Origin of the sequence: Desulfosarcina widdelii (genome assembly GCF_009688965.1) — a bacterium.
In the GTDB taxonomy this organism is placed as follows: Bacteria; Desulfobacterota; Desulfobacteria; order Desulfobacterales; family Desulfosarcinaceae; genus Desulfosarcina; species Desulfosarcina widdelii.
Window position 1 is genome coordinate 748,762 of record NZ_AP021875.1, and the last position, 57,671, is coordinate 806,432.

At 53.4% G+C, this 57,671-nt stretch carries 53 protein-coding genes and 2 tRNA genes (2 of these 55 only partly in view); 34 read left to right on the forward strand and 21 right to left on the reverse strand.

Annotated features, from left to right (window positions below; genetic code table 11):
• The 8 genes from GN111_RS03500 to GN111_RS03535 form a co-directional block, all read left to right on the forward strand.
• A protein-coding gene (locus tag GN111_RS03500) for a hypothetical protein (RefSeq protein ID WP_155302418.1) crosses the window boundary here: on the forward strand, nucleotides 1-372 show its end. Its footprint begins 849 nt before the window's first position; the window shows 372 of its 1,221 coding nt (coding positions 850-1,221); its start codon lies off the left edge, out of view; its stop codon occupies nucleotides 370-372.
• A 65-nt stretch (nucleotides 373-437) separates the two neighbouring features.
• The gene (locus GN111_RS03505; protein WP_155302419.1) at nucleotides 438-2,009 is read left to right on the forward strand and encodes a type VI secretion system contractile sheath domain-containing protein; all 1,572 of its coding nucleotides are present in this window, start codon (nucleotides 438-440) and stop codon (nucleotides 2,007-2,009) included.
• 142 nt (nucleotides 2,010-2,151) lie between these two features.
• Nucleotides 2,152-4,386, forward strand: coding sequence for a type VI secretion system Vgr family protein (locus tag GN111_RS03510; protein ID WP_155302420.1), 2,235 nt, complete (start codon nucleotides 2,152-2,154; stop codon nucleotides 4,384-4,386).
• 239 nt (nucleotides 4,387-4,625) lie between these two features.
• Nucleotides 4,626-4,892 carry a DUF3592 domain-containing protein gene (locus GN111_RS03515; RefSeq protein WP_155302421.1) on the forward strand — a complete coding sequence of 89 codons (267 nt, stop codon included), beginning with the start codon at nucleotides 4,626-4,628 and terminating at the stop codon, nucleotides 4,890-4,892.
• 21 nt (nucleotides 4,893-4,913) lie between these two features.
• A complete protein-coding gene (locus tag GN111_RS03520; protein ID WP_155302422.1) occupies nucleotides 4,914-7,541 on the forward strand; it encodes a DUF2169 family type VI secretion system accessory protein in 2,628 nt (875 codons plus the stop codon).
• Nucleotides 7,531-8,580, forward strand: coding sequence for a pentapeptide repeat-containing protein (locus GN111_RS03525; protein WP_170302111.1), 1,050 nt, complete (start codon nucleotides 7,531-7,533; stop codon nucleotides 8,578-8,580). Before GN111_RS03520 ends, GN111_RS03525 begins: the two co-directional genes overlap by 11 nt.
• Nucleotides 8,581-8,612: 32 nt before the next feature.
• On the forward strand, nucleotides 8,613-9,266 hold the full coding sequence (locus GN111_RS03530; protein ID WP_155302424.1) for a DUF3540 domain-containing protein: 654 nt from the start codon (nucleotides 8,613-8,615) through the stop codon (nucleotides 9,264-9,266).
• A gap of 12 nt (nucleotides 9,267-9,278) precedes the next feature.
• A complete protein-coding gene (locus GN111_RS03535; RefSeq protein ID WP_155302425.1) occupies nucleotides 9,279-9,680 on the forward strand; it encodes a DUF4150 domain-containing protein in 402 nt (133 codons plus the stop codon).
• A 282-nt stretch (nucleotides 9,681-9,962) separates the two neighbouring features.
• Here GN111_RS03535 and GN111_RS03540 read toward each other — a convergent pair whose 3' ends face one another.
• From GN111_RS03540 to GN111_RS03550, 3 genes are all read right to left on the reverse strand, one after another.
• Nucleotides 9,963-10,946, reverse strand: a complete 984-nt coding sequence (locus GN111_RS03540) for an FHA domain-containing protein (protein ID WP_155302426.1) — start codon at nucleotides 10,944-10,946, stop codon at nucleotides 9,963-9,965.
• A 123-nt stretch (nucleotides 10,947-11,069) separates the two neighbouring features.
• A complete protein-coding gene (locus GN111_RS03545) occupies nucleotides 11,070-12,725 on the reverse strand; it encodes a tetratricopeptide repeat protein (protein ID WP_155302427.1) in 1,656 nt (551 codons plus the stop codon).
• 7 nt (nucleotides 12,726-12,732) lie between these two features.
• Nucleotides 12,733-13,575 (reverse strand): polysaccharide deacetylase family protein, encoded by an 843-nt coding sequence (locus GN111_RS03550; protein WP_170302112.1) that lies wholly within the window; start codon nucleotides 13,573-13,575, stop codon nucleotides 12,733-12,735.
• A 721-nt stretch (nucleotides 13,576-14,296) separates the two neighbouring features.
• On the opposite strand from GN111_RS03550, the gene GN111_RS03555 reads away from it, so the two are divergent.
• The 8 genes from GN111_RS03555 to GN111_RS03590 all read left to right on the forward strand — a co-directional run bounded on the left by GN111_RS03555 (nucleotide 14,297) and on the right by GN111_RS03590 (nucleotide 23,021).
• The gene (locus tag GN111_RS03555; RefSeq protein WP_155302429.1) at nucleotides 14,297-15,172 is read left to right on the forward strand and encodes a hypothetical protein; all 876 of its coding nucleotides are present in this window, start codon (nucleotides 14,297-14,299) and stop codon (nucleotides 15,170-15,172) included.
• 45 nt (nucleotides 15,173-15,217) lie between these two features.
• Nucleotides 15,218-16,855, forward strand: a complete 1,638-nt coding sequence (locus tag GN111_RS03560) for a serine/threonine protein kinase (protein ID WP_170302113.1) — start codon at nucleotides 15,218-15,220, stop codon at nucleotides 16,853-16,855.
• A 102-nt stretch (nucleotides 16,856-16,957) separates the two neighbouring features.
• Nucleotides 16,958-17,686 carry a Stp1/IreP family PP2C-type Ser/Thr phosphatase gene (locus GN111_RS03565; protein ID WP_155302431.1) on the forward strand — a complete coding sequence of 243 codons (729 nt, stop codon included), beginning with the start codon at nucleotides 16,958-16,960 and terminating at the stop codon, nucleotides 17,684-17,686.
• 4 nt (nucleotides 17,687-17,690) lie between these two features.
• Complete coding sequence (locus GN111_RS03570) at nucleotides 17,691-18,890, forward strand: serine/threonine protein kinase (RefSeq protein WP_155302432.1); 1,200 nt, start codon at nucleotides 17,691-17,693, stop codon at nucleotides 18,888-18,890.
• A gap of 81 nt (nucleotides 18,891-18,971) precedes the next feature.
• Nucleotides 18,972-20,945, forward strand: a complete 1,974-nt coding sequence (locus GN111_RS03575) for a TlpA disulfide reductase family protein (protein ID WP_155302433.1) — start codon at nucleotides 18,972-18,974, stop codon at nucleotides 20,943-20,945.
• Nucleotides 20,946-21,156: 211 nt separating this feature from the next.
• A complete protein-coding gene (locus GN111_RS03580) occupies nucleotides 21,157-21,576 on the forward strand; it encodes a PilZ domain-containing protein (protein ID WP_170302114.1) in 420 nt (139 codons plus the stop codon).
• 48 nt (nucleotides 21,577-21,624) lie between these two features.
• Complete coding sequence (locus tag GN111_RS03585) at nucleotides 21,625-22,476, forward strand: HDOD domain-containing protein (protein ID WP_155302435.1); 852 nt, start codon at nucleotides 21,625-21,627, stop codon at nucleotides 22,474-22,476.
• Nucleotides 22,477-22,640: 164 nt separating this feature from the next.
• Nucleotides 22,641-23,021 (forward strand): response regulator, encoded by a 381-nt coding sequence (locus tag GN111_RS03590; RefSeq protein WP_155302436.1) that lies wholly within the window; start codon nucleotides 22,641-22,643, stop codon nucleotides 23,019-23,021.
• A 374-nt stretch (nucleotides 23,022-23,395) separates the two neighbouring features.
• Here GN111_RS03590 and GN111_RS03595 read toward each other — a convergent pair.
• Nucleotides 23,396-23,472, reverse strand: a tRNA-Arg gene (locus GN111_RS03595).
• 167 nt (nucleotides 23,473-23,639) lie between these two features.
• Here GN111_RS03595 and GN111_RS03600 point away from each other — a divergent pair.
• From GN111_RS03600 to GN111_RS03665, 14 genes are all read left to right on the forward strand, one after another.
• Entirely contained in the window at nucleotides 23,640-24,584 is a 945-nt protein-coding gene (locus GN111_RS03600; RefSeq protein WP_155302437.1) for a sigma-70 family RNA polymerase sigma factor, read from the forward strand.
• A 110-nt stretch (nucleotides 24,585-24,694) separates the two neighbouring features.
• Nucleotides 24,695-26,395, forward strand: a complete 1,701-nt coding sequence (locus GN111_RS03605) for a tetratricopeptide repeat protein (RefSeq protein WP_155302438.1) — start codon at nucleotides 24,695-24,697, stop codon at nucleotides 26,393-26,395.
• A 95-nt stretch (nucleotides 26,396-26,490) separates the two neighbouring features.
• On the forward strand, nucleotides 26,491-27,174 hold the full coding sequence (locus tag GN111_RS03610; protein ID WP_155302439.1) for a LolA-like protein: 684 nt from the start codon (nucleotides 26,491-26,493) through the stop codon (nucleotides 27,172-27,174).
• A gap of 14 nt (nucleotides 27,175-27,188) precedes the next feature.
• Nucleotides 27,189-27,692 (forward strand): Mut7-C RNAse domain-containing protein, encoded by a 504-nt coding sequence (locus GN111_RS03615; protein ID WP_155302440.1) that lies wholly within the window; start codon nucleotides 27,189-27,191, stop codon nucleotides 27,690-27,692.
• Complete coding sequence (locus tag GN111_RS03620) at nucleotides 27,673-28,521, forward strand: Mrp/NBP35 family ATP-binding protein (protein ID WP_155302441.1); 849 nt, start codon at nucleotides 27,673-27,675, stop codon at nucleotides 28,519-28,521. Before GN111_RS03615 ends, GN111_RS03620 begins: the two co-directional genes overlap by 20 nt.
• 2 nt (nucleotides 28,522-28,523) lie before the next feature.
• Nucleotides 28,524-29,303 (forward strand): ATP-grasp domain-containing protein, encoded by a 780-nt coding sequence (locus GN111_RS03625; protein WP_155302442.1) that lies wholly within the window; start codon nucleotides 28,524-28,526, stop codon nucleotides 29,301-29,303.
• The gene (locus tag GN111_RS03630) at nucleotides 29,290-30,468 is read left to right on the forward strand and encodes a deoxyguanosinetriphosphate triphosphohydrolase family protein (protein ID WP_155302443.1); all 1,179 of its coding nucleotides are present in this window, start codon (nucleotides 29,290-29,292) and stop codon (nucleotides 30,466-30,468) included. Before GN111_RS03625 ends, GN111_RS03630 begins: the two co-directional genes overlap by 14 nt.
• Before the next feature lie 18 nt (nucleotides 30,469-30,486).
• Entirely contained in the window at nucleotides 30,487-31,263 is a 777-nt protein-coding gene (locus tag GN111_RS03635; RefSeq protein ID WP_155302444.1) for a UPF0280 family protein, read from the forward strand.
• Between the two features lie 96 nt (nucleotides 31,264-31,359).
• Nucleotides 31,360-31,758, forward strand: coding sequence for a hypothetical protein (locus tag GN111_RS03640; protein ID WP_155302445.1), 399 nt, complete (start codon nucleotides 31,360-31,362; stop codon nucleotides 31,756-31,758).
• 123 nt (nucleotides 31,759-31,881) lie between these two features.
• Complete coding sequence (gene mutS, locus GN111_RS03645) at nucleotides 31,882-34,509, forward strand: DNA mismatch repair protein MutS (RefSeq protein ID WP_155302446.1); 2,628 nt, start codon at nucleotides 31,882-31,884, stop codon at nucleotides 34,507-34,509.
• A gap of 50 nt (nucleotides 34,510-34,559) precedes the next feature.
• Nucleotides 34,560-36,539: an N-acetylmuramoyl-L-alanine amidase gene (locus GN111_RS03650; protein ID WP_231715663.1), complete on the forward strand. Its 1,980-nt coding sequence runs from the start codon at nucleotides 34,560-34,562 to the stop codon at nucleotides 36,537-36,539.
• A 74-nt stretch (nucleotides 36,540-36,613) separates the two neighbouring features.
• Nucleotides 36,614-37,405: an enoyl-CoA hydratase/isomerase family protein gene (locus tag GN111_RS03655; protein WP_155302447.1), complete on the forward strand. Its 792-nt coding sequence runs from the start codon at nucleotides 36,614-36,616 to the stop codon at nucleotides 37,403-37,405.
• Between the two features lie 542 nt (nucleotides 37,406-37,947).
• Nucleotides 37,948-39,249 (forward strand): phenylacetate--CoA ligase family protein, encoded by a 1,302-nt coding sequence (locus GN111_RS03660; RefSeq protein ID WP_155302448.1) that lies wholly within the window; start codon nucleotides 37,948-37,950, stop codon nucleotides 39,247-39,249.
• A gap of 40 nt (nucleotides 39,250-39,289) precedes the next feature.
• Nucleotides 39,290-39,748, forward strand: coding sequence for an ACT domain-containing protein (locus GN111_RS03665; protein WP_331457706.1), 459 nt, complete (start codon nucleotides 39,290-39,292; stop codon nucleotides 39,746-39,748).
• 210 nt (nucleotides 39,749-39,958) lie between these two features.
• Here the strand turns inward: GN111_RS03665 and GN111_RS03670 are convergent, their stop codons facing one another.
• A complete protein-coding gene (locus GN111_RS03670) occupies nucleotides 39,959-40,288 on the reverse strand; it encodes a hypothetical protein (protein ID WP_155302449.1) in 330 nt (109 codons plus the stop codon).
• Between the two features lie 32 nt (nucleotides 40,289-40,320).
• Between GN111_RS03670 and GN111_RS03675 the strand changes: the two genes are divergently transcribed.
• Nucleotides 40,321-42,633 (forward strand): GspE/PulE family protein, encoded by a 2,313-nt coding sequence (locus GN111_RS03675; RefSeq protein ID WP_155302450.1) that lies wholly within the window; start codon nucleotides 40,321-40,323, stop codon nucleotides 42,631-42,633.
• Nucleotides 42,634-42,649: 16 nt separating this feature from the next.
• Here GN111_RS03675 and GN111_RS03680 read toward each other — a convergent pair whose 3' ends face one another.
• From GN111_RS03680 to GN111_RS03695, 4 genes are read right to left on the reverse strand one after another with little or no spacing between them, the layout of a single operon-like run.
• On the reverse strand, nucleotides 42,650-44,488 hold the full coding sequence (locus GN111_RS03680) for a M48 family metallopeptidase (RefSeq protein WP_155302451.1): 1,839 nt from the start codon (nucleotides 44,486-44,488) through the stop codon (nucleotides 42,650-42,652).
• Between the two features lie 27 nt (nucleotides 44,489-44,515).
• On the reverse strand, nucleotides 44,516-45,100 hold the full coding sequence (locus GN111_RS03685) for an epoxyqueuosine reductase QueH (RefSeq protein ID WP_155302452.1): 585 nt from the start codon (nucleotides 45,098-45,100) through the stop codon (nucleotides 44,516-44,518).
• Nucleotides 45,097-45,780 (reverse strand): YggS family pyridoxal phosphate-dependent enzyme, encoded by a 684-nt coding sequence (locus GN111_RS03690; RefSeq protein ID WP_155302453.1) that lies wholly within the window; start codon nucleotides 45,778-45,780, stop codon nucleotides 45,097-45,099. The genes GN111_RS03685 and GN111_RS03690 overlap by 4 nt, the downstream gene beginning before the upstream one ends.
• Nucleotides 45,777-46,412 carry a Maf family protein gene (locus tag GN111_RS03695; protein ID WP_155302454.1) on the reverse strand — a complete coding sequence of 212 codons (636 nt, stop codon included), beginning with the start codon at nucleotides 46,410-46,412 and terminating at the stop codon, nucleotides 45,777-45,779. The genes GN111_RS03690 and GN111_RS03695 overlap by 4 nt, the downstream gene beginning before the upstream one ends.
• Before the next feature lie 25 nt (nucleotides 46,413-46,437).
• Here GN111_RS03695 and GN111_RS03700 point away from each other — a divergent pair, with 25 nt between their 5' ends.
• Nucleotides 46,438-47,118: a potassium transporter gene (locus GN111_RS03700; protein WP_155302455.1), complete on the forward strand. Its 681-nt coding sequence runs from the start codon at nucleotides 46,438-46,440 to the stop codon at nucleotides 47,116-47,118.
• Between the two features lie 123 nt (nucleotides 47,119-47,241).
• Nucleotides 47,242-47,329 (forward strand) — tRNA-Leu (locus GN111_RS03705).
• Between the two features lie 180 nt (nucleotides 47,330-47,509).
• Here the strand turns inward: GN111_RS03705 and GN111_RS03710 are convergent.
• The 12 genes from GN111_RS03710 to GN111_RS03765 all read right to left on the reverse strand — a co-directional run bounded on the left by GN111_RS03710 (nucleotide 47,510) and on the right by GN111_RS03765 (nucleotide 57,207).
• Nucleotides 47,510-47,710 (reverse strand): hypothetical protein, encoded by a 201-nt coding sequence (locus GN111_RS03710; RefSeq protein ID WP_155302456.1) that lies wholly within the window; start codon nucleotides 47,708-47,710, stop codon nucleotides 47,510-47,512.
• The gene (locus GN111_RS03715; protein WP_155302457.1) at nucleotides 47,707-47,979 is read right to left on the reverse strand and encodes a hypothetical protein; all 273 of its coding nucleotides are present in this window, start codon (nucleotides 47,977-47,979) and stop codon (nucleotides 47,707-47,709) included. The genes GN111_RS03710 and GN111_RS03715 overlap by 4 nt, the downstream gene beginning before the upstream one ends.
• Before the next feature lie 711 nt (nucleotides 47,980-48,690).
• Nucleotides 48,691-50,610, reverse strand: a complete 1,920-nt coding sequence (locus GN111_RS03720) for a phage tail tape measure protein (RefSeq protein WP_155302458.1) — start codon at nucleotides 50,608-50,610, stop codon at nucleotides 48,691-48,693.
• 130 nt (nucleotides 50,611-50,740) lie between these two features.
• A complete protein-coding gene (locus GN111_RS03725) occupies nucleotides 50,741-51,187 on the reverse strand; it encodes a hypothetical protein (RefSeq protein WP_155302459.1) in 447 nt (148 codons plus the stop codon).
• Nucleotides 51,188-51,247: 60 nt separating this feature from the next.
• Nucleotides 51,248-52,537: a phage major capsid protein gene (locus GN111_RS03730; protein WP_155302460.1), complete on the reverse strand. Its 1,290-nt coding sequence runs from the start codon at nucleotides 52,535-52,537 to the stop codon at nucleotides 51,248-51,250.
• Nucleotides 52,538-52,677: 140 nt separating this feature from the next.
• Nucleotides 52,678-52,905 carry a hypothetical protein gene (locus tag GN111_RS03735; protein WP_155302461.1) on the reverse strand — a complete coding sequence of 76 codons (228 nt, stop codon included), beginning with the start codon at nucleotides 52,903-52,905 and terminating at the stop codon, nucleotides 52,678-52,680.
• 18 nt (nucleotides 52,906-52,923) lie between these two features.
• Nucleotides 52,924-53,412, reverse strand: coding sequence for a P27 family phage terminase small subunit (locus tag GN111_RS03740; RefSeq protein ID WP_155302462.1), 489 nt, complete (start codon nucleotides 53,410-53,412; stop codon nucleotides 52,924-52,926).
• Nucleotides 53,413-53,695: 283 nt separating this feature from the next.
• Complete coding sequence (locus GN111_RS03745) at nucleotides 53,696-53,965, reverse strand: hypothetical protein (protein ID WP_155302463.1); 270 nt, start codon at nucleotides 53,963-53,965, stop codon at nucleotides 53,696-53,698.
• Nucleotides 53,966-54,270: 305 nt separating this feature from the next.
• Nucleotides 54,271-54,654 (reverse strand): hypothetical protein, encoded by a 384-nt coding sequence (locus GN111_RS03750; RefSeq protein ID WP_155302464.1) that lies wholly within the window; start codon nucleotides 54,652-54,654, stop codon nucleotides 54,271-54,273.
• A 224-nt stretch (nucleotides 54,655-54,878) separates the two neighbouring features.
• Entirely contained in the window at nucleotides 54,879-55,109 is a 231-nt protein-coding gene (locus GN111_RS03755; RefSeq protein ID WP_155302465.1) for a hypothetical protein, read from the reverse strand.
• 67 nt (nucleotides 55,110-55,176) lie between these two features.
• Nucleotides 55,177-55,869: a hypothetical protein gene (locus GN111_RS03760; protein WP_155302466.1), complete on the reverse strand. Its 693-nt coding sequence runs from the start codon at nucleotides 55,867-55,869 to the stop codon at nucleotides 55,177-55,179.
• Between the two features lie 99 nt (nucleotides 55,870-55,968).
• Nucleotides 55,969-57,207 carry a tyrosine-type recombinase/integrase gene (locus GN111_RS03765; protein WP_155302467.1) on the reverse strand — a complete coding sequence of 413 codons (1,239 nt, stop codon included), beginning with the start codon at nucleotides 57,205-57,207 and terminating at the stop codon, nucleotides 55,969-55,971.
• A 402-nt stretch (nucleotides 57,208-57,609) separates the two neighbouring features.
• On the opposite strand from GN111_RS03765, the gene GN111_RS03770 reads away from it, so the two are divergent.
• On the forward strand, nucleotides 57,610-57,671 hold the start of the coding sequence (locus GN111_RS03770) for a 3-deoxy-7-phosphoheptulonate synthase (RefSeq protein WP_155302468.1). The gene runs 1,033 nt beyond the window's last position; 62 of the gene's 1,095 nt are visible here — the first part of the coding sequence; it begins with the start codon at nucleotides 57,610-57,612; its stop codon lies off the right edge, out of view.

A 57,671-nucleotide genomic window follows, 5' to 3' on the forward strand; every position in this document is an offset into this window, starting at 1 on the left:
GGTGAAGCGGGTTTCTTCCATTCCGCCTATACTGCCGGAGAGGGAGTCCTTTGCTCCGGATCGATTGTGTTCAGAAATGGCAAACCGTTGTTATTGACAAATCTCAGTGGCCACTATCAACCGCCCCCCCGAAAACTCGAACATGTGATCAGACTTTTTGAAACAGCCGAAGTGCCTCTCAACGAATTAAACATTCTCACCGCCTTGCCGGGCGATAAGTATGGATTTTACGACAATACGGACTTAAATGAGTTTAGATCGACGATAAAAGGCAGGATGGCCGATGCGGCAAGAACTGGGCAATTTAAGTATGCCCGGACAACTGGCAACGCTCCGCCACGCCCATCGAAGGTTAATCGACCAAGAGTATAGGAAAAGTCCGATGCTGCCAACCGACCATCCAACCGGCGATTTTCCCCGCAGGCAAAGGAGGAGCCATGGCTGACCCCATCACATTCGAGAGTATCGGCGTTTCCATGTCCACTCAACCGGTGGATCCACGGGGCAGGCCGCAGTCCGATACCCCATTCAAAGTTATCATCATGGGGGATTTCAGCGGCCAGGCCAATCGGGGCGGGGAAACCGACGGCTCCGATATCGATCGGCGCAGGCTTTATCGGGTGGACAGGGACAGCGACGATTCTGTAATGGATAAGATGGGCGTGGCCTTAAGACTCCAATGGGCTGGGGGACAGACGCCGCCTGTGGAACTGGTTTTCGAGGAATTGGACGATTTTCACCCGGAACAGATCTTTTACCGCGTGCCGATCTTCAAAGCCCTGAAAAAGAGCCGCCGAAAGTTGCTGGATCCGGAAACAGCCGCAGAAATTGTCGGCCGTATTTCGCAGGAAAAGGCTTTGTCGCCCGAAACCCAAGACCCCGTCCCAAGTCCGACGCCGGATGCCGACAAGGTCGATTTTTCTGGAGAGACTACCGCCGGTCTGCTCGATCAGGTTCTGGATGCCAGTTCTCCGGCCCCTGCCGCGAACGGGCGGTCCAAATCACAGACCGATTGGGATCGCTTTCTGGGAGCGATTGTCGGACCGCATCTGGTTCCGGATATCGGCGACGAGCAGGATGCCATGGTGGCCGCGATCGACCGTTCGATTTCCGAAACCATGCGTCGCATCCTGCATCACCAGGACTTCCAGGCAGTCGAATCGGTTTGGCGCGCGCTGCGTTTTTGCCTCAGAAGGCTGGAAACCGATGATACGTTGAGTGTTTACCTGCTGGATGCAACCCAAGTGGAAGTCGCGTCAGACCTGACGGCCAACGAGGACCTCCGGGATACGGCGCTTTACAAAAGATTGAGTTCGGCGGTCCTTGCGGACAGCAATCAAGCGCCGTGGTCCCTTTTAGCGGGCTTGTATACATTTTCAAGAAAAAAAGCGGATACGGTGACCCTGGCCCGACTCGGCGCCATGGGGCAGATATTGGGCGCCCCGTTCGTGGGTGCGGGCGAGGGCGGCCTGGTGGGAGCCACTTCTTTTGCGGACAACCCGGATCCATCGGACTGGAAACTGGAGGGCGACCTTAACGACGAAAAGACCTGGCGGGTGCTGAGAACTCTGCCCGAGGCCACTTGGGTGGGCTTGGCGATACCCCGTTTCATCATCCGCTGGCCTTATGGAGAAAAGACCGACCCGGTGGATGCCTTCGATTTCGAAGAGATCATCGAACCGGCGCACCATGAAGATTATCTTTGGGCCAACCCGGTCTTTGCCTTGATTCAGGTTTTCGGACGCACCTTCACCCACCATGGATGGGATTGGTCCCGGGGGTTGGTTGCCGGAATCGACGACCTGCCGCTTATTCTGGTTTCAGACGGCGAGGAAAAAGCCGTAAAACCCTGTACCGAAACTTTTTTAAGTGAGAGAGCGCTGGAAATCCTCGTTGCCAACGGGCTCATGCCGTTGGTTGCATTCAAAGACGCGGGTCAAGTCCGTTTAGCTCGTTTCCAGTCCATTGCCGAGCCGTTGCATCGACTGTCGGGGAGATGGTCGTCATAGACCGGCCATGGTTGGGTATTCGCGTTGACTTTAAAAAGGCTCGTTGGTATCAATGATATGGACCTCATTGACAGGGCAGCGGCCCAAAGGCAACCCGCTTCAAAACGATACATTTTAAGGACAAAAATAAGAGGAGGCTTTCATGGCCCATACAGAGAAATCCATCATTGGTATCCAGACCCCATTGGGTGAAGATGAATTGATTCTTACCGGTTTCTCTGGCAATGAAGGTATCTCTTCACTCTATGAATTCAATCTGGAGATGGTATCTGAGAACAACAGCATTGTCTTTGAGGACATCATAGGCAAGCCGGTTGCGGTTACAGTGAATTTGACGAGTGGCGGTAAAAGATACTTCCATGGGGTTGTCGCTTTCTTTTCACAGGGAGAGGGGCTGCCAAATCCCGATGGCCCGCTTCATTTGACGACCTATTCCGCAAAAATGGTGCCCTGGCTCTGGCTGCTGACCAAAACGGTTAACTCCAGAATTTTCCAACAAAAATCCGTGCCTGATATCATAGAAACGATTTTCAAGGAAAAAGGGCTCGTGGATTTTGAAATGAGGCTTCAGAATACCTATTCCCCCCGTACCTACTGTGTCCAATACCAGGAGACCGATTTTCATTTTGTCAGCCGTCTTCTCGAAGAGGAGGGAATTTCCTACTTTTTCGATCATATGGAGGACAAACACAAGCTGATTCTTTCGGACAATCGTGCCGAACACAAGCCCTGCGAGAATCAAGATACCGTTCGTTACCATTCATCTTCAGACGGCTACGCGGAAGAGGACACCATCTCAAAATTTCACATGTCCAAGGAGATTACCTTCGGAAAATATGCCGCCAAGGACTTCAACTTTGAAATTTCGAACAACGACCTTCAATCCGAAGTGAAAGGCAAAGAGACCTTGGGGCCGGGAGATCGTGAGCTTTACCGCTATCCGGGTGGATACGATTCCAGTAAGCGCGGTGAAGATCTGGCCAATCTGCGAATGGAGGTGGAAGAGGCCCGTGTCACCCGTGTCGAGGGGAGCGGAAATTGTCGGGATTTTGTCAGCGGCCATACCTTCAACTTGGAGGAATATTACCGTTCCGATATGAACAAGGAATACTTGCTTCTCACGGTGTCGCATGAAGCCAAAGAACCTATCGGCTATGCTGCCGGAAAAACGGGGGTGGATGCCCCTTCGTACAACAATGCATTTACCTGTTTGCCTTCGGAAGTTCCATACCGTCCGCCGCTCGACACATCCAAGCCCGTTATTTACGGCTCCCAAACGGCCATCGTTGTGGGACCGGAAGGTGATGAGATCTACACGGATGAACATGGGCGGGTTAAGGTCCAATTTCATTGGGACCGTGAAGGAAAGATGAACGAAGACAGCTCCTGTTGGGTCCGGGTGAGTCAGGCTTGGGCGGGGACTCGGTGGGGGGCGATGTTTATTCCTCGGATCAATCAGGAGGTGATCGTCCAGTTTATCGAAGGCGATCCCGATCGGCCGATCATCACCGGCAGAGTCTACCATGGTCAGAATCCACCGCCATACACCCTGCCCGACGAAAAAACCAAAAGCACCATCATGTCCAATTCCACACCGGGTGGCGGTGGCTCCAACGAGATCCGTTTCGAGGACAGTGCGGGAGACGAAGAAATTTTTGTCCATGCCCAAATGAACATGAACAGCGTGGTCGAAGCCAACAAGACCTTGGAGGTCGGCGCTGACCGCACGACCCACGTTGCCGGTAATTTCGAGGAAACCATCGACGGCAACGAAACCCGCACCGTGGGCGGTTCGGTGGAAGAAACCATCAACGGCAGCGAAACCAGGAAAATTAGCGGCAGTGTCGATGAAACCATTTCCGGCGGTGAGACGCGGACCATTTCCGGAGGACTGGACGAAACCATCAGCGGCGGAGAGACCCGCACGGTAAACGGCAACCAGACCAAGACGATCACCGGATCGAAGACCGAGACCGTTGTCGGTGGAATAACGGTAAACACACCGGCAACCTATGAGGTTACTGCTACAGGAGGCCTTACCATGACCGCTCCGGCCGGTGTGACGGTGAACGCGCCCGGCGGGTACACGCTCGTCGCTCCCGGCGGCAACAACACGGTTGATTCCTGGTTTCAATCCATCGGCGGAAAAAATGAAGATTTTTTTTCGATCGTCAACCAGGCCACTGGGATGAAAAACGAGATGGTGGGCATGGCCAATTGTTTCACGAATGCGAAGATCGACCTGGCGGGTTTCGTGTTTGACCGTGCCGCCGTTAAAAATGACGAAGGTCCAGTCAATATCAAACAGATTGCCACACAAATGGCTACCGGGACAGCCACTGTGTTAGACTTTGCTCTGACCATGATCGGCCTTTAAGGTTGATAAATCGTAAAAAGCCTAAGACCCGTCATGCCGGACTTGATCCGGTATCCAGAATGTATTGAAATGACATGATACCGGCCTGCGGCGGAATGACGCCAACTTTTTACGAGTCCGTCAAGGCTGGATCGGCGTTAACCGGAAGGCAAATATGGGGGAGGTGGCCGATAATGAACAGACTATTTATTTTCCTCTTTGTGTTGGGTTTTCTTGCCATGATTTTCGGATCGCCAGTTATGCGAAAAATCAACGCTACCCGCGTTCAACAAAAAGGGATCGACGCCCGGGCCAGGGTGTTGGAAATCAAGGATACCGGCAATCGGAGGAATAAAAATCCGGTGGTCACGATCAAATTGATGGTCACCGATCCTTCCGGCCGTGAATTCCCTGGAGAAGTGGAAATGGCTGTATCGCCGGTATATATGAGCCGATACCAGCCGGGCAAGACGGTCAGCGTCAAGTATCTTCCGGATTCACCTTCTAAAATGATAATCGAAGAATAAAAAACAGGTACTGAAAACACAATGAAAACCATCAAGCCTCAGAAATTGGGGCTTCTCACTCGTTGCTTCGAGTACAATCAGCGCTTCTATTTCGCAGTCTCCGTTCTCATGTACGTGCCGCTTGGAGGAGAAGCGGATTTGCTGTCCGAAGCGAGCATGTGGGAGATGGTTCCAGACGAGATCGGCAAGGAAGGGATTCTGGAAGCCGCCATACCCAAGGCCCGGGCTGAATTTCTGGCCGCCGGCTTCGCTTTCCCACCGGGTGTTCAACCCAGTTTGGCCTGCACGGTGAGAATTGCCTTTGCCGGCCGTGAGAAATCTCTGAATGTTTTCGGTGACCGCTTCTGGGAGATGGGGCAGAGTTCCGAGCCGCAACCGTTTAAAAAAATGGCACTGAGCTGGCAGCGGGCTTACGGAGGTGAAGGTTTTTCCAAAAATCCCCTGGGAAGGGGGTTTAAACCTGTAAAAGGAGCTCAAGGAACAGTCCATCTGCTTCCCAATCTACAATACCCTGGAGAAACGACATACGATCCGGATATTCCCATTACGCCGGCCTGTTTCGGTCCCCTTGACATTTCCTGGCCTCAGCGGTTTTCAAAAGCAGGTACCTACAACAAAGCGTGGCTGAAGGAAGATTTCCCGGCTTTTGCCCGCGATATCGACTGGACTATTTTCAATATTGCGCCGGAGGATCAATGGTTCGAGGGTCATCTTAACGGCGATGAAGCCTATTGCTTCGAAAATCTTCATCCGGAAAAATCTCGCATCGAAGGGCGACTCCCCGGTTTCAAAGCCCGCTGCTATATTACACGAAAAGCCGAATCCGGAGACGTTTTCGAGGAATTGCCGACTCGGTTTTCGACGGCCTGGTTTTTTCCCCACCGGGAGCGGGCTGTGTTGATCTACCAGGGACTCTGCGAAACCATAGATGAAGATGGCTCCGATATCGTCCACGTGATGATCGGTGCCGAACGAATGGGTGAACCCAGGCCTCAAGAGCACTACCTCGATGTGCTGGCAAAGCGGCTCGACAAGGAAAAAGGCATGTTCTATGCCCTCAAAGATAGTCTGCTGGTCCCCGAGGGGCTGCCAAAAAGCGGTCATGCCGCCCCTGTCGATGAGAATCCGATCCGGGAAAAGATGCGCAAACGCATGGAACGGCAAATTGCCGAAGCAAGAGCAGTAGCCGAAAGCTACGGCCTGGATCCGGATGTGCATGCACCCAAAACCCTTCCTCCCGAAGAACCTGCTCCGGATCTGGAGCATCTTCCCGAGTTTATGGCTAAATTGGAAGCCGAAGCCCAAAAGCAGAAAAAAGAGGCTGAAATAAGTCTGGAAGGGGTCGAAAGACGGACCAAGGACTTGTTGGCGTCCTTGGATATGGATTTTGAGGAAATTCGTAAGGAATACAAGGAGAAGCCAAAGGGACCACCTGCATTCAGCGCCCAGGAAAAAATTGATTTCATGGAGCAACTGGCTGAAAAGATGCATAAACAGGACCTCGATCCCGAAGAGATCGAGGGCTATCTCAAGGACGAAGATTTCCGGCAGCGTCTTTTTGACGGTGAACTTCAGATCAAAGAATTCTACCGGATGTCTGCCCACCATCAAGACCCGGTAACCGCCTTGGACAAAGAAGCGGGAGAACGCATCCGACAGATGGCAATTGAAGCGCATGCCAAGGGGGAAAGTCTGGCTGGAAAAGATTTAACCGGCGTCGATCTGTCCGGTCTCGATTTACGCGGCGCCGATTTTCAAAAATGCTTTATGGAGAGTTCCAATCTCGAAAAGGCAAACCTGCAAAATGCAAACCTGAGCCAGGCCGTACTGGCTCATGCCAATTTGACCGATGCGCATTTGACCGGCGCCAACCTTTCCGGGGCCAATCTGGGCGGAGCATGCTGTGTAAGGCTCAACGCGGAAAATTCCGATTGTCGCGACACGATCCTGGTTAAGTCCAATCTTACCGGGGCCTCTTTCGCGAATGCCGATTTCAACGGATGCAATTGTTCAGGAGCCATTTACGAAGATACCAACTTTTCGGGTGTTCGTGCGGCTCAATTAAAATTTCTGGAATGCGACTTGCGGGGCCTGATTTTTTCAGGTGCACACCTCCACAAGTGCGTTTTTCTCAACGTCGAACTAAGTGGTGTGGATTTTTCGGGTGCATTTCTCCAAGCCAGTGTCTTTTTGGATGTAATCGGAAAGCAATGCCGCTTTGCGGGGGCCGACATGACCAATGTTCGCTTTGTCGGTCAATCCGTTTTCGATGGCAGCATTTTTTCCAATGCCCGGTTGGACGATGCAAATTTGCGGGGCATCTCGTTGCAGGACAGCGACTTCAATCATGCACAGATCAACCGTGCCGACTTCAGTGAGTGCAACCTCCGCAATGCCAACTTGTATCGTGCCGTCGGCCATGAAGCCAGTTTCGTAAAAACCGACTTGAACGATGCAAGCATGATTTCACTGAATATGATGAAAGGCTCGTTGCAGCGAGCCGATATTCGGGGAGCCGATTTGCGCGGGAGCAATTTATACCAGGTTGACATGGCCCGCGTGTATGCCAATCAATACACACAATTGGGCGATACCTTCACCAAAAAAATTCGTATCTATCCAAGACGGGTGGCTCCCAATGAAGCGTGACGAAATCGAAAAGCTTGTTGACCAAGGGGAGGCGGTCAGCAAAATTGAGCTGGTCAAAGAAGACCTGTCGGGTGCCAACCTTGCCGGTGGCATCTTCGAGGATGTCAATTTTGAAGGCGCCCTTCTTCAGGAAACCCGCTTCATGAATTCGATATTCGTGAAATGTAATTTTGGCAACGCCGATATGCAAGCGGTTGATTTTCGAAAAGCCAGTCTCCATGAGTGTAATCTGACCCATGGCGATCTGTCCTCCGCAAAGCTTGAAAGTACAAAACTCAGTTTTTCGAAATTATCCGGCGCGAATTGCAGCGGTGCGGATCTGCACATGACCGTATTCGCCAATTGTGACCTTTCGGGTGCCCGGTTTCATGCAACGCGAATGCTTCGGACCGTTTTTTTGGACTCGGTACTGGCCGAAAACGATTTTTCAAAGGCCGATATCCAACGTACCGTTTTGCTCGGAGCGGACCTGACTGCAGCTAATCTTGATGATTGCCGTTTTAATACGGTGATATTCATCAAAGCAAATCTGGCGGGACTGGATCTGAGTGGCAAACAATTTTTGACCTGCCAGTTCACCGATGCCAATCTGTCCGACTGCAACCTGACCCGCGCCGACATTGTTCAGGGAAATTTCAAGGGGGCCAATCTGCAGGGAGCGAACATGGACCGCTGCATTGCCAACAACGCCCTGTTTGTTGAGGCCAATCTGAAACAGTCGATCGCTTCCGGTGGACGATTTTCTCAATCCATTCTGATCGGGGCCGATCTTACCGGCGCGGATTTTTCCGGTGCCGATATGCAACAATGCATCCTGAAAGACGCAAATTGCACCTCGACCCGTTTCGACCGCGCCAATTTGACGTATGCCGATTTCTCGAATGCAGACCTGACATCGGCTTCCCTTTCCAGATCGATACTGTTCCGGGCAAACCTGCATGGCGTCAACGACCGGGGCGCTTTGATCGATGACCGCAAGTCCGCGCTTGGCGCAGATAAGGACCTTTTGGCGGCCGAGAATTGGCAGCCTCCTTACTAAGAATACATCCATAGCATGCCGGAGGAGAACATATGACCGCTACAGTATCCGAATTGAAGCAGGAAGCCGAATATTTTCAAGGCATCGGAACAGCCCTGGATTGCGACGATAGCACTCTGATGGTCAGCACAGATCAGGGCGTGTTCTCAGCAAAGCGGGCTTTAAGCTGCCTTGTCGAACCCGAGGAGGGGGACCGCGTTCTTCTGGCCGGGACGATCGATAGTGATCTTTTTGTTATCGCAGTGCTTGAGCGTATGGGCGACAAGGCGATTGCGATTCCCCTGGACGGCGATTGTTCAATTAACGTATCACGAGGGAAATTGAATGTCGCTGCCGAAAAAGGACTCAACCTGGTCACCTCCAAAGAAATGAGGTTGGACGCCACGGATTTATCTTTGCGGGTTCATCAAAGTCGTGTATTCATTGACAAGCTTAGCTATTTTGGCAGCCGGATTTCTGCATATTCTGAAAAAATACGGCTGGTTGGTGTTTTGCTCGATTCGGTTGTCGAACGAGTTGCCCAACGTTTCAAACGAAGCTACCGTGTTGTTGATGAAATCGATCACGTGAGAAGCAACGAAATCGACTATCGCGCGGATAAGAATTTGAGTCTGCGTGGGCAGAATGCTCTCATCGATGCCGATGAACTGGTAAGACTTGAAGGTGAGCAAATTCATCTGGGATAGAAGGAGGAATGTATGTTTGCAAATACCCAAATGGGCGGAATGGACAACGGCTTTCCTGATGTTTGCCTGACGCCTGCACCTCCATCGCCATCACCAGTACCGGTACCCTATCCCAACATCGCCAACGGCAACATGGGCGTTCCTGCGGTATATAATGTATTGATGTCCTGCGCTCCGGCCCATAACATGGGTACCCAAATTCCAATGACCAACGGTGACAATGCCGGTGTCGCGATGGGAGTCGCCGCGGGCACGGTTATGGGACCGTCCAAGCACCTTACAGCATCTTTTACGGTTCTCATCGGTGGCAAACCGGGTACCAAGCTTACCAGTACAACACTGCAGAACAATACGAATTGCCCTGGAGCACGCTTAGCGCCGAGCCAAACAAAGGTACTCCTGCTGGCCCCCTGATTTCGTTGAAATCGTTTACCTGCCACCTTTCTGGGAAAAAATGCACTGTTGCCGAAGTGTTTCACCGGCAAAGAGGGCATATCGCGTCTTTCACCATTTGAACTGGATCTTTTATCCTTTAGACCACCATATATAGGTTTAGCCATTCAATAAAAAAACAATATGTGGTATGTTTCTCTTGGATTCCGTATGATTAAAGGGGCGGAGGTGGTGATACATTGGCTGTAATAAAAAGCCCCGGGGCATCAACCCCGGGGCTTTTCCGTGCGGTCCATTCGGGGACTATTTGAAAAAGTTTTTAAACAGCGATTTCGATTTTTTCTGGGGGACGGACGGAGCCTCGTCGATATCCGGGAGGTTGGCCTTGGCGTCGGTCTTCTCCAAGGCATCAGGTGCCATATCCGGTATTTCCGCCAGGCGCCCGCCACCAAGGAATTTGAATTTGGGGCCCCGGTCGGTCAACGCCAACTCCGCACCCTGGGCCAGCACCGACTGGTTGCCCACTGCCCGACCGTTGATGGTGACCATGTTTCTGCCGGTCAGGTCCTTGGCGTAATAATTGTTTTCGTTGAAAAAGATTTGCACGTGCCGTCCGGCGAGGGCGCTGTTGGCGATGGCAAAATCGCAATCTGCATCCATGCCGATGGTAACGGGCAACAGGTTGTAGGATTGCAGCGTCGGGCCGAATTGAATGACCAGCGGGGCGTTGGTGCTGATTACCGGAATCTCCATATCTGGCCCAACGGTGAGCCCCGGCTCCGAAGCTGGCGGTGGCGGCGATGCCACCGGCGGGGTCGGTGCGTCAGGTGCAGGCGTTGGCATCGGAGCGGGCGTTTGCGGTGGCGGCGGTGAAACCGGTGCCGGTGGTCTGGGAGCAGGTGAGGCGGGGGGCGCTACCGGTGCAGTTCGGTGCGTTGCCGTTGGCGCAACCGGGACCTGTCCGGTTTCAATTTTGGTCAGAAAGCTGGCCTTGGGACCCTTTTCGGAAAAGGTGATCACATCGCCGTCCCTGAGGTAGACATCGGCAATTCGTTTTCCATTGACATAGGTGCCGTTGGTACTGGCGTCAATGATGCGAAACCGGTTGCCCTGTTTTTCGATGCGGGCATGTTTCCTGGAGATGGTCGTCAATCCTTTCTCGAAACGGACCTGGCATGTGGAATGGCGACCGATGTGAACGGGAAACTCGGAAAAATCCTGAATCTGCCCCTTCAGGGGGCCTTGAATATGAACGAGTTGAATGGTGATGTTCGGCATCTGGGGCATGTTGTCCCGCCTGCATGTTTCTTGGTGTTACGGTTCGGCAGCCGCAATGCGGCCCGATGATATCCGCTGGACTATAGACGTGAAACGATAATGGTTGTCAAGCGCTTTTCATTCAAGGCGAATCTAGTCGCCCGAACTGCTTTTGATTCTCTCCAGCCGCTCGTTCAACAATTTCGCTTTTCTCAGATTTTGTTGAACGTCTTTGTAATCCGGATCGACGGCCACCACCTTTTCCCAAGAGTCGATGGCCTGACCCAACTCTTCCTGGCCGAAATAAACGATCCCCTGATTATAATTCAGTTCCTTGTACTCTTCCAGACTGCTTTCGATGTAGCTTGCACAATCGCTGCAATCCGACTTGATGGCAGCGGCCTCCTTAAAGGCATCCCTGGCAGCCAGATATTCCTGTTTGTCGTATAAAATCGTTGCTTTTTGATAGTACGTCTGGAAGAGAAGGTCAGTCGCTCCATCGTCGTCCGGATTCAATGCCCGCGCCTTTTGCAAGGTTTCGATAGCCTGGTCGTACTGATTGTTCCGCAAGAGTTCTTCCCCTTTTTCCCGCAGGGATTCCGAGTCCGTCGACTGGCACCGGGCCAATAATTCCGGGCATTGCGCGCAGTTTTCATCGTAGTCCAATGCCGTGGTAAAGGCGTTTTTGGCTTCATTTAACCGGTTGGCTGCAAGATGGGATTTGCCCAGTTCCAGATAAGACCGGGAAATATAGCTTCTGGCGGCCGGGTCACCCGGGTCGGCGCTCAATACTTTTTGAAACTCGACGATGGCATCTTCGTACTGTCCTTCTTCAAACAGGGACACGCCCGTTTCACGGTATCCGGCCACCTGGTCCACGGGTTCTTCCGTCTCCGGCCGGTATTCTCCGGAGGCCTCCGGTGCCTCGTCTCGCGGCTCAAGTTCGGCGGGTTCGGCAGCATAGGCCGGCGTCTCCTCATCAGCGGGAGCTTTCGGTGCCCCGGCCGTTTCAAGGTTCGGCACTTTCACTTTCTGCCCCACCTTGATACTGGTCGGATCGTCAATGCCATTGTAGTCGGCAATCACCCGAAACAGCTTGTAGTCCCCATAGTATTTCTTGGCGATTTTAGAGAGGCTTTCGCCGGGTTGGATTTCATGCAGGGTGTATTCGCCGGAGATTTTGGGAGTCGATTGCGAAGCTGTCGTCGAAGCAGTGCTGATTCGAATCAGGTCCTCTATGGACACCCCATCGATGACCGGAATACGTATCTTCTGACCCACGCGCACCCGGGTGACGTCGGTCATTTTGTTGAAATTGGCAATATGGTGATATTTTTTATAGTCGCCATAATATTTAAGCGCCAGCTTGGAAATGCTTTCTCCGGCTTTGATTTGATGGGTGATGTACTTCGTGCCCCCATCCGGCTGCCTTTGCTGGAGCATGGCCGCCGCCTTTTCGTGCTCCGGGCGATAATAAAGGGCTTTTAAAAACTCTTTTTTGGCCGACTCCCATTGGCCCTTGTCCCGGTAACGCAAACCGGCCTGGTAATGGTTTTCGGCCAGGTCGTCGAGCTGTTTTTCGAGACGCTGGATACCTTCGGTTACGACCGGTTCCTTGGGTGCTATGGTTTGTGCCAGTTTGAACTGCTCCAGGGCCTCCAACAGATTGCCCTGGGCTTCATAGGCTTGCGCCTGCTCGATATACGCGTTGGCTTGCTTGTCCATTTCCCGAGGGGCCTGGGAGGCCTGGCAACCCAGCAATACAAGAAGGATCACCCCCAGACCAGCACTTAGGTATTTGTGTTTCATGGCATACTCACTTTAGTGGGTAAGATTGAAAAGTTTTCAAACGGGAAACGAAACGCTTCATATCCCGCTTCAATACCTGGTCACGCCGGATCGTAAACGGGTCCGCGAAAAACGGATTGCCTCCCCGGTCTACGGTAACGGCGATTTTGAATCCGGCCTGGCGCGACAGGGATATCACGGTTTGATTGCGCCTGCCGAATGGGTACGAAAAAATCAGGGTGTCCTGATCGAGCTCGTGGTCGATAATCTCCTTGGAACGAAAGATTTCTTTCTTCAACCGGGCCAGATAGGCCTTGTCATCCTCAGTTTCCTTTTTCTTGGACAGATCGCTGTGGGCCACCGAATGCGATCCGATGTAAAAGCCCTCTTGCTTCAGTTCCCGAAGGTGATCCCAGGTCATGGCCTTGCTGGACACCCCGACGTAATCGATGTAAATGAACAACGTGGCCGCAAATCCGTATTTTTTGAGAATCGGATAGGCTATATTATATACGGAGCGATAGCCGTCGTCCACGGTTATCATGACTGCATTTTTCGGGATGGCCTTGCGGTAGTCCAGAAAATCCAGCAGTTCTTCGGGACCGATTACCCGGTAGCCGTTCTCCTTGAGATACTTCATCTGCCGATCAAAAACGTCGGCCGGCATACACAAGGGCGAATCACAGGAATTGGCAAAACGGTGATAGCAGAGTATCGGAACCGTCTGATAACCCTTTTCCGTGATCCCTCCGCGGTTGGCTATTTTCAGAGGGATGACGACGAAACGGCCGGGAAGAAAGGCGGTTTCGGGGTTGGTGTCCTCAATCATCCAGGCCAACCGGGCTTCTCCGAGATATCGTTGTGCCAACATTTCCGGATTTTCCCCGGGTTCAATCTTATGCAATATACGTTCCGGAGAACGGTATTCACCTGGAGGCGACACCGGGGCAATGATCGTCGGTCCTGCGCAACCCGACAGGAAAATGAAAATGATCCAGAAAAAAATGAGGCTGGATGTGGTACGTGAGCCGAACAGGTGCATGGTGATCGCTCCGCTATGAAGAAAGAGAATCCGCAAGAACCAGCGTTGCATCGGAGAAAAGGGCTCACGCTGTTCTATCTTTCAAGAAAATCCTTGTGTTATCTATCATAGCGTCTCGCTTAATTCAATAGTGACGGGTTTAAGGAAATGCCCTTATCTGCAGGCCTAATTGTACCGGTCTGGCGTTTTGTGGCAGATCTATGCATTTTTACGAATCCGTCAAAAAAGCGACTCCTTGCGGATCAATTAGCGATGGCAGGGTTATGTCTGTTAAAAGATCTGAAAAATTTCAAAAATATGGTATTTTTCAAAAGAACATTGACCGAAAAACGAACTAACCTTCTATCATCTTTGAACAGCTGGTTTCCCAAAAGGATAAGTTGCTTGACAATCTATTGGTATCATAATAATTTTAGGCATATTTGGTCGATTGATCGGTGCTCATGCACCGATTCGCCGGAACCTTTTTCGGGTCGGCTTTTCCGGAACCTGAAACGCTGAATCGTCTCCATACCGGCATTGAATCCGAGAGTTGAAGAAAGCTGGCACGATGCCTGAAGAAAAGCGAAGAAGAATTCGAAAAACCCGCTGGTTTGTATGGCTGCTTGCATGGTGGCTGCTGGCCGTTTTCTTTTATCTTTTCATCGCTGCCAAGGAAACCCGAATGGTCGAAGCAGTTACTGCCAACGGGGTTGCCATGGTTTCAAAAAGCGCCGACAAGGCCGGCTTGCCGCTTCTCGAACGAGACGTTCAGGCGTTGACGAAACTGGTACAGGAAACGTCCGGGCTCCAAGGGGTGGTCGATGTGTCGATCATCGATCACAAAAATAAGATCATCGCTTTTTCCAATCGAAGCCAACTGCCGTCGACATCATCGGATCAAGTAAATTTGAAAAATGGTGTCGGCTATTGGAACCAAACGCTGGACAGCGGTGATCGAGTGATCTGTTTTTCAGGCGATATCAATTATGCCGGCACGAAAATCGGTGAGGTTTTTCTGGTCATGGACGCCGGGGGCGGCACCGATCTGCGTACGATTTTTTTCTGGACGGCCTTTGGCGCGTTGATTGCAGTCCTTTTTGTACTGCTGCTTATCGACTTTCACGGGATCCGTTCGCTGAAGGCGGCGGCAAAAGAACGGATTCAGAGTTGGATCGGAAGGAATCGGATGTTGTCCGACCGTCGCGAACTGGTCTGCCCGGTGTGCGGCAGCCTGAAACCGTTGAATCGTTCGTTTCTGCTCGAAGTCAACCTGGACCGCTATCCGGTGCTTCGAACGGCGGAAATGGATAACGTCAATGCGACCCCGCTTTTTCGCGACAGCATCAATCTCCGGGAAATATCGCGTCGTGAAGATCTGGGCTGGCTTCGGCGCCAAATGATTCATCGATGTGCGGATATCATCAAAAAATTGTCCGGTGAATGATCGGCCTGCGATGCAGGCGGCAACCGGGCGATGAGGAGAAAAAATATGGCCGGGAGCGAAAAAGCGACAACGACCATGATGTGGATGAAGCAGCTGTCGACCACGACCATCAATTCCGTTTCCAGCAAGATGAAAGCGTTTATGTCCGGACCTCCGCTTAAACGTCATGTCGCCCTGGGCGTTGCCGTTTGGATCATCGTCAATCTGTTCACTTTCTTCGCCATGCAGAGCAAAATCGACACGGCCCAGAAAACGTTCTACAGCAAGGGTGTCGATCTGGCCCTCGGTCTGGCCGATAAAAGCGGGTCGCTGATCCTTTCCACTGACCTTTTGTCCTTGAACCTGGCCATCCGGGAGGTCATGGAGAATACCGAAATCCGTTTCGCCGCCGTTTTGGATCACCAGGAAAAGATTCTGGCCCATTCCAACCCGGCAAAAATCAACCGTCAAATGACGCCTGTAAAAGAAGAGACCCTTGTCGATACGGTCAACGGCGTCAGCATCGCCTCGGGAAAAATGGATGCTGAGACGCCGGTGGTGGTTTTTAAAAGCAAGGTGACTTTCTCGGGGGTTAAAATCGGAGGGGTTGTCGTCGGTTGGGGGGCTAAAACGCTTGCGTCGAAGGTTAAATCCTATCGTTTGTTTATCTTGCTGTTTTTGATTTCCAGTGCGGCACTCACCGCCGGCTTCCTCTTTATGCTGGAGCGAACGCTCAAGAAAAGAAAGGCCGCGAGGGAAAAGGCGATGGAGGGAATGACGCGCATCGGCCCTTACCTGCTGACCCGGAAGATCGCCCAGGGAGGCATGGCCGAACTTTTTCTGGCCGACTACCTCAGAGAGGACGGATTTCGCAAGACTGTAGCCGTCAAAAGGGTCCTTCCCCACCTGGCCGACAATCGCGACTTTATCGACATGTTCATCCGGGAGGCCCGCCTGGCCGCCCTGCTTCAGCACCCCAATGTGGTTCAGATTGCGGACTTCGGCAAGATCCAGAATGCTTACTTTATCGCCATGGAATACGTGGATGGGAAAAATCTTGCCGAAATCATGGGATACCTGAAAAAGGGTTTGCCGGTGGATATGGCGGTCTTCCTGATTTTACAAATCAGCAATGCCCTGCATTACTCCCACACCCGCAAGGACGATAAAACCGGGACCCCGCTGAATATCGTCCATCGGGACATCAGTCCTCAGAATATCCTGATTTCCCTCAACGGAGAGGTCAAGCTCAGCGACTTCGGGATATCCAAAGCCGCTTCCGAACCTTCGCTCACCCAGGCCGGCGTAATCAAAGGGAAACTGTCTTATCTTTCTCCGGAACAGGCCATGGGGCAGGACGTGAACCATCAGATCGATATCTATGCCCTGGGTCTGGTGTTCTATGAAATTCTTTCCGGTAGCCGACTTTACCGCTTTACCAACGATATCGAAGCCATTCGTACCATTCCGAAGATGACCGTTCCGCCGATTATCACCAAGCGACCGGACATCCCCCAGGGACTGAACGATATCGTCATGAAGAGCCTCGAAAAATCGACGGTCAAACGCTACCAGACTGCACAGGAACTGCACGACGATCTGCTGAAGCTGAAAAACCATCTGGGGATTACTTACGACACCTCGGATTTGGCATTGTTCATGCGGGCCAATTTTGAAGAGAAAGATACGGAAACCCCGGCTTGATTTCGTTTTTGAGCAGACCGGGGCGACGTTCTCTGAATCGATGGTTCGAGATTCCTGACAACCGATAGGATTGGAAAGGGTAAAACTCAGGTGCCACAGCACTTGCCGACGATCATCTACCAAGGTGCCACGGACGTGGGCAATGTCCGCAGCAACAACGAAGACGTTTTTTACATTTGCGAGGATTGCCATTACTGCCTAGTGGCCGACGGCATGGGAGGGGCCGCTGCCGGGGAGGTGGCCAGCCGCATCTTTGCGGAAACGGCCAAGGCCGTTTTTGCCGGCCATGACGGGTCATCCGAGGAAAACACCATCGCCCGGGTACAGACCACCTTCAAGCTGGCCAACGATAAAATCCTCAAACATGTCGAACGCAACCCCCAGAACAAGGGCATGGGATGCACGGCCGAACTGCTGGCATTTGTCAACGATACCTTTATCGTCGGACATGTAGGAGATTCGAGAACCTACCGGATGCGCAACAATGCCCTCAAGCAGTTGACCAAAGACCATTCACTTGTTCAGGAACAGTTGGATCAGGGCCTGATTACGCCTGAAGAGGCCCGGCACCACGCCATGCGCAACGTGATCCTGAGAGCCGTGGGCGTCAACGAAACCGTAGCGCTGGACATTCTAAAAGGAAAGCAACGGCAAGGAGACCTATTTTTGCTATGCAGCGACGGGCTCACCGACATGGTCATGGAATCGGACATTCTGTCGATTTTAAGCGGCGAAAGAGCCCTTGACGAAAAATCCGAGGCGCTGATCCGACTGGCCAAGCAGGCCGGTGGAAAAGATAACGTTACCGTGGCCTTGTCTGCAATCAACTGAGCCTATGAAATACGGACGCTACGAAGTTGTTAAAGAGCTGGGACGCGGTACAATGGGGGTCGTCTATCAGGCCCATGATCCGCAAATCGACCGAATGGTTGCGCTTAAAGTTCTGCGGCCGGATCGCGTCGTCAGCCAGGATTTTGTTCTCCGGTTTCTCAGGGAAGCCAAGGCCATCGGGCGGATATCCCACCCCAATATCGTTACCGTTTATGACGTGGGCCAGGATCATGGAACGATCTACATCGCCATGGAATTTCTCGAAGGCCGGCCACTGAACGAAGCGATCAAGGGCCGGACGCTGCCGCCGGACGAAGCGGTGCAGATGTGCTCCGAGGTGGCCGAAGCATTAGGGTATGCCCACAGCAAAGGGATTACCCATCGGGACATCAAGCCGTCCAATATTATTCTCACCCCGGACCACCGCACAAAACTGACCGATTTCGGTATTGCGCGTATTGAAGATCCTGATGCAGCCCAGCAAACCCAGGCAGGCGATATCCTGGGAACGCCTGTTTACATGGCTCCCGAACAGGTCATGGGCCAGAAGGCCGACGGAAGGACGGACCTTTACGCACTGGGGGTGATACTGTACGAGATGGTGGTTGGAAAACGCCCCTTCGGAGGTGGGAATATCGCTGCCATTTTCCGTTCCATTACCCATGAACCACCGGAAGATCCGATGAAAGCGGGAACCTTCCACCATCGGGAACTGGCCGACCTGATTTTAAAAAGTCTTTCGAAAGATCCCAACCAACGTTTCCAGACCGGCCAGAAGATGGCAGCAGCCTTAAAGGCCTGCCTGGATGCTGGAGCCCATCCTTTCCCGGAATCGACGGTGTCCGCCGAAAAGCCGGTTCGTTCCAAAAAAGCGGGTATAGTTATCGCCGTTTTGTGCGTCTGCCTGGCTGCCGGTATCATCGGTTACAAAACGATGCAAAATCCCGGTGAAGATGCCAGCGCGACTGCCGGTGCCGAATTGCCGGCAGCATCATCCCTGCTGGACGTCGCCAGCACACCGAGCGGCGCCCAGGTGTTTGTGGATTCGGCGTTCAAGGGAACCACCCCGGTGAATATCCCCTTACATCCGGGAAGTTACGAAATTCGATTGAACCTGCCGGGTTACTATGAATGGGAAGCCCAGCTTCAGATCGGAGAAGATCAGCCCGCACCCCTGGATGTGCGACTGGTTTCCATTGATTGATTTACAATATCTTTGCCGAATGCTGCCAGGTTGCACAATCCTCTTTCCGATTCGGTGCTACCCTTTTCAGGAGGAACTGCCATGAAGGTTGACCGCTTTTTCGCCGGATTGTTGATCGCCGTCATCATTGCCGTGGGATTTGTTTCGACAAACGCCCAGGGCGCCCTGAAAACGGGCAGCGCGGTTCCGGTGTTCACTCTGAAGGACGTCAACGGCAAGGCTTACCCGCTGTCCGACACCCAAACCAAGCCCATGACGATCCTCTATTTTTTCGATCCCGATTCCCGTCCCAGCATCGAAGGGCTTTTGAGCCTGGACCAATTGGTCAAAAAATACCGGGATGCCGATCTTACCGTCTGGGCCATCACCCGTTCTTCCCCACAGAAGGTCGATGCGTTCAACCAGAAAACCCATACCCTGTTTCCGGTTCTGCTGGATTCCGCCGGTGTCAGTGCCATGTACGATGCCCAGCGGGTTCTTCCCACGGTCTGTATCATCGGTCCTGAATTGAAGATGCTCGATTATTTCCAGGGGGGCGGAAAAACCACTCAAGTCATGCTGGTTCGACTCGCTGAACGAAATCTGCAACGCAAGCGGCCCGCCGTCGCCCGGGCCATTACCGAAACTGTAGAAAAACAGGATCCTGGTAATACACGGGCCCGCGCCGTTAAAGGGTATGCCGCCATGCAGGAAGGCAAGCTGGACGAAGCGGAACAGACATTTTACAATCTCAGTAAAGAAAAGGGCAAAGACGCTGTCTTGGGCAAGGAGGGGTTGGCCCAGGTCTACGAAGAGAAAGGACAGACCGCCAAATCCATCAAACTGGCAGAAGAGGTGGCCGCCCAGGCCAAGGATCGCCCACTGGCGCATGTAATCAAAGGGGATCAACTGTATCGCCAGAACAAGAAAAAGGCTGCTGAGTCCGAGTACCGGCAGGGCACCCAAAAACAGGGCGGTGCACCATTTCAACGCGCCGTTGCCTACAACCAATTGGGACGCCTATACGCCCAGCGCGGCGATCTGGCGAAATCCCGCGAATTATACGACCAGGCGGTAAGCATCGACCCATATTATATCGAAGCCACTTCCAACAAAGGCCTGACTTATGAACAGGAGGGGCGCTGGGACAAAGCCCTGGAAGCCTATCGCCAGGCCGAGGCCATCGACAAGAGAGATCCCTTCGTTCGTGCCCTGTCCGAAAATGCCCTGCGCATGTTGATGATCCAAAAAGACGAGATGAAACAACGCGAGTTGGCGGTGGCGATCAAAAAGGTGGTCGAGCGCTATCGGCAAAACCGTTTTACGGAGGAGCCGGTTGACGACCCCTGGACCTCCCGACCGACGCGGGTGGTTTTTTTTGACATTTCCGAATCCGGGGGGCTTTCCCAGCGGGCCGGTTTCGCCGGTCTGCTCAAAGCCTACCTGGAAAGACAATTGGGAGGCTCCGGCAGGATTCTGGTGGTCGACAACCTGATCGTCAAGGGGGCGATCGACGAACTGGAACTCGACCGGGATGCTCTTGCCGACAATGAAATTCTCACCCGACTCAGCCAGGCCCTGCAGGCCTCGTTGATCGTCAAAGGGTCAATCTTTCAGATGCCCTCGGGCCCCTTGTGCAATTTGAAGATTCTTTCCGCCCAAGACGGCAGCGCCGTCGAAGGGATCGATTATCAATTCAACGCCGGCATCCATGTGCAACAGGACCTGAACCAAATCAACCGCAGCCTGCTCGTTCGAATCATGGAGAAATATCCCCTGCAGGCCTTTGTCGTGCAGGTCACCGGCAATCAGGTTTTGTTGAATCTGGGCGCCCTTCAGGGCGTGGTGGAGGGTACGGTTTTCGATGTCGTCGAAGAGAAGGCGCCGATCACCTACAAGGGCAAGACCTTCGTTCCCGAACCCGCCATGGTTGCCAAGGTGCATGTGGTTCGTGCCGAATCCGATTTCAGCTACGGCCACATCAAAGATCAACGCAGACCCATCAAGGCCGACGATAAGCTTCGCGAAGATCTGAATTCTCTGCTGCCAGCCGCTGCAGGCACCCGGGTCTGGTAGACGCTGAACCATTCGGGATAGGCAAACCGTCAATTTATTGGCTGAGGCGAACGCTGCCCATTACATTCACTTCCTTTGATTTGCAGGAATCCGCGGTCCGGCCGGTATTTTCATTTCCTTCGCTCGATCTGCATCCATGGCAGGCTATTTGCAGTGTTCTTCAATAGCTGAGTGCATTCTGGATCGGAACACTAACCCTTATGGAGATGCCATGGTTGAACGAAGAAAGTACAAACGCTACCCGATGCCCAAGGGAACATTTGCCATTCTGCGCAGCGAGATGAAACGCCTTCGCGATCACGACCGGATGAGCATCGGCGAGATTGCTATGGTCCTATACAAATCCGAGCCGGAAGTCATGGGGCAGGTGACGGATATGAGCCTGGGCGGACTCGCATTCAGGTGGGATGCCGGTACCCTGCCGGAACTCGGCAGTGTGGAACTGGATCTTATAATGGCCGAACAGGGCATATATCTGCACAATATACCTTATAAAACCGTTGCACGGGAAACCGGCGGAAAAAACCGCAAAAGCACTGCCAGGACGCGCAGAAGCGCTTTTCGTTTCACCCGCCTCGATACAGATCTGAAGAATCGGCTGCGGGGGCTGCTGGCTCACCATGTCGGTTGACCATCCCGCTCAGGAGCCCGCTCAGGAGTCCAATCAGGAGACCGATTGATGATATTGACGATTACCTCTATTCTGGAGGAAATCGACCATCTGAAACCCGTAGCGGACGTGGCCGGTAAAGTCATGGCGCTACTGGATGACCCGGATTGCGGAACCGCCGACCTCTCGGAGATCATCTGCCACGAACCCGCCTTGACGGCCAACGTCCTGAAACTGGCCAACTCCTCCTATTTCGGGCTGCCCGGAAAAATCGAAGATGCCAGGCAAGCCATTGTCTATCTGGGGATGGATCAGGTTATCGATCTGATTCTTCTGGTAAGCTGTTCGAAAAGTTTTCGCGGTTCCCATGAAGGATATGGACTGGACGCCGGAAAACTTTGGGAGAGCGCCGTGTCGGCGGCGATTGTCGCCGGGGATCTGGCAGACCTCAAAGGAATCAAACCCAGCAGTCTGGCTTTTACCGGCGCCCTGTTACGGGATATCGGCAAGGTCGTTTTGAATCGATATGTGCGGACGGGGATCGAATCGATTCTGGCCTTGGTGAAAAGCCTGGACATCACCTTCAAGGAGGCGGAACGGCGGGTCATTGGCTTCGATCATGCCCAGATCGGTGCCATGCTTGCTGAAAAATGGCATTTCCCGCCATCGCTTCAGTGTATTCTCCGTTGCTATCATACCCCTTTGCTGGCAAAAGAGTGCTATTCGGAAGCGTCTGTCGTTTACCTGGCCGATGCCATTATCCGAAAGATGGGGATTGGAAACGGTATAGACGACGATTATTACAAAGAAGACGAAGATGTCGCCCGATCCCTGGAACTGAGCGAATCTCAAATCCAGGATGTAATCGATGGGTTTGAAGGCAAAATGGACCGTGTCCGCATACTTTTTGCCTCGGATTGAACCGCTGCGTTTTTAGCGGGCACCCCGACCCCATGCGGGCATCTCGGCCGACCGGCCCGAGTTGTTGTTTTTTTCAATTATTCGCTAAAGAATCGAGAGTTATAACCGATACTACTACTTCGAAAGCGGTTGAAACAAATATCAAATTATTTCGGAGGTAAAAGATGGCCTACAAGATCCTTACGGTTGACGACAGTAAAACCATTCGGATGATCGTCAAAAAGGCTTTTAAACCATACAACTGCGAACTTTTTGAAGGCGAAAACGGTGTGGAAGGCCTGGCCATCGCCGCCAAGGAGATGCCGGACCTGATCATCCTCGATATTACCATGCCGGTGATGACGGGCATCGAAATGCTGGGAAAACTAAAGGCGGAGAGCGCTTTGAAAGACATCCCCGTAATCATGCTCACTGCCGAATCGGGCAAAGAGAACGTCATGCAGATTGTCAAAATGGGCGTCAAGGATTATATCGTCAAACCGTTCAAAGGAGAACAGCTCATCGATCGAGCCAAAAACATTCTCAAACTCAGGCCTGTAGAATAAATCCGGCGAGGGGAACATCCCTTACGCCGGACAGGCCCGGGTGGCCTTAACATCCTTCCCTGCCATTTTCCCGGCTTTTTATAAATTCGAGCACAATTCGCAACGAAAACCCGACATGGGGTGGTCGACGCTGCAACCAACCACCCCATGCAGTGACAGAGCCCCACCGTGCCGGGAGATCAAGAGCCCGGCCTTTCAGTTTTCAGGAAAATTTCAAGGCTATCATCGCCATAGGTTTCCGTAGATTTCCCGAAGCCAATAATCCTTTTTCAAAATGTGGTTAGATATGTTATACTAATAGACTTTAATGGGAATGGCTGCAGTTTCCTTCCCAGTTAAAATGGAAGGATACGGGCCATTTAAGGAAAACGGGGTGGCGCGCCTGGCAGGATTCGAACCTGCGGCCTACGGATTAGAAGTCCGTTGCTCTATCCAGCTGAGCTACAGGCGCTTGAGCAGACAGAATCCGTAGCATAACAGCCGTTAAAAGTCTACACGAAAAACGGGCTCACCGTGAGTGCAGAACGCTCAATACGGCCGCTGGACCGCCGTTTCGGACCGATTGGCGGCCCATGATACTAAACGGGAACAAACTTCCCGGAAACTTTGGTAAGGGGAATGAAAAAAGCAAAGAAAAAACCGGCGGCTTCCAAGGTCAAAAACAGCAAGCCGCAGACGCAACCAAAGACCAGCGACAAATCTCTGGTCAAATATGATCCTCTGCAACGCTATCTTTCGGAGATCAGCAGATACAGCCTGTTGACCCGGGAAGAGGAAGTGGCGTTGGGCAAACGGGTTCAGGAGCAAGGCGACCAGGAAGCCGCCTACCGCCTGGTGACGTCCAATTTAAGGCTGGTCGTAAAAATTGCATTGGAATTTCAACGGGTCTGGATGCAAAACCTGCTGGATCTGATTCAAGAGGGCAATATCGGTCTCATGCAGGCGGTGAAAAAATTCGATCCGTATAAAAATGTCAAATTCTCCTATTATGCCTCTTTCTGGATCAAGGCCTATATCCTCAAGTTCATCATGGACAATTGGCGGCTGGTGAAAATCGGCACCACTCAGGGGCAGCGGAAATTGTTTTTTAAACTCAAAAAAGAGAAACAAAAACTCATCGACGAGGGTTTCGATCCCAAACCCAAACTGCTTTCTCAGCGTTTGGGGGTTTCCGAACGCGAGATCGTGGATATGGATCAGCGTCTGGACGGCTGGGACATCTCTCTGGACGCGCCGCTCAAGGAAGATTCGGATACCGAACGGATCGAATTCATGAGCACGGAGTCCGAATCGGCGGAAGATACGGTGGCCAAAAAGGAGATGGAGTCCCTGCTCAACGAAAAAATCGCCGAGTTCAGAACCCAGATGACCGAAAGGGAACTGGACATCTTCGACCGCCGGATTTTTTCCGATACGCCGGTCACCCTCCAGGAGATCGGCGATAAATACGGTATTTCCCGCGAACGGGTGAGGCAGGTGGAAAAAAACGTCGTCAAAAAGATGAGGGACTATTTCAAAAAGGAAATCCCCGATTTCGAGACTTACACCGAGGGCGTTTCCTGACCGCATTTCACCAGTTCGTTGTCGAAATAAACGCTTGTCAATGGCCAACCGATCGTGCTGCCCGCCAAACCAAAATTTCGATACAGGAATCCGAGCCGAAAGAATCGTCGATGAAAAGACTGAACTTGATCAACATCGCAATTTTATATTGCCTTATCGGCTTTGCCGGCTGCGCCTGGCAGGGTGCGAACCTTCAGGGGGTGAAACCCGGTCAGCCAAAAGAGCGGCCGGTCAACGCCTATTATCTGTTTTCCGAAGCCCATCTCAGCCTCAAGAAAGGCCAAGTCGATCAGGCCATCGAGATCATGCAGCAGGCGCAGGCACTGGATCCGGATTCGGTTTATCTCAAACGCGAACTGGCCAGCATGTGGCTGATGAAAAAAAACACGACTGCGGCCATCGAACTGCTGGATGAAATTCTCCAAGACCATCCCGACGATATCGATACCCTGCTTCTGGCCGGACGGGTCAACCAGAACCTGAAAAATTCGCAAAAAGCCATCGACGCTTATTCGCGGGTGATCGCCCTGGACCCAACCCGTCAAAATGTCTACCTGGTTCTTGGCGGCATGTACATGGACCAGCAGCTCTGGGAAGAGGCGCAAACCGTATACCGGCAGTTGGTCGATCATTTTCCCGGATCCTATGCCGGATATTTTTTCCTTGGCCGCATCAGTTCAATCAACGGTGACGCCAGGGCGGCCCAACGGTATTATGAGAAGACCCTGGAAATCGAGCCCGATCTTGTCGAATCGCGTTTTGAGCTGGGTGGGTTGTACGAATCGGAGAAAAAGTACCAAAATGCCACTGCCGTCTACGAAGAAATTCTCAAAAGGAACCCGAACAATACTCAGGCAAAAATGGCGCTGGGCCACGTTCTTTATCGCCGGGGATTCAAGAAAAAGGCGGCCGGGATATTTTACGAACTGGGCCAAATGAGCCTGGAAGACAAGGAGATCGTTCGGATCCTGGTCCGACAATACATCGATGCGCAGGACTACGAGGCCGCTATTGTCATCATCCGGGGACTTCTCAAAGGCGCGCCGGAGAACTCGGACCTCAAATACCTGGCCGGCGTTTCCCTGGATGGACTCGACGAAAAGGAAGCCGCCATCGATCAATTGAAGCAGGTCGCGCCCGATTCGCGTTTTTTCCAGAATGCCGCCGTTCACGCGGCACTGCTATACCAGGAGATGGAAAAGCTTCAGGCCGCCATCGACTTTCTTTTGGACACCATCCAAAAAGACCCAGAAAATCCGGAGTTCAGGTTGTATCTGGGATCGTTTTACGAGCAGGCCGAAGCGTATGAAAAAGCCGAAAAGGCTTTGAAAGATGGGCTTGCCATCGATCCTGAAAATCCGCGACTCTATTTCCGCCTGGGTGTGGTCTATGACAAATGGGACAAAAAGGATGCTTCCATTGCCACCATGAAAAAGGTGCTCCAAATTGAGCCCGACAACGCCAATGCCCTCAATTACCTCGGTTATACCTATGCCGATATGGGCATTCATCTGGACGAGGCCGAACGGCTGATTCGCAAGGCCCTGGAACACAAACCCGGCGACGGATACATCACGGACAGTTTGGCCTGGGTCTATTTTAAGCGCGGTCAATACGACAAAGCCCTACCGCTGTTGGAAGAAGCGGCCCGTTTGGTTCCCGACGACCCCATCGTCAGGGAGCATTTGGGCGATGTTTACAGCAAGCTCGGCATGGTTTCCAAGGCGCTGCAAAGCTACCGGCAGTCCATTGAAAACGGCCACACCGAAAAGGCGTCGGTGGAAAAGAAAATCCAATTGCTGAACCAATGATCGAAATCTCATCACGTTCGCACCTGCCGGCAGTTTTACTGCTGCTATGCATTTGGGCAGCCTTGTGGGGATGTGCGTACGGTCCGCAGGTCGAGGTGCCAAGCGATCCGGCTGCCGAAGAGATGGTTGCCCGGCTGAAAACGACCAACGCCGGCCTGATCCGTTTTAAATGCCTGGGGAAGATGACCCTGGCCGCTCCAGGACAGGCGGTCCAGTCCTTTCGTGCGGCCATGGCCGGAGCCTTGAATGATCGTTTGCGGATCGACATGTTCGCCCCCTTCGGTGGTTCAGCCGGAACCTTTTCCAGCGATGGCAAACATCTGTTCCTTGTCAGGCATCCATCCGGTGAAACCTATAAAAAGCGCTATGGCAGCGGCAGCCTGCGGCGAATGCTCCAGATCGATGTCAGTGTGGACGATTTGCTGGAAGTGATGGTCGGGCGGATACCACTGGAGGAGAATCGGTTGGCCCGATTTATACCCCTAAGCGAAGGCGATCCAGCCTGGCTGGTTTTCATCGACGAAAAGGGCCGGACCCGCCAGCGTATCAGCGTGGATGCCCACAAGAAGCCACTGCGCTCGGAATGGTTCGATAGCAGCCAACGCATGACCCATACCCTTACAATACACGGAAGGCAGGTTGTCGACGGTTACGATTTGCCTCGACGAATCGATTTGACCGGTGGCGAGGGGGAGCGGATAACCATGGTACTGGAACGATACAACGCCAACGTCCTGTTGGACGACCATTTGTTCGTTCCGTTAAAAACACCCTCGTAAATCGGGTCGCCGTCATGAAACGGAACTTTCGTTTCGCAACCGATGCCACGCTGGGAAAGCTGGCGCGCCATCTGCGCACCGCCGGGTTCGATACCTGCTGCGCTCCCCAGGGCGCGCAAGACGATTTCTGGCACACGTTAGACCCGAAACGGATTATCCTGACCCGAACAAGGGCTTTGCGGCTGCGATACAAGGATCGCAATCCGGTGTTCATCCGAGAAAACGACCCCTGGCGCCAATTTTTGCAGGTGGTGCGGGAGCTGAAGATCGTAGCCGACGACCTGCGCCTTTTCCGTCGCTGTCTGGTTTGCAACCGCAAGCTGCATGATGTGGACCGGCAGACCGTTAAAGGGCGGGTGCCGGACTACGTCTGGCAGCGCCACGCCCGATTCCGGACTTGTGACCGGTGTCGGCGTTTGTACTGGGCAGGGAGCCATCCCGGCCGGATGGAAAAACGGATGGCAGCCATTTTTTCAACCCAACCGAGAAAGAGAAGCGATGATTGCGAAACAACCTGAAAACAGCGGATGCAGCGGGGCCAGCCAGCAGGCGACCGGCGATGTGCAGGACCGTAACCTGGAACAGACCCTGTCGAAAATAAAAAACAAACTGATTGTCATGAGCGGTAAGGGAGGGGTGGGCAAATCCAGTTTTGCCACCAATCTGGCCGTTGCGCTGGCGGGCAAGGGGTTTCCCACCGGCCTTCTGGACGTCGATTTGCATGGTCCCAGCATTGCCGCCATGACCGGGATCGAAGGCCTTTTGGACGTGTCCGAAGATCAGCGGGCGGTTCCCAAAGCCGTGGGCGACTGTTTGAAAGTGGTTTCCATGCAATCGTTGATGAAGGACCCCGACCAAGCCGTTATCTGGCGGGGGCCTGCGAAAACCGGTGTGATCCGCCAGTTTATCGCCGACGTTCTCTGGGACGATCTGGATTTTCTGATTGTCGACTCGCCCCCGGGGACGGGAGACGAACCGTTAAGCGTTGCCCAGACCATCACCGGTGCCAGAGCCCTGATCGTTACCACGCCCCAGGACGTGGCCCTGGCCGACGTACGCAAATCGATCAGTTTCTGCCGGGCCGTTAACCTGGACATCGTGGGGCTGGTGGAAAACATGGGGCCGTTTGTATGTCCCTGCTGCGGCAAGACGGTGGAACTGTTCAAAAGCCGGGGGGGCCGGATAACCGCCGAAACCATGGGGGTGAACTTTTTAGGCACGCTGCCTTTCGATCCCAACGTGGTCAAAGCTTGCGATGAAGGGACTCCCATCGCCGCAGGCAGTAGCGACAGTTCTTTTGCCAAAGCCCTGGACCAGGTGGTTCAGGCCATCGTCGCCAAGCTGTAGCCATGGCCCGGCTGGTTTTGGCACTGGAGGCGCGCCTGCGCGATTGCCGCAATGTCCGCACCATCGGGGTGCGGCCCAACTTCGGCGATTACAGCCCGCAGGAAGTGCAGTGGATCCGCGAAGCGGAGACCATCTATTATCCCACGGCATTTTACGCCGATCTTTTCGATGCCGTGGGCAAAACCACCTTTCCCAGCTACCACACCTACAAATGCGTTCAGGACAAGATCAAACAGACCGCGCTGCTTCAACTGGCCGGACTGCCCCATCCCCGAACGCGGGTGTTTTACGGCCGGCGACAACAATCGAAGATCTCAAGGCATTTTTCCTTTCCCTGCGTCGCCAAGGAACCGCGGGGATCGGCCATGGGGCGTGGGGTGTTTTTCATCGGCAATCGCGACGATCTGGAGGCGTACACCCAAGACCGGCACGTGGCCTATATCCAGCAGTACATTCCCCTGGACCGGGACATCCGTGTAGTCGTGATCGGCAGCCGGGTGGTCCACGCCTACTGGAGAATTGCAGCCGATGGCGAGTTTCGCACCAATGTCGCCAGAGGAGGGCGCATCGGCCTGGATCCCGTCCCCGAACCGGCACTGGCCCTGGCCAGGCAGGCGGCGCAGGTCTGCCGTTGGAACGATGTGGGCATTGACATCTGCCGCGACGGTGACGGGTACACCATTTTGGAGGCCAACATGAAATACGGGCGCGAAGGATTTCGTGCCGCCGGTATTGACTATTTTAAGATGATGGAGCAAATGATCGACGATGGACAAATCTGAAGCCTACCGACCGCCGGTCCTGCTCGACGGACTGAAGACGGATCTGAATCGGCGGGAACGGGAAATTTTTTCCGCCTGTGCCACGTTCAGCGATTCCGGCGTTCGCCGGAATCCGATTACCGACGCCGAAGCCGGCTACCGCATGGCCTTTTCCCTGGATGCAGACCGGATTCTCCACAGTCGGGCGTACACCCGCTACATCGACAAAACCCAGGTCTTTTACCTGATCCCCAACGACCACATCACCCACCGGGTGCTGCACGTGCAGTTGGTTTCCAAAATTGCACGTACCATCGGTCGCTTTCTGCGACTCAACGAAGATCTCATCGAAGCAATTTCACTGGGACACGACATCGGACACACCCCATTCGGGCACGAAGGAGAACGGTATCTTTCCGCGCTGTGCCAAAAGGCCGGCATCGGCTATTTCATGCACAATATCCAGAGCATCCAGTTCCTGGACTTCGTGGAGCGTAAGGGCCGTGGCTGGAACCTTTGCCTGCAGACCCTGGACGGCATTTTATGCCATGACGGCGAAATCCACAACCGCATCCTGGCGCCCAACCCCGACAAGGATTTTGCCGATTTCGAGAAAGAGATCGCGGCCAAAAAGACCGATCCAGATTATCTGCTGATTCCCATGACCATGGAAGGGTGCGTCGTACGCATGGCGGACACCATCGCTTATATCGGAAGGGACCTGGAGGACGCCATTCGTCTGGGGATACTCCGGCGCAGCGATATCCCATCAGCCATCGTTCGCAGATTGGGCAATACCAACGGCACCATTGTCTACCGACTGGTCACCGACGTGATTCACAACAGTCACGGCAAGCGTTCCATCGCCTTCAGTCCGGAAATTTCCGATGCCCTGAAAACGCTCAAGGATTTCAATCTGGAGCGAATTTATACGAACCCCAAGAGCAAGGTCCATTCCGAAACCATCCGGCAGCTGTTTGCCAGGCTGTTCGAGACACGCCTGGAAGAACTGGAAACCAACCAGCGCGACTCGGATATTTTCTCCGGTTTTCTGGCCGATATGTCGGAATCGTATATCGCCGGCCACACGCCCCCGGAGATCGTGCGAGATTATATTGCCGGCATGACAGACCGTTATTTTTTACATCAGTTCCCGGAGCGCCTGCGACCGGCAGCCCCACTGTGAACCGGAAAGTCCGTTTCAATGACCCCGCCCTCCAATCGTCGTCCCCCGGCACCGGCCGGTTATGGATTGCGAACCTATCGGCAACTGGTTTTCGGCGCCGGCCTGACCTGCTTCGAGGTGGTCTGCCAGCAAACGGATCTGTTGGTTCGAGCTGAGCGCCCGCTTGAAGCGCTAACCCGGGAGCGAATATTGGAACTGCGGGGTCAGATTGAAGGCTACATCCGGCGCTACCCGGCCTTTGCCACCACGCTGGCGCCCTGGCGCGAGGATGCTATGGCGCCTGCAATCGTGCGCAACATGATTCGGGCCGGCAATACCGCCGGCGTGGGACCCATGGCGGCCGTTGCCGGGGCGATCGCCGGCGACGTCGGCCGTCATCTTCTGGCACACAGTCGGCAGGTGGTGGTGGAAAATGGCGGAGACATCTTCCTGAAAACCGACCGGCCGGCAGTTGTCGGGCTGTTTGCCGGTCATTCGCCCCTGAGCATGAAAATGGGCATTCGACTGGCCGAGACCAACGATGGAATCGGCGTGTGCACCTCGTCTGGAACGGTGGGCCATTCCCTGTCCAGAGGCATGGCCGACGCGGCTTGCGTGGTCGCGCATTCCTGTGCCCTGGCCGATGCGGCGGCCACCGCCATTGCCAACCGGATCAAAGCCCCTAAAGATATCGAATCGGCAGTCTCCTTCGGACGATCCATCGTCGATGTTCTGGGGATCGTGGCGGTGTGCGGGCGTGAAATGGGGGCCTGGGGCCAGGTGGAACTGGTCCCCATGAAAGGAAAAAAGGGTTGAGTTTTCGGGTGGAAAAGGATAAAGATGCTTGATAATCAAAGGGTTTTACGAGCCCGTCACATTTAATACGGAAGCCAGGCGAGGGAGAAACAGGCTATGAAAAAGGTGAAAATCGCCTTATGGGTCGTGATTTTCGGTTTTGTGGGGCTGCTGATTTTTCAGAACAGAGGGTTTTTCATGGCCGACAGCCGCCTGATGCTCGACCTTGGGTTTTTCTATTATGAAACGCCGTTTCTGGCCAATGCGATTTTTTTCGTGGCCTTTTTTCTGGTGGGCGTGCTGATTTCCTATTTTTTCGGACTGTTCAGGCAGTTCAGGGACGCCAAGACCATTAAGACGCTCAAGGCCAAAGAGGCCAGCCTGGTCGAAACCGTGTCGTCCCTGGAAAAACGACTTTCGAATTCCGAAGCCACTGCCACTGCCGCTGCCGTACCTGCCGATGTGCCGCCCATCGTCGAAGAAGAACCGTTGGAAACGGCTGACGAGGTGAAATGATCCCAAACCTGCCGTTGTCACCACGGCGAGATCCAATATCCCTGTCAACGATCCGTCCACCCGGGCAGAGCCCTTCACACGATCTGGTATGGTGCACATCCGGCCCGAATGTAATTCTGTTTAATGGCGACCGCTAAAACCACCCCCATGATGCAGCAATACCTCTCCATCAAGGAGCGGTATCCCGACGTTCTCCTGTTTTACCGCATGGGCGACTTTTATGAGATGTTTTTTGAAGACGCCCAACTTGCCTCCCGGGAACTTGAGATCACCCTTACGTCCCGCAATAAAAAAGACGAAGCTGCGATTCCCATGTGCGGTGTCCCGCACCGGGCCGCCCGGGGCTATATCGCCCGCCTGATCGAAAAGGGATATAAGGTCGCCATCTGTGATCAGATGGAGGACCCCAAATCCGCCAAGGGGCTGGTCAAGCGAGATGTGGTGCGTGTCGTCACCCCGGGCATGATCATCGAAGACGAACTGCTAGACGAAAAAAGCAACAATTACATCCTTGCCGTCTCCCGGTGTCGGCAGATGCTCGGTCTGGCCAGCCTGGATATATCCACCGGCACCTTCCGGCTTACCGAAACGAAAAATCCGGCGGCCGTCATCGATGAAATCATGCGGGTCGCACCCAAAGAGATTCTGCTGCCCGAATCCCTGGTGTCCGATGAGCCCTTTTGCACCATTTTCGGGCAGGATTCCAATCGTGCGGTCAGCCTCATGGAAGACCGCATGTTTGCCTTCGATGTCAGCCGCCGGCGTCTTTTGGAACAGTTCGACACGCTCTCGCTGGAAGGGTTCGGATGTGAATCCTTAAAGGCCGGCGTGGGAGCCGCCGGGGCGCTGATCCAATATGTGAGCGAAACCCAGCGTCAGAAAATCGAACACCTTCAATCCATCCAGACCTACTCCCTGGATCGCTTTCTGGTGGTGGACGACCAGAGCTGCCGAAATCTCGAGTTGTCCGCCAATTTGCGCAACGGCACCCGCCAGGGAACCCTTTTGGGTATTGTCGACCAAACAGTGACCGCCATGGGTGGTCGGCTCATGGCCCACTGGCTGCGGTATCCGCTGCTGGACCCGGTTCGTATCGAAGAACGGCAGGATGCCGTGGCCGACGCCATAGCGCAGATGCAAACCCGCAAGCAGCTGCGCGAAAGTCTCAAGGCGGTCAGGGATCTGGAACGATTGGGCAGCAAGATCTCCATGGGACACGGTAATGCGCGCGATCTTACCGCTCTGAAACAATCCATCCAGGCCCTGACCGCAATATTCGTGAACCTGGAAGGGTTGACGGCGCCTTTTTTTCGCTATGATACGGATATCGGGGTTTTAAACGAACTCGCCGATCTGATCGACCGCGCCATCCGGGAAGATGCCCCGCCGGTGATCGGCGAAGGGGGCATGATCCGCAAAGGGTATCACGAAGAGCTGGACGAACTGATCCGCATCAGCCGGGACGGCAAAGGCTGGCTGGCCGAACTGGAGGAAAAAGAACGGAACCATACCGGCATCAACACCCTCAAGGTGCGTTTCAACAAGGTTTTCGGCTATTTTATCGAGGTTCCCCGCAGCCACAGCGAAGCGGTACCCGACCACTATGTACGCAAACAGACCCTGGTCAATGCGGAACGCTACATTACCGACGATCTGAAACAGTTCGAAGCGCGTGTCCTCAATGCCGAAGAACAGCGCGCCAGCCTTGAGCAGGAGATTTTTCTGGACGTTCGGGACAAGGTAAAAAAACGGCACACCGACATCCAGGACGTCGCCCGCTTCATTGCACGGGTCGACTGCCTGGCCGCTTTTGCCGAAGTCGCCCAGAACAACGATTACTGCCGTCCGCAAATCAACACCGACGGGACGCTGGATATTCGAGAAGGGCGCCATCCCGTCGTGGAAAAATTGATCACGGCTGAGCGTTTTGTCCCCAATGCCATCGTGCTGGACAACCGGGAAAATCAGGTCCTGATCATCACCGGTCCCAACATGGCCGGTAAATCCACCGTACTGCGCCAGGTCGCCCTGATGACCATCATGGCCCAGATGGGCGCCTTCGTGCCGGCCGAGCGGGCCGGCATTTCGATAACCGACCGCATTTTTACCCGGGTGGGCGCACTGGACAATCTGTCGGCCGGCCAGAGCACCTTCATGGTGGAGATGCAGGAGACGGCCAACATCGTCAACAACGCTACCGCTGACAGTCTGATTATTCTGGACGAGATCGGACGCGGCACCTCCACCTACGATGGGCTGAGCATCGCCTGGGCCGTGGCAGAATACCTGCACGACCTTAACGGAACCGGTACCCGAACCCTTTTTGCCACCCACTACCACGAGTTGACTGAACTGGAAGAGCAGTTTGACCGGGTGAAGAATTACAACATCGCTGTCAAAGAGTGGAACGAAGAGATCATTTTCTTGAGAAAATTGGTCAAAGGCGGTACCAATCGCAGCTACGGAATTCAGGTGGCCCGCCTGGCCGGGATTCCCGAACCGGTGGTTCGCCGCGCCAAAAAGATTCTCGCCCGGGTCGAGGCGGGAGAGCATCCCCGGGTCGATAATTCTGCTGCTGCCGCAAAGAAGACCAAGCCCGCCAAAGGTCACGTGCAGTTGGGACTTTTCAGCTCCATGGAACGAAAACTGGTTGAGTCGCTCCAGTTGATGGATGTGAGCCGGATGACCCCCATTGATGCGTTGAACGCCTTGAACGAATTGCAGATCAAGGCCCAATCGATTGTGTACTGAGTGCGATATCCATGACGATGCGGACGAAAGCCCACCAAAAACGATGCCTGTTGCGACTGATCGCAATCGTCTTTTTTGTCCAGGCGGCGTTTGTTTGGCCGGCCTGGGCTCTTACGGCCCGGCAGCAGTTCTATCGGGCTGAAAATGCCGCCGCGGCGCTCAAGAAAAATACCCGCCACCAGAAATATCGGGACAAGTGGCTGGCCTGCATCGAAAAATACCGAAAGGTTTACCGGCTCGATCCCTCGGGGCCATGGGCCGCCGCCGGCCTTTATAACGCCGGACTGTTATACCTGGACCTGGCCAAACGCTCCTACCTGACCACGGACCGACAAGAAGCCGTGGACCTGTTCCAGCGGGTGATTCAGCGTTTTCCCAAGAGCCGCTATACCCCCAAATCGAAAGCGCAGTTGGCCAAGCTGAACAAACCGGTGGCGTCTTCCCGGCCATCGCCGGCAAAGGGGAAGTTTAAAACGGCCAATGCCGTGTACAAACGGCTGATGAACAGCCCCGCCAAACAGAAATACCGGGACCAGTGGGAAAAGGCCATCGATCGCTTTCAGGACGCCTACCGGGCCGACGAAAAGGGGCCCTTTGCCGCCGAATCCCTTTATCGGATGGCGGAACTGTATAAAGGGTTGTCTGAAGTATCGAAACGAAAAAGCGACGGCGACCGGGCAACGGATATTTTCCGGCAGGTCACAGATCAGTTTGCCGGATCGGCTTACGCCCAAAAAGCCGATGCGCAGCTATCTGACGAGAAGGGCACTGCATCGACAGCAAAAACGGATGCCGGTGATCCGCTGGCCGGAATCATCGCCGGCAGCCAATCTGCGTCAGATTCGGTTTCGGAAGAAGCCGCGCTCCTGCCAAACGGTCTGGTTACCGTCAAGGGTCTGCGTTTTTGGTCCAACCCCAGCTACACGCGGATCGTTATCGATGCCGACCAGGAAACCCGCTTCTCCCACCGATTGCTGAAAAAGGATCCGTCTATCAAAAAGCCCCAGCGGCTTTACATTGATTTGAACAAGAGCCGGCTGGGCAAAGACATCCAGAAATTCGTTCCCATCAACGACGAACTGCTCAGCGATGCACGGGCCGGGCAGTACAGCCAGGAAACCGTCCGCATCGTCGTGGACATCAAATCCTTTAAAACCTACAAGATTTTTTCATTGAAAAATCCTTTTCGGATCGTACTGGACGTCTGGGGGCTGGAAACGGAAAAATCCGTGGCCCAAGAAAGCCAACCGGCCTTACGGCAGCGGACAGGCAAGCTGCCGCCTGGAGCCATTGCCCGACAACTGGCCCTGGGGGTCCAGCGTATCGTCATCGATCCGGGCCACGGTGGCAAAGATTACGGTGCGCCGGGCTATCTGAAAGGGGTTCACGAAAAAGACGTGGTTCTACAGATTGCCAAACGACTGGCACGAAAAGTAGAAAGTGATCTGAACTGCGATGTCGTTCTCACCCGGACCACCGACCGCTATCTGACGCTGGAGGAGCGCACCGCCATCGCCAATACCCAGAACGCCGACCTGTTTATTTCCATTCACACCAATGCCATCCGGGACAAAAGGGCCTACGGCATCGAAACGTTTTTTCTAAACCTGGCCACCGACGACGATGCCATCATGGTGGCGGCCCGGGAAAATGCCACTTCTGCCAAGAACATCAGCGACCTGGAGTCGATTTTAAACGATTTGATGCAGAACGCCAAAATCAGCGAATCCAGCCGCCTGGCGGCCATGGTCCAGCGGGAGATGTGCCAGCATCTGAAAAAGAGCTACAGCCACATTCGCAACAAGGGCGTTAAACAGGCACCGTTTTACGTGCTCCTCGGTGCGCAGATGCCGGCTCTTTTGGTGGAGACCTCCTTTATCTCCAATCCAAGAGAGTGCAAGCGGCTGACAAACGCCAAATACCAGGAAAAATTGTGTGACGGAATTGTACGGGGCATCCGTAAATATATCCGGGAAACCAGTCCGACGGCCTTTATGAAACCGTCAGCCCACCCCGTCGAAAACGGATAAACCACGCCGCAGCAGTCCGATTGCCGCCGGCCATAACGATCACCTAAACGGAAAACATGCAGGAGGAGGCAGACATGGGGTACGAAAACATCATTTTTGAAGTGAATGAAGGCATTGCCACCATTACCTTCAACCGTCCCAAAGCGCTCAACGCCTTGAACGGGATGCTGCTGGACGAGCTCGCCGCAGCCCTCGACGAGATCGAGGCCGATGAAGATATTCGTGTGCTGGTGCTGACCGGCGCCGGTGAGAAATCCTTTGTGGCCGGTGCCGACATCACCGAACTGGCAACCTTCAACACCCTGCAGGGCAAGATGTTTTCTCGAAAAGGGCAGTTGACCATCAGTCGGCTGCAGGAGCTTGCCATTCCGGTCATAGCTGCCGTCAACGGCTTCGCACTGGGGGGCGGAAGCGAAATGGCCCTGGCCTGCGACTTTATCTACGCTTCCGAAAACGCCATGTTCGGGCTGCCGGAAATCACATTGGGCATCATTCCCGGATTTGGCGGCACCCAGCGATTGCCCCGTCTGATCGGCAGCAATCGGGCCAAGGAGATGATTTTTACCGGCAAGATGATCCCGGCCGCAGAAGCCGAAACCCTCGGGATGGTCAACCGGGTGCTGCCCCAGGCGGAACTGATGGAGGCGACCTTGAAAACCGCCCGCGCCATCGCCGCCAAGGGGAAGGTTTCCCTGCGGGCGGCCAAGCAGGCTGTCAACAGCGGGTTGGATGTGGACCTGGGCACCGGCCTTAAGATCGAAGTGGATGCTTTTGCCATCTGCATGGCCAGCGAGGACGGCAAGGAGGGAACCCAAGCCTTTATCGAAAAACGAAAACCGCAGTTCAAGGGGACACTCAACGGGTAACCAATATTTTTCAATAAACCCGATGTTTTGGAATGATATTTCCCTTGACAGGAACGGTCATATTCATTATCCAGCGATAAACGTCGGAGCCGCGATGGTTCCTGATTTCGCCCCACGATAAAGGATAACAAGATCATGAACGGATCGCGTGGACAATTCCGATCCGTCGGTGCCCTGGGTGGCTTCCGCTTTAGCGGGTCCATCCATGGCACGGCGACACGAATTTTAATGCTTTCATAATCATGCCATGGGTGGACGGTGAACTCGACCGACCCCCATGGCTTTTTTGCTGCGCAAGGCCGGGGGCAACCCCGGCTTTTTTATTGGTTCATTGGACATGACAGCGTTTCAGATTCGCTTTTATAACAGAGTCCATCCAGAAATAGGCAAATTGGGTCGAGATCGAGGCGCACGAAAAATTTTACCGGAGACATATGGTGGATATTTCGAGGATAAAATTTTTCGCGCAACAAAGATATCGGGCGAATTGGCCATTTCGGGATGGGCACTAACAACTTCAGGCAGGAAGGAGAGATAAGAAAATGATCCACGACATCGAATACGAAACCATGCCCCGCGAAGCATTAGAATCGATTCAGCTCCGGCGGCTTCAAACCACCCTTGAACGGGTATATGCCAGTGTCCCTTTTTACCGCAAGAAGTTCAAGGAGGCCGGAATCGTTCCTGGGGATATCCAGACGCTGGAAGATCTCAGGAAAATTCCGTTCACCACCAAGCAGGACCTTCGCGATAATTATCCCTTCAACATGTTTGCCGTTCCCATGGACAACGTGGTCCGCATCCATGCCTCGTCCGGCACCACCGGACAGCCCACGGTTGTGGGATACACGGCCAGAGACGTGAAAACATGGTCCACGCTGATGGCCCGCTCATTGGCTGCCGGCGGTGCCGGACGGGGAGACATCATTCACAATGCCTACGGGTACGGTCTGTTTACCGGTGGTCTGGGCGTTCATTACGGGGCTGAGTGCCTGGGAGCATCGGTGATCCCGGTTTCCGGCGGCAACACCAAACGCCAGGTGGTGATTATGAGGGATTTCAAGCCCACCATTATCACCGCCACGCCGTCCTATGCCCTGCATCTGGCTGAAGTGGCCGAAGAGATGGGCGTCTCGTTCGAGTCGCTGAATTTCAAGTTCGGCGTGTTCGGCGCAGAGCCCTGGTCCGAGCAGATGCGTCTTGAGATCGAACGCAAACTGAATCTGGTGGCCGTGGACATCTACGGACTCAGCGAGGTCATGGGACCCGGCGTGGCCATCGAATGCCACGAAGCCAAAAAAGGCCTGCATGTCTTCGAAGACCACTTCATCCCGGAGATCGTCGATCCCAAGACGCTCGAACCCCTGCCTTACGGAAGCGCCGGGGAGCTGGTATTCACTTCGCTGACCAAGGAGGCCTTCCCCGTCATCCGGTATCGCACCCGCGATATCACCTCCCTGAACCCCGAACCGTGCATCTGCGGCCGCACTCTTGTCCGCATGAACCGGGTCACGGGCCGCAGCGACGACATGCTGATCATCCGCGGCGTCAACGTCTTTCCCTCGCAGATCGAAAGCGTGCTCATGGATATCGAGGAAGTGGAGCCGCACTACCAGTTGGTGGTGGATCGTGAGGACAATCTGGACGTGCTCACCGTTAACGTGGAAGTAGGCGAACGCGGTTTTACCGACGAGGTCAAGGGACTGCAGCGGCTGGAACGTCGTATTTCAAAGAATATCAAAGAATTGCTTGGTGTTTCCGCCAAGGTCAAGCTGGTCGAGCCCAAGGGCATCGAAAGAAGCCAGGGCAAGGCCGTTCGGGTTGTGGACAACCGCAAGATTTGATAATGATAAAAAGAATTTCAGCACTAAAGTGAAAAAATCAATGACCGACTATATTGTGGAGGAACAGATGCAGGTAGAACAGATTTCCGTTTTTCTGGAGAACAAATCAGGAAGACTTTCGGAAGTGACTGCGATTCTGACCGAATCCAACGTGAATATCCGGGCCCTGGCATTGGCAGATACATCCGATTTCGGTGTCTTGCGGCTCATTGTCGACGATACTCAAAAGGCGATATCGACGCTGAAAAACAACGGATTCACCGTGGGAAAGACCCACGTGGTGGCCGTGGAGGTTGCCGACCGCCCCGGCGGGCTTCACGAGATTTTGACCATGCTTCACGAAGCCGCAATCAATGTGGAATACATGTACGCCTTCGTACGCACCTCCGGTGACAACGCAGTGATGATCTTTCGTATCGAGGAAGATCAAAAGGCCGTAGACCTGCTGCAATCCAAGGGCGTCAATGTGATCGACGGAGAGCGTTTGTACTCTCTATAGCCGAACCGGATTATCGGAAAACTTCGTGTCCGGTTTTTTGCAACCGTGTTCTGAAAAGTTTGCCAACCTTAAAGTGCGTGATCGATCGGATGTGAGCGTATCCCACGGGCCGAATTTTTTTACGGCCGGGTTGCGTCCCGTCGAAAATTGTTGTGCCTTTTGGGGCATTGCTGTGGTATAGAATACACATACCGAGCCAAAAAGTTCCATTCAGGTTATTTGATGGGCGATAAACAGATAAACCAAGTTCAAGTTGTCTGGGCAATAGCCCTGATTCTTGCGGGGCTGGGGGTTTTCTACCGGATCCCCCAAGTGATGCCCAGCATCGAACAGATTCCGAGATTCGCCGCCGCTTCCGGTTTCATCCGATTCTGTTTTTATTTCATCGGGATTTTCCTTATCGGAGGCGGAGGTAAAAAGCTGTTTCACGAATTTCGCAAGCAGCCGGATAAATTGGAAGATTGATGAACTCGCAAAAAGTCGCATTTCAGACGGATTCGTAAAGGATTGATCCTGCACATCCTTTTGCAAGAGGATCATGGTAACACAAACCAATGGCAGGTAGTGACGTTATGGCCAACGCAGAAATTTCTTTTACATTGGACGAAGACAGCGGGACGGGTGCAACATCCGAGGCCCAGTACAGCGCCAAAATTCAGGCGATCGGCAGCCGCCTCAACGCGGCCAGCAACCTGGGCGAAGCTCTGATCAACCTGAAGGACGAAATCTGCGAATTGTTCGGTGCAGACCGGATCACCGTCTACGTAGTGGACGGTGTCAAACGGGAATTGGTATCCCGCTTCAAATCCGGCAACGAGGTCACCGAAATCCGGATTCCCGTCGCCCAGACCAGCGTGGCCGGTTACGCTGCCTTGAAACAGACGCTCCTCAACATCAAGGATGTCTACGACCAGAAAGAGTTGACGGCCATCGATCCGGAATTGCAATTCGATTCCAGCTGGGACCGCCGAACGGGGTATCGCACCAAACAGATTCTGGCGCATCCGATCGTCTACCAGAAATACCTCATGGGCACCCTGGAACTGATCAATCGCAAATCCGGTGGCGGATTCGGCGGTGCCGAAGAAAAAGCCGTTGCCGAGTTGTCCAAAATTATGGGTGTGGCGTTGTACAACCAGAAGCGCATCGCCGCACGGGGAGGTCGTTCCAACAAGTACGATTACCTGCTGGAAAACCACCTGCTGACCCAGAAAGAGTTGAGCAAGGCTCACGCCGACGCCGCTCAGCGCAAGGAGCCGGTTTCCGCAGTCCTGATGAAGGATTTCAAAATCCCCAAAAAGGAAATCGGCAGCGCACTGGAAAAATTTTATAAGACCAGCTTTATCGAGTTCAACAACAATTACCCCATCCCCGGCGATCTCATGACAGGCCTCAAGGTACCCTTCATGCGCAACAACATCTGGGTGCCGTTGAAGAGTGAAGACAAAAAAGTCGTCATCGCGGTGGACAATCCCCACGACCTGAAAAAGATCGACGAGATCAAGGCCCTGTTCCCCGGGCGCCCCGTCACCTTTTATGTCAGCCTCAAACAGGACATCCTCGATTTTATCAAGCTGTTCACCCAGGATGAAAAGGAACTGGCTGAAATCGACGATATCCTCTCCCAACTTCAGGTCGAGGATGAGGAGATCGAAGAGGCTTCATCCGGTGTCGGTGAAGAGGACAGTGCCGTGGTCCAGTTGGTCAACAAGATCATTCTGGACGCTTACAGCCGCAATGCTTCGGATATTCATATCGAACCCTATCCGGGAAAACAAAATACCCAGGTGCGTATCCGGGTGGACGGATCGTGTACGATTTACCAGACCATTCCTTTCTCCTACAAGAATGCCGTGGTTTCGAGGATCAAAATCATGTCCGATCTGGATATCGCCGAAAGGCGGCTGCCCCAGGACGGCAAGATCAAATTCAAAAAATACGGCGGCAAGGACATCGAGCTACGTGTGGCCACCATTCCCACCCAGGGCGGGCTGGAAGATGTAGTCATGCGTATCCTGGCCGCCGGCGAGCCCATCCCGCTGGACAAAATGGGTTTTTCCAAAGCCAACTACAAGAATTTTCTCAGCGTGGTGACCAAACCGTACGGGATTATTTTCGTTTGCGGGCCCACTGGCTCCGGTAAAACCACCACCTTGCATTCGGCCCTCAGCTTCATCAACAAGACCGAAACCAAGATCTGGACGGCGGAGGATCCGGTGGAAATCACCCAGCGTGGCCTTCGCCAAGTGCAGGTGAAGCCCAAGATCGGATTCGATTTCGCAGCGGCCATGCGGGCCTTTCTGCGTGCTGACCCGGACGTGATCATGGTCGGTGAAATGCGCGACAAAGAGACCACCTCCATCGGAATCGAGGCCTCGCTCACCGGTCACCTCGTCTTTTCCACCCTGCATACCAACAGTGCCCCGGAGAGCATCACCCGCTTGCTGGATATGGGCATGGACCCCTTTAACTTCGCCGACGCTGTTTTGTGTATCCTGGCCCAGCGGCTGGTGCGCACCCTTTGCAAAACCTGCAAACGCAAATATCATCCCAGTAAAGAGGAGTTCGACGATCTGGTACGCGAATACGGTGAAGAAGATTTCAAGAAAAACCTCGGCATCGAATACACGGACGACTTGGAATTATACAAACCGGAGGGCTGCGATCTTTGCAGCAATACCGGTTACCGGGGGCGTATGGGGCTCCACGAACTGCTGATGGGCACGGACGAAATGAAAAAGCTGATCCAGACCAAGGCGGAAATGAAAGTCATTCGCGACCAGGCGATCGGAGACGGCATGACGACCCTGAAGCAGGACGGTATCGAAAAGATTTTTCAGGGGCATTGCGATCTTATCGAGGTAAGAAAGGTCTGCATCAAGTAATTATTCAAGATTATTTCTAATTTGTGGGCATTTCGCGGGCAGCTTGGAATTTTTCAAGCTGCCCGTCGTAGTATTGGAGGTTGGTTTTGGCCAGGGAGCGGGCGGTGGTCGCTGCGGCGACGGCTTCATCCACACGCCCGTTAACAAACAGGCTTTCGGCCAGGGTGTCCATGATGTGAGGCGACTGTTCGATGGAAGCGGCCTTTTGGGCCAATCCCAGCGCCAATTCGGGATCGCGGAAGGAAGAATCTTCGCAGGTGGCCAGCAGCCAGGCGTAGTTGTTGAGCACCAGGGCGTTTTCCGGTTCCAGTTCCAAGGCGCTGCGGTAGGCCGAGACGGCCTGCTCGAAATTGCCCCGACCGAAGTAGAGATCGCCCAGCATGCCGTAAAGACCGGCGTTGTTTTCCCCGCCGCTTGAAAGTTCTTTGAGGATGACGGTTTCGAAGAACTTTTCGTTCAGCAGTTTACCAGCCTGTCCGAAGTTGAGCTGGTACCCGGCGATTCCCACCAGAACGATGGCTGCGGTATAAATAGCGATGCTGGTACGCACTTTGCGATCATGACGAAGGATCGCGGAGCGATCCGACTCGCAGCGTCGCAGAAATTCGACCCGCTGTTGAATGCTGAAATGGTGCCAGTTCGGTTTTTCCGCCGACTGGCCGGAGACGGCCACAATTTTTTGGAACGTGGAGATCAAAGGGGCCGCGCTGGCAAACAGGGTGTAGACAAAGGAATCGGCCTGTCGTTCGAAGTTGCGCATGAAATAACCGAAAATAAAACGAAAATAGACCAAAAAATTGAAAATAATGGCCAGGCTTAAAAGGCTCGTGGTAACCGTGGTGCGGCTGATACCCGTGAAAAAGACGAAACGATAGATCGGCTCGGAAAATATGATCAGATAGACGATCAGATCGAAGGTGGCATAGGCGACCAGCATATAGCCGATAAAGAAAAAGAGATAGAACAGCAGGTGGCGTTTTCTGACATGGCCGATTTCATGGGCGATGACGGCATCCACCTCCGTGGGGTCGAGAATGCGCAGCAGGGCATCGGTGACCAGGATGTAGCGAAACCGGCTCACCAGACCCATCACGCCGGCGGTGATCATGCGGCCGCCGAAAATCGGCCAGTAAAGGATATCGGCATATCTGACGTCGGCACGTCGGCAGAGCGCATCGATGCGCTGGCGGAAGTATCCGGCTTCCAGGGAGCGGCAGCGCCAGAATTTCTGGATGATCACGGGCCCCAAAATGGCTACGACAAAAAGAAACACGAGAAAGTAAGCAGTTTCACCCTGTGGCGAGGTCAGCACCTTGCGGGGCAGTTCGAAGGGAAGGGCCAGGATGAGGTCGGCAACGCCGGAAAGCAGCAGCCAGGGTAGCAAAACGGGAAGGCTGAATTGAATGTTGGAGGTTACATAGGCCCTGCGGCTCAATTCCGCGCGATAGACGTACCGATAGGCATCGTAGGCGTTGAACCAGATCAGGGCCAGGTAGCCGCAAAAAAGAGCCATGAAGATCAGCGCTTCAAGCGTGGGGATCACCTGAAAGAGCCAGATGTTGCTTGAAAAAGAGGAAAGATTGAGGCCATAGATGTCTACCGCGAACAGGGCAACGGCCAGAACGGACTGGCGGGTAAGGGTGGATGAAAACCGACGGTCCAGTTCATCGGGCGTGCTGGTGTGAATGGAAGCAGCGATTCGGGTGAACTGGCGTTTGGAAACGATGTAAAAGAATAGCAGAAGCGAAACGAAGAATAAGACAGTGTCCAGCGGTGGAAAATTGGTTTGCTCCGATGGCTGGTAGGTGGAATAGATCAGCAGGGCAAGGATGAAGTAAATGAAGTTGGCGAACATGAGGTCTGTCGTCCCGCAGGAATGGTTTCAGGAGTTTTGTGCGCCTGCCGCACCGGCCGGTTGGGGGAGCTTGCCTTTCTTGGACTGGCGGTAGTAGCGTTCTTTTTCGCTGTAAATGCAGCCGCAGTATTGCTGGCGGTACATGCCCAATCGCCTGGATTCCTCGATACCCGCTTTCCACCCTTCGCGAAAATCACGGTAATAAAAGGGTACACCGATGGATTTACCCACCGCTTCGCCGATGGACCGGATCTGGTCGTGTTTTTGAAATCGGCTGTACAGCAGGGTGGAGGTGAAACCGTCGAATTTTCCCTTTTTAGCGTATTGGGCTGTGGTGGTCAGGCGGTCGTGATAGCAGGTGGTGCAGCGCTCGGCCTCCCTGAAAGCCACGTTGCGCAGGAAATTTTCGATTTCGTAGCCCGGTTGAACCAGCAGTTTGAGCGCAATCGATTCGGCGTAGGTTTTAAGGGTCTCTTCCCGGCGCAGGCACTCGGTAAAGGGGTGGATGTTGCTGCGATAAAAAAAACCCATGACCTCGTGGCGGTCGTCCCGCAGCACCCGGACCGGATAGATGCTGCACGGTCCGCAGCAGATGTGGATGAGCAGCTTCACTGGCGGGCTCCGAAAATGGCGGTGCCGATGCGAACCAGGGTGGCGCCTTCGGCGATAGCCACTTCGAAATCGCCGGTCATGCCCATGGAGAGTTCTTCCATACCAACACCGGGAATTCCGGCCCCGGCAATGCGGTCCCGAAGACGGGCCAGCTGGCGGAAATAGGGCCGGGCCTTTTCCGGCTGGTCGAAAAAGGGCGGCATGGTCATCAGGCCCTTTACCCGGACGTTTTCCAGGGTGCCGATCCCGGTGATCAGTTCGACCGCTTCGGCGGCATCGATCCCCGATTTGGTTTCCTCTTGGCTGATGTTCACCTGAATGAGGATATCCTGCACCTTTTCGTTTTTGCGCGCTTCTTTGTCCAGTGCTTTTGCCAGTTTATGGGAATCCACCGAATGGATCAGGTCGAACATGCGCACGGCATATTTGGCTTTGTTGGATTGCAGGTGGCCAATGAAATGCCATGCCACCGGACGGTCGTAAAGGGCGTTGAATTTGTCCCGGGCCTCCTGGATGTAGTTTTCCCCCAGAATGTCGGCGCCGGCTTCGATAGCCCGGGCCACCCGGTCGGCATCGACGGTCTTGCTTACCGCCACCAGACGGACGGAATCCGGATCACGATCGCAGGCCCGGGCGGCCGCGGCAATTCGATCTTTGACCCGTTGAAGGCGTTCCTTCACGGTTGCGTTCCTTTCGTTTCCCCGGTTTCTGACGGAAGCGAGCGATCCATGGAAACCACCCCCAGATTCAGCAGGTCTTCGATCACTTCGCACACGGGAAGCCCAACGACATTGGTGTAGGATCCGTTGATGCGCCGCACAAGAAAGGTACCCATCCCCTGGATGGCGTAGGCACCGGCCTTGTCAAAGGGCTCGCCGGTCTGAATGTACCACTCGATCTCTTTTGTATTCAGTTCCTTGAACTGCACATCGGTACGAATCGCCTTGCTGACGATCAGCCGACGTTCTTTGCAGACGATGGCATAGCCTGTGTAGACATCGTGAGACTGGCCGCCGAGTTGTTCGAGCATCCGGCGGGCTTCTTCGGGATTGCCAGGCTTGCCCAATATGGCGCTGTCGATGGTGACGACGGTATCCGCTCCGATCACCCAACTCCCGGGGTGTTCTTGTGCCACCGCTTCGGCCTTGGCCCGGGCCAGTGTTTTGACATAGGCGCCCGGTTCTGTTAACTCAATGGCGTCTTCGTCAACGGTGCTGGGAATCACCGAAAACCTCAGGCCGGCCTGTTCAAGAAGGTAGCGACGCCGGGGGGACTGGGAAGCAAGAATCAAATGCGGTGTGGTGCTGGTCATATTGACCCCGTTTTTATCAAATGCCATGACCAAAGACAAGCGACAAAAAGACCCGCTTAAGGGATTGGAACGATTCTGGATTATCGGTGCCGGTCGTTTCGGGCAGATTGCCGTGGAGCGAATCGGCAAAAAAAAAGGCGATGCGGAGATTACCGTTGTCGATAAAAAGTCGACGGATTTGGGTCACGGCAAAGTGACCGCCATCCGGCAGGACGGCATCCAGTGGCTTGCCGCCGAGCTGAAGCCGGAGGCGCCGGTGGACATTGTCGTACCGGCCATTCCCATTCACGTTGCTTATGAATGGTTGAAATTCAACCTATCGAAAAAATATAAAATAATCCCCATCGATATCCCGGACGAATGGTTGACCCGGATGCCCCATGCCATGCGGGGGGCCATGGGGCAGGCCTACGTCAGCCATGCCGATTTTATCTGCCCGGACAACTGCCCTGAACCGGAAAATATATGCACCCACACCGGAAAACCCAGGCCCATGGACCTGTTTCGCCTTCTGGCCGGTCTGGATTTTGACGATGTGCTGCCCATCGTCATCCGCAGCCACCAATTGCTGCCCGGCGTCGGCGGTATTTATCCGGGCGATTTTTTCCATGTCCTGGAGACGATTCGCACCAACCGGAATCGCTCTCTGATGATTGCCACGGCCTGCCGCTGCCATGGGGTCGTAGATTTTTTCCGACTAGAATAAAGCGTTTCAATGTACGGTTGAAGGCAATTGATTTCCTTGACATTCCAGTTGAATCCCGTTAATAGCTGCCTCACGAACGGTTGTCCTTAAATCCGCACATTCCATTCGGAGAATTCAACGATTGCCTGGGTGGCGGAATTGGTAGACGCAAGGGACTTAAAATCCCTCGGGGTTATACCCCGTGCCGGTTCGATTCCGGCCCTAGGCACCAATAAATTTAGGGGGTTAGCAATTCGCTGAGCCTCTATTTTATTTTCAGAATTCCTGATTTTAACAATTTGTACAAGGACTGTACAAGGATATGATGGGGCAGGGTATAAAAAAGGCCCCTGTTTTCTCAGGAGCCCCTTCAAATGGATCACCCGGCCGGCGATCCGGCCGGGCTCACGGTCTATGGGTGAACTGGAAAATCTTTCTTTTGCCACGGATCAAGGTGAATCTCCTTAAACTCATCGAGTTTATCAAGAACGTCATGCAAAATGATGTGGGTATATTCTGACTCTTCACCCCCCATGTTAAAAGTTAAGGCTTTCACAAAACCAAGCATCAAATCAAAATCATCAATCAAATGGTTTTCTTTGGTTGATTTCATCTTGAATCACCTCCTTTTGCCGGAATCATCGGAAGATCGTTCGCGAGCCGCCGGGCTTTATCTTTGAACATCGGTATAATCAAATCGAGGTTTTCGATATTATCCATGGCCCTTTTTTCTATTGCGGTTTTGCCGTTTTCTAGTTTTCTAATGTTGCTACAAACATCATCTGTAATTGATTCGATAATCCCAAACACCCCCCATGCCTCGAATAAAAATTCCCTAATTTCCTGAGCATACTCTTTATCAAACTGAATTTGGTCTGACATGCCACACCTCCCATAAAAAAAAGATCGCGCATGGAAGGCCTACGGCTCAAAAGAGACCGCCGGGGCGTTGCCGCTACCCGCTTCCATGCGCGATTGGATTTTAAAGCAATGCAATAAAAAATGGCCATATCGGAGGCCTCCCGCTTTTGATTTTTAGGCAACCTCAGAATAACAAAAAGGTAGGATATGTCAAGCCTCATGTGCCGAATTCATGCCAATCGGGTTGACTACCTGGCCGACTGGCCACGACTGCGATAAACGATTTCAGGAGCCGAGTTTTAAACCCAGGCAGAAATGCCATATCTCGATATGCGTCTGGATGGAATAGCGCCAGGGCCAGCGCAAGGCAGCCGGCCACGTCTTGAAGTATCGGATAGTATGCCGCCCGGTGGTATTCCCGGCAGCCCTCGCATGAAAAATCTTGATTTCCGGCCGCTGCCCGGTCCAGGCATTGGGAATAATGGACACATTCAGGGCGCCGGGCCATGGATTAATCTTTTACAACCTGAAGGGGCTCACCATACGAACCAAAATTATCGACATCAATAGCATCGATATCGTTTCCGAAGGAATCTATTAAAACAGGCGTGTTCGGCCCGCATCGCACCTCTATGACTGAGCCGGGAATTGTTTTTATTTTCACCGTGCAGGGAAAGGTTGGTAAAATGCGGTATTTCTGGCCGCTTTTAAGTTTAAGCGATGACATGTCAGCTATGCCCGCCGACCCAATCGACTAAAACCATAGGTAGATTCTAAAGTCCGCGCCAACGGCCCTCGCCTGGCCACATCTTGGGCAGATAGGTTGACAATGAACTGGGTTATATCGCCGGTCTGCCGTTTTTCAACCTTGGTACCGGCGGGAGCCTCGTTGATGATCACCTGAACGTTTGAGCCCGCCCCGGCTGCTTTGACGCCCAGATCCCCGCCGGACGTACGGGTCAACGGCAGGATGGCTTCATCCCCCGCCTCGCCGGCCAAGCCCATGCCGCGGGCCATGGGGAAAATTGTCGGCCGATCTATCACGCCGCCCTTGGCAAATGGAAGGAACGAGAGCAGCCCGGTGGAGAGGTCGGATATCTGTTTTTGAAGGACCATTTGAGTTAGATATTTGCCAAAGGATTCAGCCATACCTGAAAAAGTCATTTCTCCTTGCCACAGCATGTCGGTCAAGTCGCTGGAAAAACTCGTTGCCCAACCGTCGAATGCGTTTTTCATAATGTCAGCGGTATCGATGGCCTTCTCCTGCATCGTTTCCATGGCCTCGGCATGCACCGTCACCGCCGGGTCAATCCAGGCCCGCGCAAGTTGCGACGGGTCTTGCACGCCGGCAATGCTCGGGGCGTCGGCATAAAAACCAGGGGCGGTCAGGCTGTAGTCGAAAACCACGGAATTACCGGGCTTGCCACCGGTTATACCCGAATTGCCCCCGCCGCCGATGGGTGAGCCGGTCACCGTCACGGTGGGCATAGTCGGCGCACTACCGGAATAACCGGCATAACCGGGCGTTTGAGGGCCAATCTTACCGGTGTAAGTAAGACTGCGCTGTGCAAGCTTTTCCAACTCCTGAAAATTGGCGGTCGCAATTTCGGAGAACTCCACCAGGCCCTTTTTCGCATTCTCAAAGGCTCCGGCCAGGTTCTGGGCCCAGTTGATCATGTGCGCCATGCCGCCGACGATCACGGCACCCTTACGACCGGCCAGCATGAGTCCCAAAAGCCCGTACTCCAGCATATCCGGATCATAGGAAACGATTTTCCATATCCGCTCCATGGCAGCGGCCGCGTTTTCGACATACCTGCTAATGTCCTGCTGGATAATGCCCTGGTTGGCGGCAATCCAGTTGTTAAAAGTGGTCACCACATCGGTTGCCACCGGCAAGAGTTCATTTCCAAGCACCGATGAGAGATTTTCAACGTTGGCCCGCAGCTTTTTGCTCTGGTTCTCATAGCTGCCCGATGTCCGGGCCATATCCCCGATGGCGGCCGTAGATCCTTCGATAATCAGCTTATAGGCCGCCTGGGCCTTGTCCGCCGCTGTCAGTTCATTTTTTGATCTGGCAAGACCCATGTTCATGGCTTCCTGCTGGACGCGGGCGGCAGTGAGAACGACACCGTACTTTTTCATGGTTTCGTAATTGCCGACCAAAGCTGACTGGATGTCATCCATCACCCGGGCCGTGGGCATATTGTTGAATGAGCCCAGGTCGGCCGACAGCTTGACGATTTCGTTGGATAGTTCGGCAGCCGCCTCCGACTGCAGACCCATGGGAACCAACAGATCCTGCACCGAAGAAAGGTATTGCTTGGCTTCGCGGGTGCTCATGGCGTAGGAGTCAACCAGGATGTCCGCCCACTTCTCGGCGGCACCCACTTGGTCGCCAAAGACCACACCGAATTTGTTGGTCACTTCCTCCAGATCGCTGGCCGCGTCGATGCTCTTTTTCATGCCGGCAACGAACACAGCGGAAAACGCCGCTGCGGAGATCCCGACATGTCCGAATGTCAGCGTGTCGACCGTTTTCTGCATGCGGCCCACCGCAGCGGAAACCGTTCTTTTCGCCTTGGAAAGATCCGAAGGCAGCTTGTCCTGATTCGTTCGGACGTTGACATATGCTGTGCCCAGAGTGGCCATGATGATTCCTTTCGTCTTTGAGGGCGCCCACGGTGGGCAGGAGTCCACCGTGGGCTGAGATTGAGCGTGGCGCTGTTGTTCGCCGCCAAAACGGGAGAAAAGGCGGCCCGGACACCGGCGCCTGGTCCGGTTACGCTTCGGCCGGGGAAACGACCAAAGTGGTTTGCAGATTACTGTCGTCGTCGCTGCCCGGAAGGGTTCGGCGGCCGTATGGAATGGCCAGCAAAGACCCGAAGGCAATATTCGCCGTGCCGGATGTCCGCACGCACTGCACGAACCGCTCGCGGGGCCGGTAGACGTCCAGGATCAACGTCTTGTTGTTCAGATCGTCGTTGGTGGTGCAGGTCGCCGTTGCCGTGGCACCGGTCAGGGCCGCCATGCCAGCATCGGAGCTGGTTGAGTTCTGCTCGGCGGTCAGGGTGGCTACGCCAGTGGCCACGGAGTCGGTGACGGTGCCGATAAACACGACGCCCTCATAGCCGCTCATGTCCACAATGTCGCTGTTGTCGTCGGTGTCGTCGGCTGCAGCAACCGGCGCGCCGACTTCTCTCACCTTAAATTCTTTCGAAAAGTTCATGGGTCTGTCACCTCGTATGAATAGCCTGCCGGCTTCCGGCCGGCAGGCTGTTTTGATTGATTACGCCAACGTCACGCGGGCAAACGCTTCACCCAGCACCGGCTGTGCATCCACTTCGGCCCGGCCGATGTAGCCGATCTGGTTGGTTTCGGCGTACAGCTCGGTAAGCACCTGGATTTTCACATCGAGCGCAATGGCGATCCAGTAATAGGAAAAATCACCGACGAGCCCGACGTAATTGCCGCTGGTGAAGGTATTTGGAGCCAGTTCGCTTTCTCCGTAAGGAAGCCCGAGAATTTTGTCCACCTGATCGGCCACAAGCCCCGGCTGCCAAAGGTATTGACCCTCCCCATCCTTCATTTTTCGAATCATTTTGACGGAATCGGGGTGAAACAGCCACCGCGCGCGTTTGCGGTAAGGCGGTCTAAGTGTATGTTTCGCCTCGATCAACCCGTCAGCTTGTATGGCGGTGGTCGAGTTCCCGGTGGAGACATCGCGGGCGGTGGGGATACCGTCGTCAGACGCCACGAACAGGCCCAGCGGTTTCTGGCTGCCGTCGCCTGTCAGGAATCCGTTTTCGAAAGTCAGGGCCAGCTTGTAACCCATGCGACCCACGATAATCGTTTGAGCCCGGCCAGATCCCCGGATGAGGGTCTGCGAAACCTTCACTCGCTTGGCCACCGGGTGGGGAAAAAGCTGCCGTTTGCCGAACCGGATGGAATCTTCCTCGTTTCCGGTGGCCAGTTCCGTTGTCCAATCCCAATCCTCGGCGTCTGTGTCCAGATTGACGACGCCCAGGGAGGCCGCTTTCGGGATGTAGAGTCGGTGTGCCCAACTCATGATGAAAACCTCTTGTTCAGCCGCCATCACAAGGTCATTTGCCATTTTTTGCGGCGCAACGAGGTATCCGCCTTCGACGTCGCTGTCAGCCTGGAACGCTCGAAATTCGGAAGCGGACAGGCCCCGCTCACCGTGCCGGAGGTAGTGATCAAAAGCGTCTTCGGGCACATTTCTCCGGCCGACTGTGGGAAGGCTGCGACGTTCCCCGGGCCGGCAGATGACAAAGCCCCCTTTATCGCCCCGGAAGGACACGTCCCCTTGATCGTCGTCCAGGGGATCGGGGGTGAAGCTTCCGTCCGGCTGGTGAAATCGATTTTCCCGGCCGGCATCTTTTTCGAGCCGGCGAATCTCCGATTCAAGCCGGTCGCAGTCCGCGTCCAGTCGGTCGAATCGTTCCTTCTGTTCTCCCGACCATAAACTTTCATCGTTGGGAAGGCTGTCGCGAAACGCCTTATATTCATCCCAAAGGCGACCCAGTTGCTCTCTCTTCTCTTTCAGTTTAAAGCTCATTTTTTTTTCCTTTTCGTTTGATTTTCATGCTCCGGCTTGGTCCTATGCCTGGGTCGCCAGGTCTTTGCTGCCGGCGATCCCGCCGGACTTGGTTAATGGTTCACGTGGCCAGCGGGCGGTCGCGCCCCATGGCCGGGCTATTATCGTTTGAACATCATGTTGGCTTTCTCGATGATCGCCGTCAGGCATTCGGCCAACATAGTGATCCCATCTACATCCTTTTCGCGGGCCAGTTGGCCGGCAACCGCGGCCACCGGATCGAGAACCGGCATGAGCAGCTTTTCGTGGTATGACTGCTTCTCCGAATTCGATTCTTTCTGGAATGCCCAACCGATTGCATTGCCGTCATTTCCTGCTTTTGCTCCCATGTTGTATTCTCCTGTTTGTTATTTCACCCGCCGGATATTTCTCAGCTTCTTGCCTCGATTCAAAAAATCGAACAGCGGATCTTCAGGCGCCCGTTTCTCAGCTTCCGATTCGGTGCCGTGGAGCAGGGTGAGGGCATCCCGCATTTCCTTCGAAGCGCGAAACGCGATCCCGTGAGCAGGATGCGGCCGCGTTGTGAATTTGGTTTTGATGTACTGGCCTTCAATATCCATTTTGGCGTGGGCATCACGGAAGGTTGCGTATGCTGTACAATATTGTTCAAGTATTCTGAGATTGTCGGTTGTCAGCCGGCCGGTGGCCACAAGTTCTTTACCGGCCCGGCGCCACTCGCTCTTTGCAATGGGCAACAGATGCTTGGGCGGTGTGGGAAGTTTCGCCAGGGCGGTAGGCAGGGGCATTACCTGAGTGGTAGTAGGCTGCCGTTTTCCGGGGTTTCCTTTGCGCTCGTTTAGCTCCGGACTTTGCTGTTTCGGGCCTCTTGCTCCCATGATATCCCCCTGTTAAAAAAAAGAATCAAAAACCTGCGACCATACGCGTAAACCTGCCAGCCGGTGGAGCATGATCACCCCACAGAGATTTAACCCACCCTCCCCCTCGACAGATATTTAAAGATAACGGTAAGATATGTTTCATTTGCTTTCTGCCGTGCTGCTGCTGGTTTATCTGCGTGATTTCCGCAGATAAGAGGTATCGAAAACGAGTACTTTCGTTGATCGATGTTGATACCCCTGGATGATGGTGCAATCTCAACAACGACCCGTTAACGAATCGTTAACGACCGTTAGATTTCTCAACGAAATTCGGCGGCAAAGTTCCTTGAGAGATTCCATCTATATGAGTGTGTATCTTGGCGACTCCCCCGCCTTTGTCGGCTGGCTTGTTGCACGAGCCACACTGCAACTGCTCTTCGATGGCATCCAGCCGACCGTCCATTTCACTCGCCTTAACGGCCACCTGCCTGAAGGATTCGGTCACCCGGTTGATGGCGGTTGCCAATTCGTTGAATGCTTCCTGCGCTGCTGCCAAATCGATTTTTTTCATTTCAGATACCCTTTCGATACGCTATCGATACCCTATCCAGGCCGGCGGATTGCGCCTCCGGCGCGCTCCCTCCCGGTCGCGGACTCTTTTTTTAAACTTTTTAAGGCTGAGAGGATGGCTACTATAGAATGGTGTTATTTTTGACACTCCAAGATGGGAATATGGGTAAAACATATTTTTTGAATGATTAATGGATGTTATCATCGTTTTAGCTCATCTTGAAGTGTTACTTTTAACACTCGAAGATATGAAAAATGGTCATCTTGAAGTGTTATTTCTGACACTCGAAATGCATGTTTTCGGTGTTATTTTTGACACTGAAGTCTGTTTTTTTTGTTCATCAAGGTTTTTTTTCGTTTCATGAGTATTTGCTGTTTTCTGACAGGATCTGACATTATTGACTCCCAACCTCGGCCGGACCTGGTGTCCTTCTGCCGTGGTTTCTTTGGAGGTTTAAATCCTGGCGTCCCGTATGCTTTCCATCGATCATCGATAAAATATTTGGTTTCCTTGCGATTGTAGCCGCCGGATCCATACTCGGCGATGTCGAGAAAACCTTTCTCTTGCAGCTCATCAATTGCATTTCTAAAGCACCTGCGATTGATGCCTTTGTGTTTAGCAGTCGCATAGGGATAGATAATTTCTCCATTATTTTTGATCACCCATTCTTTGCCTCGATTGGTTTTCATGGACTTCATCTGCCGCAATCTTAGAAAATCCAGATATACAAGCAGCGACCACTTGTTTAATGACCGAAATGCAGACGATCTGAGTAATTCTTTATCAACGTATAGGCCCTTGCTTTCAGACATCTATCGCCCCAATTTTTTAAATGGCCGGCGGTTACCGGGGCGATGGTAACCGATTTTTCACTGGCAACCTGGGCCCGGTTCGCCAGCGCCGGCCATGACTTTCATCTTGATCTCTGCCACATCCAATCAGCGACAGATACAGTCGGATAGGCAGCTTTCCGCCCAACATAAAAACGGCCTTTGGGGCCGTTACCCTGAGAGTCGAGGTTAGCAACGTACCTGGAGTTAAGAATTCCACCTGAAAAATCTGGAAGTTTTTCGCGTGCTACAAAGGGGGATGGCCAATTTTCGACAAGCACAAGGAATGGATTTTTATTTCCTGTTGCTCCCATAAAAAAACCTCCATGACACAAAATGTATTTATGTTATAGAGGCTATATTGCAGATGGGATGATGCTATTACTTAGTAATAGCAATATTTTCTTTTGCTTTTTTAAAGTATTTTGGGAAGGTCGATTTTTTAATGGGTTTATAAGGGTTAGTCTGACAGATGGAATCCCCATCGATATATATTTCATGTTCTTGACCACATTCATCAATAACGGTCAAGGGGTTTTCTGGTGAACAATTTTTGTCGATATGGTCCCAGGCTGCATTCGCAACCAATCGTTTCAATTTTGGCAATACCTGTTGTATTGCAATTACAATTGCAGGTGCACTCTTTGACCCTTTAGCTCCACCAACTTTTGATTTAATCCGGCTTTTAATACCGTCATTTATCAATTTCCAAAAATCCAGATTGGAAAGATTGATCATCATGCGAATGGTGGAGATAATGATTTGATCCGCCTGGCCGGTATCATCATTTGCAGATTGTTCGCGCAGAAAAGATATCATTTCCATGGCACGACTTATTTTTTTCACCTGTTGGCTTTCAGGTGGATAACGGCCAATGTCATTTTCGAAACATTCCAAAAAGTATTGAGCAACCGTCATTCCCCGCAGTTGTTCCGGAGCCAATTGATAAATTTCTTGAATAGATTTAAGCCCCGACTCGAAATATTCCGGATCTTCCAGGAACCCACCTGTCAACGTGTTCGCGAGGCTGTTTACAACCTCATGTCGAATGATATGCCTCGGTCTTTTTTCCATTTCCCGCGCTCCCTGCAGTGCGGCCCTGATTGAATCCAAGGGAAGGCGCTCAGGGGTGCGCTTTTCGGGTGGCCTCCCTATCCCTTGGAAAATAAATTTTTATTGTTCAGCGCCTTTTCGTAACTCGATCACCTTAGCACCATTGTTGTCAGTCCGCTTCATGGTATTCTGTAGGCCCATCAAGGCGCTCGTTTTGGCGTTTTCGTCACCATGGACATACCGCATTGCCATTTGAACGGTTCGCCACCCCATAATGTCCATCAGATCCCTTGGGTTTAGCGTTTTGGCCAATTCGGTGGCCACGGTATGCCGGATCGAGTGAAAACTCATTCTGTCTCGCTGCGCCCGCCCATTGTTCAATTTGAGCTTGTCAACGGCTGTCCGGAAAGAATAAGGGGCCTCACGGTGAGGGGTGCCGTCACTTTTTGTAAAAACCGATTGGTCAAGGTCGCCTTCGGGGGTTTCGTTCAATAATTCCACGATGGCCGGCGTCAAAGGAATTTTTCGGTGGTCGCGGTTTTTTGTTTCCGGAAAGGTCAGAATATTGCGACCCCGATCGATATCCCGCCATTTCAGATTGAAGCACTCGGAAACCCTGGCCCCGGTCAAAAAAGCAAACCGGGTGATCCGCCACCCGTAAAGATCGAGTTTCCTGATTTCGGCAAGGATAGCTTCGGCTTCATCCCTGCTGATCACCCGCAGCCGCCGGTTGCTGCCACCCGGCCCGGTGGCACCGATTCGTTTACCGGTCGGTGGCGGATTTTTCACAAGGCCCCGGTGATAGGCATGCTTCATTATCCGGCGCATGGTACCGGTCACATATTCGATGGTCCGCTTTGATTTCTTGGCACTGGAAAGGTTTTTAACCAGCAAATCCCAATGGTAAATTTCAATTTTTCGCAAGGGAATTTTACCCAGGGCAGGGGATAGCCAGACGTTGAAATGGCTTTCCTCTTTGTCGTATGAAGATGTTTTTTTTGTGCGTTTGGCGTGATCGAAATAGGTGGGCCAGTAATCATCCAGGGTTAAAGATTCGGACTTTGCTTTTTCTTCGGTCTGCCGTCGTTCCCGTTCCCAGGATTCGCGCAATTCAGAAAGTGTGCAAGGTCCATCGCCGCTGGCCTGATTGTGTTTGATCTCGGCCAACAGGTCAAAGCATGCCGTCGGCGTCCACTTTTCGGAGGCCCAGCCGACCGCCTCAGAAACAGTCTTGCCTTTCCACCAATAAGTGAGAACGTAGTATCGATCTGGAACGGCTCCGTGCTTTCTTTTTGGGTGTTCCCGGTAGCGAACGCCCCCTTTACCATCGGCATTTTTTAAGGTGATCCATTTGGCCATGCTCTACCCCTTTCGGCATCCCTGAAAAATCCCTCGGGCTAATTTGTACAAGTCCTGTACAAGGAATAGGGATTACAGAAGGTGTTTGAAAGTGATTTCATGTGAAGAAAAGATAAAATAAAAAATGCTGATTAGTCAAGTATTTATTTCTTTTTATGTGCTTTTTGTGATTTTATGTGACGCCTTGTGAGGATAGACAATTTTAGACTTAAAATCCCTCGTGGTTATACCCCGTGCCGGTTCGATTCCGGCCCTAGGCACCAATTATTCAAGGGATTTAGCGATGTTGCTAAATCCCTTGAACGTTTCCCCCTGTATTGAGTTGACCTCTTCATTGTGGTAGTAAAACGATTCGGCGCAAATCCATTGTTTAACCAATAAGATGAGATATACGGAATCAACATGCAGAAAACATACGATTTAAATGTAATCAAACGTACTTCGATTATTACCCCGGACCAGCT

What these genes read in the sequence shown, in the direction of transcription:
- GN111_RS03505 (WP_155302419.1), top strand. Translation starts at nt 438, where the DNA reads ATGGCTGACCCCATCACATTCGAGAGTATCGGCGTTTCCATGTCCACT.
- GN111_RS03510 (WP_155302420.1), top strand. Translation starts at nt 2,152, where the DNA reads ATGGCCCATACAGAGAAATCCATCATTGGTATCCAGACCCCATTGGGT.
- GN111_RS03515 (WP_155302421.1), top strand. Translation starts at nt 4,626, where the DNA reads ATGCGAAAAATCAACGCTACCCGCGTTCAACAAAAAGGGATCGACGCC.
- GN111_RS03520 (WP_155302422.1), top strand. Translation starts at nt 4,914, where the DNA reads ATGAAAACCATCAAGCCTCAGAAATTGGGGCTTCTCACTCGTTGCTTC.
- GN111_RS03525 (WP_170302111.1), top strand. Translation starts at nt 7,531, where the DNA reads ATGAAGCGTGACGAAATCGAAAAGCTTGTTGACCAAGGGGAGGCGGTC.
- GN111_RS03530 (WP_155302424.1), top strand. Translation starts at nt 8,613, where the DNA reads ATGACCGCTACAGTATCCGAATTGAAGCAGGAAGCCGAATATTTTCAA.
- GN111_RS03535 (WP_155302425.1), top strand. Translation starts at nt 9,279, where the DNA reads ATGTTTGCAAATACCCAAATGGGCGGAATGGACAACGGCTTTCCTGAT.
- GN111_RS03540 (WP_155302426.1), bottom strand. Translation starts at nt 10,946, where the DNA reads ATGCCCCAGATGCCGAACATCACCATTCAACTCGTTCATATTCAAGGC.
- GN111_RS03545 (WP_155302427.1), bottom strand. Translation starts at nt 12,725, where the DNA reads ATGAAACACAAATACCTAAGTGCTGGTCTGGGGGTGATCCTTCTTGTA.
- GN111_RS03550 (WP_170302112.1), bottom strand. Translation starts at nt 13,575, where the DNA reads ATGTTGGCACAACGATATCTCGGAGAAGCCCGGTTGGCCTGGATGATT.
- GN111_RS03555 (WP_155302429.1), top strand. Translation starts at nt 14,297, where the DNA reads ATGCCTGAAGAAAAGCGAAGAAGAATTCGAAAAACCCGCTGGTTTGTA.
- GN111_RS03560 (WP_170302113.1), top strand. Translation starts at nt 15,218, where the DNA reads ATGGCCGGGAGCGAAAAAGCGACAACGACCATGATGTGGATGAAGCAG.
- GN111_RS03570 (WP_155302432.1), top strand. Translation starts at nt 17,691, where the DNA reads ATGAAATACGGACGCTACGAAGTTGTTAAAGAGCTGGGACGCGGTACA.
- GN111_RS03575 (WP_155302433.1), top strand. Translation starts at nt 18,972, where the DNA reads ATGAAGGTTGACCGCTTTTTCGCCGGATTGTTGATCGCCGTCATCATT.
- GN111_RS03580 (WP_170302114.1), top strand. Translation starts at nt 21,157, where the DNA reads ATGGTTGAACGAAGAAAGTACAAACGCTACCCGATGCCCAAGGGAACA.
- GN111_RS03585 (WP_155302435.1), top strand. Translation starts at nt 21,625, where the DNA reads ATGATATTGACGATTACCTCTATTCTGGAGGAAATCGACCATCTGAAA.
- GN111_RS03590 (WP_155302436.1), top strand. Translation starts at nt 22,641, where the DNA reads ATGGCCTACAAGATCCTTACGGTTGACGACAGTAAAACCATTCGGATG.
- GN111_RS03600 (WP_155302437.1), top strand. Translation starts at nt 23,640, where the DNA reads ATGAAAAAAGCAAAGAAAAAACCGGCGGCTTCCAAGGTCAAAAACAGC.
- GN111_RS03605 (WP_155302438.1), top strand. Translation starts at nt 24,695, where the DNA reads ATGAAAAGACTGAACTTGATCAACATCGCAATTTTATATTGCCTTATC.
- GN111_RS03615 (WP_155302440.1), top strand. Translation starts at nt 27,189, where the DNA reads ATGAAACGGAACTTTCGTTTCGCAACCGATGCCACGCTGGGAAAGCTG.
- GN111_RS03620 (WP_155302441.1), top strand. Translation starts at nt 27,673, where the DNA reads ATGATTGCGAAACAACCTGAAAACAGCGGATGCAGCGGGGCCAGCCAG.
- GN111_RS03625 (WP_155302442.1), top strand. Translation starts at nt 28,524, where the DNA reads ATGGCCCGGCTGGTTTTGGCACTGGAGGCGCGCCTGCGCGATTGCCGC.
- GN111_RS03630 (WP_155302443.1), top strand. Translation starts at nt 29,290, where the DNA reads ATGGACAAATCTGAAGCCTACCGACCGCCGGTCCTGCTCGACGGACTG.
- GN111_RS03635 (WP_155302444.1), top strand. Translation starts at nt 30,487, where the DNA reads ATGACCCCGCCCTCCAATCGTCGTCCCCCGGCACCGGCCGGTTATGGA.
- GN111_RS03640 (WP_155302445.1), top strand. Translation starts at nt 31,360, where the DNA reads ATGAAAAAGGTGAAAATCGCCTTATGGGTCGTGATTTTCGGTTTTGTG.
- mutS (WP_155302446.1), top strand. Translation starts at nt 31,882, where the DNA reads ATGGCGACCGCTAAAACCACCCCCATGATGCAGCAATACCTCTCCATC.
- GN111_RS03655 (WP_155302447.1), top strand. Translation starts at nt 36,614, where the DNA reads ATGGGGTACGAAAACATCATTTTTGAAGTGAATGAAGGCATTGCCACC.
- GN111_RS03660 (WP_155302448.1), top strand. Translation starts at nt 37,948, where the DNA reads ATGATCCACGACATCGAATACGAAACCATGCCCCGCGAAGCATTAGAA.
- GN111_RS03665 (WP_331457706.1), top strand. Translation starts at nt 39,290, where the DNA reads ATGACCGACTATATTGTGGAGGAACAGATGCAGGTAGAACAGATTTCC.
- GN111_RS03670 (WP_155302449.1), bottom strand. Translation starts at nt 40,288, where the DNA reads ATGATCCTCTTGCAAAAGGATGTGCAGGATCAATCCTTTACGAATCCG.
- GN111_RS03675 (WP_155302450.1), top strand. Translation starts at nt 40,321, where the DNA reads ATGGCCAACGCAGAAATTTCTTTTACATTGGACGAAGACAGCGGGACG.
- GN111_RS03680 (WP_155302451.1), bottom strand. Translation starts at nt 44,488, where the DNA reads ATGTTCGCCAACTTCATTTACTTCATCCTTGCCCTGCTGATCTATTCC.
- GN111_RS03695 (WP_155302454.1), bottom strand. Translation starts at nt 46,412, where the DNA reads ATGACCAGCACCACACCGCATTTGATTCTTGCTTCCCAGTCCCCCCGG.
- GN111_RS03700 (WP_155302455.1), top strand. Translation starts at nt 46,438, where the DNA reads ATGACCAAAGACAAGCGACAAAAAGACCCGCTTAAGGGATTGGAACGA.
- GN111_RS03710 (WP_155302456.1), bottom strand. Translation starts at nt 47,710, where the DNA reads ATGAAATCAACCAAAGAAAACCATTTGATTGATGATTTTGATTTGATG.
- GN111_RS03715 (WP_155302457.1), bottom strand. Translation starts at nt 47,979, where the DNA reads ATGTCAGACCAAATTCAGTTTGATAAAGAGTATGCTCAGGAAATTAGG.
- GN111_RS03720 (WP_155302458.1), bottom strand. Translation starts at nt 50,610, where the DNA reads ATGGCCACTCTGGGCACAGCATATGTCAACGTCCGAACGAATCAGGAC.
- GN111_RS03725 (WP_155302459.1), bottom strand. Translation starts at nt 51,187, where the DNA reads ATGAACTTTTCGAAAGAATTTAAGGTGAGAGAAGTCGGCGCGCCGGTT.
- GN111_RS03730 (WP_155302460.1), bottom strand. Translation starts at nt 52,537, where the DNA reads ATGAGCTTTAAACTGAAAGAGAAGAGAGAGCAACTGGGTCGCCTTTGG.
- GN111_RS03735 (WP_155302461.1), bottom strand. Translation starts at nt 52,905, where the DNA reads ATGGGAGCAAAAGCAGGAAATGACGGCAATGCAATCGGTTGGGCATTC.
- GN111_RS03740 (WP_155302462.1), bottom strand. Translation starts at nt 53,412, where the DNA reads ATGGGAGCAAGAGGCCCGAAACAGCAAAGTCCGGAGCTAAACGAGCGC.
- GN111_RS03745 (WP_155302463.1), bottom strand. Translation starts at nt 53,965, where the DNA reads ATGAAAAAAATCGATTTGGCAGCAGCGCAGGAAGCATTCAACGAATTG.
- GN111_RS03750 (WP_155302464.1), bottom strand. Translation starts at nt 54,654, where the DNA reads ATGAAAACCAATCGAGGCAAAGAATGGGTGATCAAAAATAATGGAGAA.
- GN111_RS03755 (WP_155302465.1), bottom strand. Translation starts at nt 55,109, where the DNA reads ATGGGAGCAACAGGAAATAAAAATCCATTCCTTGTGCTTGTCGAAAAT.
- GN111_RS03760 (WP_155302466.1), bottom strand. Translation starts at nt 55,869, where the DNA reads ATGGAAAAAAGACCGAGGCATATCATTCGACATGAGGTTGTAAACAGC.
- GN111_RS03765 (WP_155302467.1), bottom strand. Translation starts at nt 57,207, where the DNA reads ATGGCCAAATGGATCACCTTAAAAAATGCCGATGGTAAAGGGGGCGTT.